This window comes from Hydrogenophaga sp. 2FB, assembly GCF_005503365.1.
In the GTDB taxonomy this organism is placed as follows: Bacteria; Pseudomonadota; Gammaproteobacteria; order Burkholderiales; family Burkholderiaceae_C; genus Hydrogenophaga.
In genome coordinates this window covers 1-55,660 of sequence record NZ_SCML01000041.1, presented here as the reverse complement: position 1 = coordinate 55,660, position 55,660 = coordinate 1, and the positions used below count along the sequence as shown (strand labels likewise).

Annotated in this window: 50 protein-coding genes; 22 read left to right on the top strand and 28 right to left on the bottom strand. The window is 67.3% G+C overall.

Features of this window, described 5'->3' with window-relative positions; all coding sequences use genetic code 11:
* The 3 genes from FFS09_RS21510 to FFS09_RS21500 form a co-directional block, all read left to right on the top strand.
* Window positions 1-1,139 (top strand): lytic murein transglycosylase (locus tag FFS09_RS21510; RefSeq protein ID WP_137920954.1); only part of this gene is annotated, 1,139 nt, incomplete at its 5' end.
* Between the two features lie 150 nt (window positions 1,140-1,289).
* Complete coding sequence (locus FFS09_RS21505; protein WP_137920953.1) at window positions 1,290-2,282, top strand: aldo/keto reductase; 993 nt, start codon at window positions 1,290-1,292, stop codon at window positions 2,280-2,282.
* Window positions 2,283-2,284: 2 nt separating this feature from the next.
* Entirely contained in the window at window positions 2,285-3,232 is a 948-nt protein-coding gene (locus FFS09_RS21500; RefSeq protein ID WP_252374465.1) for a PDR/VanB family oxidoreductase, read from the top strand.
* Here FFS09_RS21500 and FFS09_RS21495 read toward each other — a convergent pair.
* On the bottom strand, window positions 3,229-5,421 hold the full coding sequence (locus FFS09_RS21495; RefSeq protein ID WP_137920952.1) for a heavy metal translocating P-type ATPase: 2,193 nt from the start codon (window positions 5,419-5,421) through the stop codon (window positions 3,229-3,231). The genes FFS09_RS21500 and FFS09_RS21495 overlap by 4 nt on opposite strands.
* A 138-nt stretch (window positions 5,422-5,559) precedes the next feature.
* Here FFS09_RS21495 and FFS09_RS21490 point away from each other — a divergent pair, with 138 nt between their 5' ends.
* From FFS09_RS21490 to FFS09_RS21480, 3 genes are all read left to right on the top strand, one after another.
* Entirely contained in the window at window positions 5,560-5,751 is a 192-nt protein-coding gene (locus FFS09_RS21490) for a heavy-metal-associated domain-containing protein (RefSeq protein ID WP_137920951.1), read from the top strand.
* A gap of 101 nt (window positions 5,752-5,852) precedes the next feature.
* Entirely contained in the window at window positions 5,853-6,404 is a 552-nt protein-coding gene (cueR, locus tag FFS09_RS21485) for a Cu(I)-responsive transcriptional regulator (protein WP_354595886.1), read from the top strand.
* An 18-nt stretch (window positions 6,405-6,422) separates the two neighbouring features.
* Window positions 6,423-8,645: a copper-transporting P-type ATPase gene (locus FFS09_RS21480; RefSeq protein ID WP_137920950.1), complete on the top strand. Its 2,223-nt coding sequence runs from the start codon at window positions 6,423-6,425 to the stop codon at window positions 8,643-8,645.
* On the opposite strand, the gene FFS09_RS21475 is transcribed toward FFS09_RS21480, so the two are convergent.
* Window positions 8,617-9,528 (bottom strand): LysR family transcriptional regulator, encoded by a 912-nt coding sequence (locus FFS09_RS21475; RefSeq protein ID WP_137920949.1) that lies wholly within the window; start codon window positions 9,526-9,528, stop codon window positions 8,617-8,619. The two genes, FFS09_RS21480 and FFS09_RS21475, sit on opposite strands and share 29 nt — an antisense overlap.
* Before the next feature lie 156 nt (window positions 9,529-9,684).
* Between FFS09_RS21475 and FFS09_RS21470 the strand changes: the two genes are divergently transcribed.
* The 6 genes from FFS09_RS21470 to FFS09_RS21445 are packed head-to-tail and all read left to right on the top strand — an operon-like array spanning window position 9,685 to window position 15,643.
* Complete coding sequence (locus tag FFS09_RS21470) at window positions 9,685-10,542, top strand: ABC transporter ATP-binding protein (protein ID WP_252374464.1); 858 nt, start codon at window positions 9,685-9,687, stop codon at window positions 10,540-10,542.
* Window positions 10,539-11,360 (top strand): ABC transporter permease, encoded by an 822-nt coding sequence (locus FFS09_RS21465; protein ID WP_137920947.1) that lies wholly within the window; start codon window positions 10,539-10,541, stop codon window positions 11,358-11,360. Before FFS09_RS21470 ends, FFS09_RS21465 begins: the two co-directional genes overlap by 4 nt.
* Window positions 11,361-11,403: 43 nt before the next feature.
* A complete protein-coding gene (locus FFS09_RS21460) occupies window positions 11,404-12,405 on the top strand; it encodes an ABC transporter substrate-binding protein (protein ID WP_137920946.1) in 1,002 nt (333 codons plus the stop codon).
* 21 nt (window positions 12,406-12,426) lie between these two features.
* Window positions 12,427-13,494: an aromatic ring-hydroxylating dioxygenase subunit alpha gene (locus FFS09_RS21455; RefSeq protein ID WP_137920945.1), complete on the top strand. Its 1,068-nt coding sequence runs from the start codon at window positions 12,427-12,429 to the stop codon at window positions 13,492-13,494.
* 11 nt (window positions 13,495-13,505) lie between these two features.
* The gene (locus FFS09_RS21450) at window positions 13,506-14,336 is read left to right on the top strand and encodes a creatininase family protein (RefSeq protein WP_137920944.1); all 831 of its coding nucleotides are present in this window, start codon (window positions 13,506-13,508) and stop codon (window positions 14,334-14,336) included.
* Window positions 14,330-15,643: an amidohydrolase family protein gene (locus tag FFS09_RS21445; protein WP_137920943.1), complete on the top strand. Its 1,314-nt coding sequence runs from the start codon at window positions 14,330-14,332 to the stop codon at window positions 15,641-15,643. The genes FFS09_RS21450 and FFS09_RS21445 overlap by 7 nt, the downstream gene beginning before the upstream one ends.
* Before the next feature lie 18 nt (window positions 15,644-15,661).
* On the opposite strand, the gene FFS09_RS21440 is transcribed toward FFS09_RS21445, so the two are convergent.
* The 15 genes from FFS09_RS21440 to FFS09_RS21370 form a co-directional block, all read right to left on the bottom strand.
* Window positions 15,662-16,447, bottom strand: a complete 786-nt coding sequence (locus FFS09_RS21440; RefSeq protein ID WP_137920942.1) for an enoyl-CoA hydratase/isomerase family protein — start codon at window positions 16,445-16,447, stop codon at window positions 15,662-15,664.
* Window positions 16,444-18,126 (bottom strand): AMP-binding protein, encoded by a 1,683-nt coding sequence (locus FFS09_RS21435; RefSeq protein WP_137920941.1) that lies wholly within the window; start codon window positions 18,124-18,126, stop codon window positions 16,444-16,446. Before FFS09_RS21435 ends, FFS09_RS21440 begins: the two co-directional genes overlap by 4 nt.
* A gap of 30 nt (window positions 18,127-18,156) precedes the next feature.
* On the bottom strand, window positions 18,157-19,764 hold the full coding sequence (locus tag FFS09_RS21430; protein WP_137920940.1) for an acyl-CoA carboxylase subunit beta: 1,608 nt from the start codon (window positions 19,762-19,764) through the stop codon (window positions 18,157-18,159).
* Window positions 19,761-20,252: an acyl-CoA carboxylase biotin carboxyl carrier protein subunit gene (locus FFS09_RS21425; protein WP_137920939.1), complete on the bottom strand. Its 492-nt coding sequence runs from the start codon at window positions 20,250-20,252 to the stop codon at window positions 19,761-19,763. Before FFS09_RS21425 ends, FFS09_RS21430 begins: the two co-directional genes overlap by 4 nt.
* Before the next feature lie 32 nt (window positions 20,253-20,284).
* On the bottom strand, window positions 20,285-21,754 hold the full coding sequence (locus tag FFS09_RS21420; protein ID WP_137920938.1) for an acetyl-CoA carboxylase biotin carboxylase subunit: 1,470 nt from the start codon (window positions 21,752-21,754) through the stop codon (window positions 20,285-20,287).
* On the bottom strand, window positions 21,751-22,590 hold the full coding sequence (locus FFS09_RS21415) for a TetR/AcrR family transcriptional regulator (protein ID WP_137920937.1): 840 nt from the start codon (window positions 22,588-22,590) through the stop codon (window positions 21,751-21,753). Before FFS09_RS21415 ends, FFS09_RS21420 begins: the two co-directional genes overlap by 4 nt.
* Entirely contained in the window at window positions 22,587-24,404 is a 1,818-nt protein-coding gene (locus FFS09_RS21410; RefSeq protein WP_137920936.1) for an acyclic terpene utilization AtuA family protein, read from the bottom strand. Before FFS09_RS21410 ends, FFS09_RS21415 begins: the two co-directional genes overlap by 4 nt.
* A 9-nt stretch (window positions 24,405-24,413) precedes the next feature.
* The gene (locus FFS09_RS21405) at window positions 24,414-25,205 is read right to left on the bottom strand and encodes an enoyl-CoA hydratase-related protein (protein WP_137920935.1); all 792 of its coding nucleotides are present in this window, start codon (window positions 25,203-25,205) and stop codon (window positions 24,414-24,416) included.
* Window positions 25,202-26,134: an SDR family oxidoreductase gene (locus FFS09_RS21400; RefSeq protein WP_137920934.1), complete on the bottom strand. Its 933-nt coding sequence runs from the start codon at window positions 26,132-26,134 to the stop codon at window positions 25,202-25,204. The genes FFS09_RS21405 and FFS09_RS21400 overlap by 4 nt, the downstream gene beginning before the upstream one ends.
* 13 nt (window positions 26,135-26,147) lie before the next feature.
* Entirely contained in the window at window positions 26,148-27,350 is a 1,203-nt protein-coding gene (locus FFS09_RS21395) for an ABC transporter substrate-binding protein (protein ID WP_137920933.1), read from the bottom strand.
* A gap of 74 nt (window positions 27,351-27,424) precedes the next feature.
* On the bottom strand, window positions 27,425-28,471 hold the full coding sequence (locus FFS09_RS21390) for a branched-chain amino acid ABC transporter permease (protein WP_137920932.1): 1,047 nt from the start codon (window positions 28,469-28,471) through the stop codon (window positions 27,425-27,427).
* The gene (locus tag FFS09_RS21385) at window positions 28,471-29,343 is read right to left on the bottom strand and encodes a branched-chain amino acid ABC transporter permease (protein ID WP_137920931.1); all 873 of its coding nucleotides are present in this window, start codon (window positions 29,341-29,343) and stop codon (window positions 28,471-28,473) included. Before FFS09_RS21385 ends, FFS09_RS21390 begins: the two co-directional genes overlap by 1 nt.
* Window positions 29,340-31,238, bottom strand: a complete 1,899-nt coding sequence (locus FFS09_RS21380; protein WP_137920930.1) for an AMP-dependent synthetase/ligase — start codon at window positions 31,236-31,238, stop codon at window positions 29,340-29,342. Before FFS09_RS21380 ends, FFS09_RS21385 begins: the two co-directional genes overlap by 4 nt.
* Window positions 31,235-32,038, bottom strand: a complete 804-nt coding sequence (locus FFS09_RS21375) for an ABC transporter ATP-binding protein (RefSeq protein ID WP_137920929.1) — start codon at window positions 32,036-32,038, stop codon at window positions 31,235-31,237. The genes FFS09_RS21380 and FFS09_RS21375 overlap by 4 nt, the downstream gene beginning before the upstream one ends.
* Entirely contained in the window at window positions 32,035-32,829 is a 795-nt protein-coding gene (locus FFS09_RS21370; RefSeq protein ID WP_137920928.1) for an ABC transporter ATP-binding protein, read from the bottom strand. The genes FFS09_RS21375 and FFS09_RS21370 overlap by 4 nt, the downstream gene beginning before the upstream one ends.
* Before the next feature lie 279 nt (window positions 32,830-33,108).
* Between FFS09_RS21370 and FFS09_RS21365 the strand changes: the two genes are divergently transcribed.
* Genes FFS09_RS21365 through FFS09_RS21355 form a run of 3 tightly spaced genes read left to right on the top strand, consistent with a single transcriptional unit; the run spans window position 33,109 to window position 35,822 of the window.
* Complete coding sequence (locus FFS09_RS21365) at window positions 33,109-34,302, top strand: acyl-CoA dehydrogenase family protein (protein ID WP_137920927.1); 1,194 nt, start codon at window positions 33,109-33,111, stop codon at window positions 34,300-34,302.
* 16 nt (window positions 34,303-34,318) lie between these two features.
* Window positions 34,319-35,035 carry an NAD(P)H-dependent oxidoreductase gene (locus tag FFS09_RS21360; protein WP_137920926.1) on the top strand — a complete coding sequence of 239 codons (717 nt, stop codon included), beginning with the start codon at window positions 34,319-34,321 and terminating at the stop codon, window positions 35,033-35,035.
* A gap of 22 nt (window positions 35,036-35,057) precedes the next feature.
* Entirely contained in the window at window positions 35,058-35,822 is a 765-nt protein-coding gene (locus FFS09_RS21355) for an enoyl-CoA hydratase/isomerase family protein (protein WP_171020128.1), read from the top strand.
* Window positions 35,823-35,849: 27 nt separating this feature from the next.
* Here the strand turns inward: FFS09_RS21355 and FFS09_RS21350 are convergent, their stop codons facing one another.
* Window positions 35,850-37,370 carry a class I adenylate-forming enzyme family protein gene (locus tag FFS09_RS21350; RefSeq protein WP_137920924.1) on the bottom strand — a complete coding sequence of 507 codons (1,521 nt, stop codon included), beginning with the start codon at window positions 37,368-37,370 and terminating at the stop codon, window positions 35,850-35,852.
* Window positions 37,364-37,828 (bottom strand): hypothetical protein, encoded by a 465-nt coding sequence (locus tag FFS09_RS21345; RefSeq protein WP_137920923.1) that lies wholly within the window; start codon window positions 37,826-37,828, stop codon window positions 37,364-37,366. Before FFS09_RS21345 ends, FFS09_RS21350 begins: the two co-directional genes overlap by 7 nt.
* A gap of 111 nt (window positions 37,829-37,939) precedes the next feature.
* Here FFS09_RS21345 and FFS09_RS21340 point away from each other — a divergent pair, with 111 nt between their 5' ends.
* Window positions 37,940-38,941 (top strand): 2-hydroxyacid dehydrogenase, encoded by a 1,002-nt coding sequence (locus tag FFS09_RS21340; protein WP_137920922.1) that lies wholly within the window; start codon window positions 37,940-37,942, stop codon window positions 38,939-38,941.
* On the opposite strand, the gene mdeB is transcribed toward FFS09_RS21340, so the two are convergent.
* Window positions 38,925-41,528, bottom strand: coding sequence for an alpha-ketoglutarate dehydrogenase (gene mdeB, locus FFS09_RS21335; RefSeq protein WP_137920921.1), 2,604 nt, complete (start codon window positions 41,526-41,528; stop codon window positions 38,925-38,927). The two genes, FFS09_RS21340 and mdeB, sit on opposite strands and share 17 nt — an antisense overlap.
* A gap of 100 nt (window positions 41,529-41,628) precedes the next feature.
* Here mdeB and FFS09_RS21330 point away from each other — a divergent pair, with 100 nt between their 5' ends.
* Window positions 41,629-42,123: an Lrp/AsnC family transcriptional regulator gene (locus tag FFS09_RS21330; RefSeq protein WP_137920920.1), complete on the top strand. Its 495-nt coding sequence runs from the start codon at window positions 41,629-41,631 to the stop codon at window positions 42,121-42,123.
* Window positions 42,124-42,127: 4 nt separating this feature from the next.
* Here FFS09_RS21330 and FFS09_RS21325 read toward each other — a convergent pair whose 3' ends face one another.
* Window positions 42,128-44,293, bottom strand: coding sequence for a putative bifunctional diguanylate cyclase/phosphodiesterase (locus tag FFS09_RS21325; RefSeq protein WP_137920919.1), 2,166 nt, complete (start codon window positions 44,291-44,293; stop codon window positions 42,128-42,130).
* Window positions 44,294-44,499: 206 nt separating this feature from the next.
* Window positions 44,500-45,471, bottom strand: coding sequence for a helix-turn-helix transcriptional regulator (locus tag FFS09_RS21320; RefSeq protein ID WP_137920918.1), 972 nt, complete (start codon window positions 45,469-45,471; stop codon window positions 44,500-44,502).
* A 116-nt stretch (window positions 45,472-45,587) separates the two neighbouring features.
* On the opposite strand from FFS09_RS21320, the gene FFS09_RS21315 reads away from it, so the two are divergent.
* Window positions 45,588-46,196 carry a glutathione S-transferase family protein gene (locus FFS09_RS21315; RefSeq protein ID WP_137920917.1) on the top strand — a complete coding sequence of 203 codons (609 nt, stop codon included), beginning with the start codon at window positions 45,588-45,590 and terminating at the stop codon, window positions 46,194-46,196.
* A 13-nt stretch (window positions 46,197-46,209) separates the two neighbouring features.
* On the opposite strand, the gene FFS09_RS21310 is transcribed toward FFS09_RS21315, so the two are convergent.
* Complete coding sequence (locus FFS09_RS21310; RefSeq protein ID WP_137920916.1) at window positions 46,210-46,557, bottom strand: YbjQ family protein; 348 nt, start codon at window positions 46,555-46,557, stop codon at window positions 46,210-46,212.
* Window positions 46,558-46,634: 77 nt separating this feature from the next.
* Here FFS09_RS21310 and FFS09_RS21305 point away from each other — a divergent pair, with 77 nt between their 5' ends.
* A complete protein-coding gene (locus tag FFS09_RS21305) occupies window positions 46,635-47,297 on the top strand; it encodes a class I SAM-dependent methyltransferase (protein WP_137920915.1) in 663 nt (220 codons plus the stop codon).
* 140 nt (window positions 47,298-47,437) lie between these two features.
* Here FFS09_RS21305 and FFS09_RS21300 read toward each other — a convergent pair whose 3' ends face one another.
* From FFS09_RS21300 to FFS09_RS21285, 4 genes are read right to left on the bottom strand one after another with little or no spacing between them, the layout of a single operon-like run.
* Entirely contained in the window at window positions 47,438-49,033 is a 1,596-nt protein-coding gene (locus FFS09_RS21300; RefSeq protein WP_137920914.1) for a DHA2 family efflux MFS transporter permease subunit, read from the bottom strand.
* Between the two features lie 23 nt (window positions 49,034-49,056).
* Window positions 49,057-50,349 carry an HlyD family secretion protein gene (locus FFS09_RS21295; protein ID WP_137920913.1) on the bottom strand — a complete coding sequence of 431 codons (1,293 nt, stop codon included), beginning with the start codon at window positions 50,347-50,349 and terminating at the stop codon, window positions 49,057-49,059.
* 45 nt (window positions 50,350-50,394) lie between these two features.
* On the bottom strand, window positions 50,395-51,834 hold the full coding sequence (locus FFS09_RS21290; protein ID WP_137920912.1) for an efflux transporter outer membrane subunit: 1,440 nt from the start codon (window positions 51,832-51,834) through the stop codon (window positions 50,395-50,397).
* Window positions 51,835-51,887: 53 nt separating this feature from the next.
* Window positions 51,888-52,370: a MarR family winged helix-turn-helix transcriptional regulator gene (locus FFS09_RS21285; protein ID WP_137920911.1), complete on the bottom strand. Its 483-nt coding sequence runs from the start codon at window positions 52,368-52,370 to the stop codon at window positions 51,888-51,890.
* 301 nt (window positions 52,371-52,671) lie between these two features.
* Here FFS09_RS21285 and FFS09_RS21280 point away from each other — a divergent pair, with 301 nt between their 5' ends.
* A complete protein-coding gene (locus tag FFS09_RS21280) occupies window positions 52,672-54,009 on the top strand; it encodes an NHL repeat-containing protein (RefSeq protein ID WP_137920910.1) in 1,338 nt (445 codons plus the stop codon).
* 106 nt (window positions 54,010-54,115) lie between these two features.
* On the opposite strand, the gene FFS09_RS30705 is transcribed toward FFS09_RS21280, so the two are convergent.
* Window positions 54,116-54,286, bottom strand: coding sequence for a hypothetical protein (locus FFS09_RS30705; protein WP_171020127.1), 171 nt, complete (start codon window positions 54,284-54,286; stop codon window positions 54,116-54,118).
* A 224-nt stretch (window positions 54,287-54,510) separates the two neighbouring features.
* Here FFS09_RS30705 and FFS09_RS21275 point away from each other — a divergent pair, with 224 nt between their 5' ends.
* Both FFS09_RS21275 and FFS09_RS21270 read left to right on the top strand, forming a co-directional pair.
* A complete protein-coding gene (locus FFS09_RS21275; protein ID WP_137920955.1) occupies window positions 54,511-55,338 on the top strand; it encodes an ABC transporter ATP-binding protein in 828 nt (275 codons plus the stop codon).
* Window positions 55,339-55,385: 47 nt separating this feature from the next.
* On the top strand, window positions 55,386-55,660 hold a 275-nt coding region (locus FFS09_RS21270), incomplete at its 3' end, for an ABC transporter substrate-binding protein (protein ID WP_502703751.1).

Sequence of the window (55,660 nt, the reverse complement as noted above, 5' to 3'; positions counted from 1 at the left end):
CCCCAGCACCCGCCCCCGGCGAGTTTGAAAATTGCCTGGCCACCTTGCGCGCACCGGCGCGCGCGGTGGGGGTGAGCGATGCGACCTTCACGCTGCACACGCAAGGCCTGCAGCCCGACATGAGCGTGATCGACAAGCTGAACTACCAGCCCGAGTTCCGCACCGCTATCTGGGACTACCTTGCCGGCCTGGTGGACGAGCAACGTGTCGCCGAAGGCAAGGCCATGTTGACGTTGCACGCCGACACGCTCCAGCGTGTGAAGGAACGTTATGGCGTGGACCCGGCCACGGTGGTGGCGGTGTGGGGGGTGGAGAGCAACTTCGGCCAGACCTTCGGCAAGTCGCCGCTGGTGCAATCGCTGGGCACGCTGTCGTGCTTCGGTCGCCGGCAGGGCTACTTCCGCACCGAGCTGTTCGCCACGATGCGCATTCTGCAAGCTGGCCACATCGCGCCGGAACGCTTGATCGGCTCGTGGGCCGGCGCGTTCGGCCACACGCAATTCATGCCCAGCACGTTCGAGCGCCTGGCGGTGGATTTTGATGGCGACGGCAAAGCGAACCTGATGGACAGTGCGACCGACGCACTGGCCTCCACGGCGAACTTCCTCGTCAAGTCGGGCTGGCAGAACGGGCAGCCCTGGGGTTTCGAAGTGAAACTGCCGCGCGGTTTCAACACCAGCAACGAAGGCCGTCGCACCAAGCGGCCGATGAGCGACTGGGCCGAGCGCGATGTCACGCGCGTCGACGGCTCGCCGCTGCCGACCAACGTGGGCGCGGGCGGCCTGATCACGCCCGCGGGGCCGCAAGGGCCGGCCTTCCTGGTGCTGCGCAACTTCGATGCGATCTACAGCTACAACGCGTCCGAGAGTTACGGCCTGGCGATCGCGCATTTGTCGGACCGCCTGCGCGGCGGTGGCCCGTTCGTCACGCCCTGGCCCACCGACGACCCGGGCCTCTCGCGCGCCGAACGCCGCGAGGTGCAGACGCTGCTGCTCGCGCGCGGCCACGACATTGGCGAGGTCGACGGCATGCTCGGCGACAAGAGCCGCACCGCCATCCGCGTCGAGCAGGAACGCCTGGGCCAGGAAGCCAGCGGGCGCGCCGGGCAGAAGCTGCTGAAGTCGCTTCGGGGTCACTAGATGCCTTGATCGGTCGGGTGTCCGGCGAACCCGCCGGCCACGCGCGCCATTTCCATGCTCCCGACGAATGGGTGTGATCCAGCGTGCGGATTGCACCATCAAAGCGCGGCCCCATACGATGCGCCTCTCATCACACGAAGCACGCTTTCCATGGAACATCGCCAACTGGGCCGATCCGGTCTCAAGGTCCCGGTCCTGAGCCTGGGTGCCGCCACCTTTGGTGGCACCAACGCTTTTTTTGAGCACTGGGGCCAGACGCAGGTGGCCGAGGCCACACGCATGGTGGACTTGTGCATGGAGCACGGCATGAACTTCTTCGACACCTCGGATGGCTATTCCGACGGCGCCTCGGAAGAAATCCTGGGCCAGGCCTTGAAGGGGCGGCGCCACAACGCGCTGATCTCGACCAAGACGAACTTTCCCACGGGCAACAAGGGGCCGAACGACAAGGGCTCGTCGCGTTACCACATCACGCGCGCTTGCGAGGCCAGCCTGAAACGGCTCGGCACGGACCACATCGACCTCTACTTTATGCACGCATTCGACGCCCTGACGCCGGTAGATGAAACCTTGCGTGCGCTGGACGACCTGGTGAGCAGCGGCAAGGTGGGCTACATCGGAGCGTCGAATTTTTCGGGCTGGCACCTGATGAAGTCGCTGGCCACGTCGGAGAAAAACGGCCTGGCGCGCTACGTCGTGTACCAGGGCTACTACTCGCTGATCGGTCGCCACTATGAGTGGGAACTGATGCCGCTGGGCTGGGGCCGTCTCACCGGCAAGATCCGGCGCGACCAACCCGTGGCGCAAGGCCGCATCGCCACAGGCGGCGGCCTGGGCGCACCGCCCGTGACCGACGGGTACCTGTACCGCGTGGTCGATGCGCTCGAAGCCGTGGCGCACGACTACGGCAAGACCGTGCCCCAGGTCGCCATCAACTGGCTGCTGCAACGCCCTACCGTGGCCAACGTCGTGATCGGCGCGCGCAACGAAGAGCAGATGAAACAGAACCTGGGCGCGCTCGGCTGGGCGCTCGAGGCCGAGGCCATCGCCCGGCTGGACGACGCCAGCCGCGAGACACCGATCTATCCCTATTGGCACCAGATGCAGATCGAGGAGCGGAACCCGAAGCCGACGAGGTGGTAGCCATGACGCAGAAACTGTTGGACGTGACTCTGACCCGTGTGTGGCGGCAGACCGCGGAGATCCGCTCGTTCGAACTGACCGCCACCGAGGGCGCCTTGCCGGCGTTCGAGGCGGGCGCGCACATCGACATCCACACCGGCGTCGGGGCGCGCCAGTATTCGCTGTGCAACCTGCATGCCGGGAACGGCCCCTATGTGGTGGGTGTGAAGCGGGAGCCGGACGGGCGCGGCGGGTCGCGCTGGATGCACGACACATGCCGCGAGGGCGATCGCTTGCAGATCAGCACGCCGCGCAACAACTTTCGCCTCGCGCCGCAGGCCGCGCACCACTGCCTGATGGCGGGTGGCATCGGGATCACGCCGGTGATGGCGATGGCGAAAGCCCTGTGGCAACGCGGCGCCCGTTTTGAACTGGTCTGCTTCGCGCGCAGCCGCGCCCATGCGGCGTTTTTCGAAGAAATGCAGACGGCGCCCTGGGCCGACCGCGTGCGCTTTCACTTCGACGATTCCACCGAGCACCGCGTGAACCTCGACGCGCTGTGCGCGGCCCAGCCGGCCCACACGCACTTCTATGCGTGCGGCCCGGCGGGCTTCATGGCCGCCGTGCGACAGGCCACAGGCGGGCACCCGCCCGACCATGTGCACGAAGAGAGCTTCTCCGCCACCGCACCCGTGGACAAGCTTGGGCGAAGCACGTTCACGGTGGAACTGGCGCGCAGTGGCAAGACCGTGCGGGTCGAAGAAGGCCAAAGCCTGTTGCAGGCCCTGCGGGGTGCCGGTGTGAACCCCGACACTTCGTGCGAGATGGGCGTGTGCGGCAGTTGCGTGACGCGGTACCTGTCGGGCAGCCCTGAACACGGGGACTCGTTCCTGAACCCGAAAGAGCGTCTCAGTGAACTGGCGCTCTGCTGCGCCGGTTCGCTGAGCGAGCGGCTGGTGCTCGACCTTTAGGCGCCAGCGCGCCAGCGCCGCAACAACAAGGCGTTGCTCACCACGCTCACACTGCTCAAGGCCATGGCCGCGCCTGCCACCACCGGGTTGAGCAAACCCGCTGCCGCCAACGGGATGCCGATCACGTTGTACGCAAAGGCCCAGAACAGGTTCTGGCGGATCTTGCGGTAGGTGCGGCGCGAGATGTCGATCGCGTCGGCCACCAGCGCGGGGTCGCCGCGCATGAGCGTGATGCCGGCTGCGTGCATGGCCACGTCGGTGCCGGTGGACATGGCGATGCCCACGTCGGCCGCCGCCAGGGCCGGCGCGTCGTTGATGCCGTCGCCCACCATGGCGACCGAGTGGCCGCCTTCCTTGAGCCGGTTCACGATCGCCGCCTTGTCCGCCGGCAGCACCTCGGCTTCGATGTGGTCGATGCCGAGCACGTTGCCCACCACCATTGCGCTGCCGCGGTTGTCGCCGGTCACCATCACCGTGCGAATACCCAAGGCCTGCAGGCTCTTCACGGCGGTGATGGCGCTGGCCTTGGGCGCATCGCCAAACGCGAGCATGCCCACCAGCACGGGCGCGTGCGTCACGTCGGCCAGCCAGGACACCGTGCGCCCTTCATCCTGGAGCCGGCGCGACGGCTCGGCCAGCGCGGATGTGTCCACACCCAGCTCCTGCATGTAGCGCGGGCTGCCCAGGCGCAGCGCGCGGCCCTGCACCTCGGCCGACATGCCACGACCGGGCACGGCACTCACCTTGGCGGCCGAGAGCGTGGGCACGTTGGCCTCTTTCGCGGCGTTCATCACGGCGCGCGCCAGCGGGTGTTCGCTGCCGGCCTGGATGGCCGCGCCCCACGACAGCAGGTGCGCTTCATGGCCCACCGCCGGCACGGCCGACACCAGTTGCGGCTTGCCTTCGGTCAGCGTGCCGGTCTTGTCAAAGGCCACCGTGTCGATGCGGTGCGCCACTTCCAGGGCTTCGGCGTCCTTGATCAGAATGCCGTGGCGTGCGGCCACCCCGGTGCCCGCCATGATGGCGGTGGGCGTGGCCAGACCCAAGGCACACGGGCACGCAATCACCAGCACCGCCACCGCGTTGAGGATGGCCTGCTCCCAGTCGCCGGTGGCCACACCCCAGCCCAGCAAGGTGATCGCGGCGATCACCAGCACCACCGGCACGAACACCGCGCTCACGCGGTCCACGACGCGCTGGATCGGGGCCTTCTTCGCCTGGGCCGACTCGACCATGCGCACGATGCGCGAGAGCGTGGACTCGGCGCCCACGGCCGTGGTCTCCACCAGCAACAGGCCTTCGGCATTGACCGCGCCCCCGGTGACCTTGTCGCCCGCGTGTTTGGCCACCGGCAGGCTCTCGCCCGTGATCAGCGATTCGTCCACCTGGCTGGAGCCGATGGTGACCACGCCGTCCACCGGGATGCGCTCACCCGGGCGCACCACCACGGTGTCACCGACCTTCACGCGCGCCATCGGCACGTCCACATCGCCATAGGCCATGCGCACCCGCGCCACCTCGGGCTTGAGGGCGTTGAGCGCCGCGATGGCGGCGGTGGTCTGGCGCTTGGCGCGCGACTCCAGCCACTTGCCCAGCAACACCAGCGTGACGATGACGGCCGAGGCCTCGAAGTACAGGTGCGGCGTACCGTGCTCGGCGTGCTTGAACAGCAGGTACAGACTCAAGCCGTAGCCCGCGCTGGTGCCCAGCGCCACCAGCAGGTCCATGTTGCCGGCGCCGGCGCGCACGGCCTTCCAGCCCGCCTTGTAGAAGCGCGCGCCGAGCCAGAACTGCACCGGCGTGGCCAGCGCGAGCTGCAGCCAGCCATTGATCATCCAGTCGGCGCCGAACAGCATGCCGATCATGGGCAGCACCAGCGGCAAGGAGAGCGCGGCGGCCAGCGCCACCGGCCACCAGGGCTCGCCCTTGCTGGTGGCGGGCTGTGTCGCGGCGCCACCGTCCTCGAACGGCGTGGCACGGTAACCGGCCTTGTCCACCGCGGCCACCAGGTCGGCCGGCGCGGCGCCCACCGCGCGCACCGTGGCGCGCTCGGTGGCGAGGTTGACGCTGACGTCGTTGACGCCAGCGACGGCTTTCAAGGTTTTCTCGACGCGGGTCACGCACGACGCGCAGGTCATGCCTTCAATGAGGAACTCGTGCTCGGTGAGCGGGAGGGTGGCGGTGTTCATGAGGGGTCTCCGATGGATTGAGACCCCGGATGTTTGGCCTTGACACGGTGGTCAGGTCAACCACACCCACACCGCTTGACCTTGCCCCCGTGGCAATGCCCAGAGTGCGGACTCCCTCAACTTTTTTCGGAGTCATCCATGCACGAATTCCACATCCCCGCCATGACCTGCGGCCATTGCGCCTCCAAGGTCAACACCGCCCTCAAACGGTTCGACGCGGCCTGCGACATCCAGGTCGATCTGTCGCAGCGCAAGGTCAGCGTGCGCAGCGGCGAAGACCGCGCCGCACTGGTCGAAGTTCTCAGCGAAGCCGGCTACCCACCGGCCTGACCCACCATTCGTCAAGACCTCGCCTCGGGGGTCTTGACCTTCCCATGGTGGCAAGGTGCATCCTTCACCCCATTCAGAACCCTGCCCTCACGGAGCGCACCATGACCCCCCTCATGAACATTGGCGAAGCGGCCACCGCCGCCGGCGTATCGGCCAAGATGATCCGCCACTACGAACAGATCGGCCTGCTGCCCGCGGCCGAGCGCAGCGAATCGGGCTACCGCCTGTATGGCGAGCGCGAGGTGTCGGTGCTGCGCTTCATCCGCCAGTCGCGCCGGCTGGGTTTTTCGGTGGCGCAGATCGCCGAACTGATCGGCCTGTGGAGCGACTCGCAGCGCAGCAGCCGCGAAGTCAAGGCCGTGGCGCAACGCCACCTCGCCGATCTTGAGGAGAAACGCCGCGAGATCGAGCAGATGATGGAAGGCCTGTCGGTGCTGGTGCAGGCCTGCCACGGCAACGACCAACCCCATTGCGCCATCCTGGACAAACTCTCGCTGCACAGCCCGGCCCAGCACCAGCCGGACCACAAGCCGCAGCTCCGGAAAGGACGTGTCTCGCGCGACGAAGCCGCGGCCGGCAGTTCCAGCTCCATCGACCTCATGGCCTGGATGCGCGGTGTTCACGTGCACCACGCCGACAAGCGCCCCAATTGACAGCAGAGAGGACAAGACATGGACACACACGCACACCATCACCATCACCACCACCCTGCGGGCCACGCGGCCACTCCATCGCCTGCGCCGCCGGGCAAACCCGGCACGGTCTACACCTGCCCCATGCACCCGGAGATCCGGCAGGACCACCCGGGCAACTGCCCCAAATGTGGCATGTCGCTGGAGCCGGTCATGCCCGAACTGGACGCGGAAGAGAATCCGGAACTGGTGGATTTCCAGCGCCGGTTCTGGTGGACCTTGCCCCTCACGGTGGTGGTCACCGTGCTGGCGATGTTCGGCCACGACCTCGGCTGGTTCGACATGGCCACGCAGAGCTGGATCGAACTGGTGCTGACCGTGCCCATCGTGCTGTGGGCCGGCTGGCCGTTCTTCGTGCGCGGCGCGCAGTCGATCGCCAACCACAGTCCCAACATGTGGACGCTGATCGGCCTGGGCACGGGCGCAGCGTTCGTGTACAGCCTGGTGGCCACGGTGGCGCCACAGGTGTTCCCCGACGCCTTTGTCTCCATGGGGCGGGTGGCGGTGTACTTTGAAGCGGCCGCTGTGATCATCTCGCTGACGCTGCTCGGTCAACTGCTGGAGCTCAAGGCGCGCTCACAAACCTCGGCGGCGATCCGCTCGCTGCTGGGTCTGGCGCCCAAGACCGCGCGGCGCATCTCGGCCGATGGCCAGGAAGAAGACGTGCCACTGAACCACGTGCATGTGGGCGACCTGCTGCGCGTGCGCCCCGGCGAGAAGGTGCCCACCGACGGCACCGTCGTCGAAGGCAGCAGCGCGCTCGACGAATCCATGCTCACGGGCGAACCACTGCCGGTGACCAAGCGCGTCGGCGACAAGCTGATCGGCGCCACGCTCAACACCAGCGGCGCGCTGGTGATGCGCTCCGAGCACGTGGGCTCGGACACCGTGCTCTCGCAGATCGTGCAGATGGTCGCCATGGCACAGCGTTCGCGCGCCCCCATGCAACGCATGGCCGACCAGGTGGCGGGCTACTTCGTCGTGGGTGTGGTGGTGGCGGCGCTGCTCACGTTCTTCGGCTGGGGCCTGTTCGGGCCCGAGCCGAGCTGGGTCTATGCCCTCATCAATGCGGTGGCCGTGCTGATCATCGCGTGCCCCTGCGCCCTGGGCCTGGCCACGCCCATGTCCATCATGGTGGCGACCGGGCGCGGCGCCACCCATGGCGTCCTGTTCCGCGACGCTGCCGCCATCGAGAACCTGCGCAAGGTCGACACACTGATCGTCGACAAGACCGGCACGCTGACCGAAGGCCGTCCGAGCTTCGAACGCGCCGTGGGCCACGGGAATTTCCCCGAAGACGAGGTCTTGCGCCTCGCCGCCAGCCTGGACCAGGGCAGCGAACACCCGCTGGCCGCCGCCATCGTGGCCGCGGCGAAGCAACAAGGGCTTGCGCTGGACAAGCCCGAGCAGTTCGACTCCGAGTCCGGCATCGGGGTGAAGGGCGTGGTGGGCGGCAAGTCCCTCGCCCTGGGCAACACGGCGCTGATGCAGCAGCAGGGCGTGGAAGTCAAGCCGCTGGCCACCGAGGCCGAAGCGCTGCGCGCACAGGGCGCCAGCGTCATGTTTCTCGCGGTGAACAAGACCCTCGCCGGTCTGCTGGCGGTGTCCGACCCGGTCAAGGCCACCACGGCCGATGCGCTGGCGTCGCTGCGCCAGGCGAACATCCGCGTGGTCATGGCCACGGGCGACGGCCTGACCACCGCGCGCGCCGTCGGCCAGCGCCTGGGTATTGACGAGATCCACGGCGAAGTGAAACCCGCCGACAAACTCGCGCTCGTGGAGAAACTCCAGACAGAGGGCCGCGTCGTGGCGATGGCGGGCGATGGCATCAACGACGCACCGGCACTGGCCCGCGCCAACGTGGGCATCGCCATGGGCACGGGCACCGACGTCGCCATGAACAGCGCCCAGCTCACCCTCGTCAAAGGCGACCTGCGTGGCATTGCCACGGCCCGCGCGCTCTCGGTGGCCACGGTGGCCAACATGAAGCAGAACCTGGGTTTCGCTTTCCTCTACAACGCCCTGGGCATTCCACTGGCCGCGGGCTTGCTGTACCCGTTCACCGGCTGGCTGTTGTCACCCATGATCGCCGCGCTGGCCATGAGCCTGAGTTCGGCGTCGGTGATCGGCAACGCGCTGCGGCTGCGCGGTGCGGCGATCCGGGAGCAGCACGTCACAGGTCGCTCAACACCTGCTCCTTGAACCAGATGTGGTCCAGGTGGTTGTGCGTGCGCTCGTGCCAGTAGAGGTAGACCTCGTACGGCGGCACATCGAACGGCACGTCGATCCGCGCGAGTGAAAACCGCTCGCAGAACCGGCTGGCCAACGACTCCGGCATCAGCGCCACCATGCTGGTCGACTCGATCAGGTAAGGGGCCGACAGGTAACCGGGGGTCGTGAGCCGCGTGTTGCGCGCCAGTCCCAGGCGGGCCAAGGCTTCGTCGACATCGTCACCAAAGACGCGCACGGTGGGCTTGATCACGATGTGATCGAGCGCGGCGAACTCCTGCGGGCTGAGCGTGTGCCCCAGTGCGGCATGGTCCCGGGCGGCCAGGCAGGCAATGCGGTCGCGAAAGATCAGCCGGTGGCGCAGGTCCTCCAGGGTGGGTGGCAACATGCCCACGCAGAAATCCGCCTCGCCGCTCTCCAGCACCTGGTTGAGGTGGCGGGGATCGACAGGGTGGCAGGCCGTCACCGAAATGCCGGGAAACTGCTGCGATAGCCGCGTGACCAGCGGGTCCAGAAACACGCACTCGAGGTAGTCCGTGGCCACCACCCGGAAGTTGCGCCGAGCCACCGCCGGATCGAATGCGATGGCCTGCCCGAGCAACTGGTCCATCTCGTACAGGATGCGCTGCGCGAAATCGCGCAGCTGCATGGCTTTGGCGGTCGGCACAAGCCCAACCTGGGCCTTCACCAGAATCGGATCGCCCGTCAGCTGTCGCAGTTGGCTCATGGCGCGGCTCATGGCCGGCTGGCTCATGTTTAGCGCGTCGGCGGCGCGCGTCACCTGGGAGTGTTCCACCAGTGCAACCAGGCACCTCAGCAGAAAGAAGTTCAGGGACAGATCATCTCTTTGGCGCATGATTTTTATACGCAGTCCGCATGGACTGGGAGTTTCCACTTCGGGATACTAGTTCAACTCAAGCGAATCGAGCACGGGCGCACCAAGACGCCGAGAACACAAGCCAGGCAGACAAGCCGGACCTTCATGGACCGGCACCCACGAGGAGCAGTCAGTTTGAATACAGCAGCCTTGCGCGACGTCAGCGTCCCGCGTCCCGATGGTGTCAGCGCCCTGGTCCCCAGGCGATCGGCACCGATCATTCAAGTGAGCCGCGTGGGCAAGCGGTACGCCAACGGAACGGTGGCCCTGGCCAAGGCCGACCTCGACATCTGCAGCGGCGACTTCGTCACGCTGATCGGCCCATCGGGCTGCGGCAAGAGCACACTGCTGCGCATCCTCTCCGGGCTCGGTGGCGTTACCGAAGGCCAGGTCAAGTGGTGGGGCGAGGCCACGCCGGTGCTGGAGCGGGCCGACCAGAAGCTGGCCTTCGTGTTCCAGGACCCGACGCTCATGCCCTGGGCGCGCGTGGCCGAAAACGTGGCCTTGCCCCTGGAGCTCAAAGGCACGCTGGACCGCCAGGCCATCAAGGCCAAGGTGGACGAGGTGCTGGAGCTGGTGGGCCTGGGCGCGTTTCACCAGTCCTACCCCCGCGAGCTGTCGGGCGGCATGCAGATGCGGGTGTCGATCGCCCGCGCGCTCATCACCGAGCCCGACCTGATGCTGATGGACGAGCCCTTCGGCGCGCTCGACGAAATGACGCGCAACAAGCTGAACGACGACGTGCTGCGCATCCAGCACGAACGCAAGCTCACGGTGGTGTTCGTCACGCACAGCCTGCACGAGGCGGTCTACCTGTCGTCGCGGGTCGTCGTCATGGCCGCCAGGCCCGGGCGCGTGATCGCTGAGGTGGACATCGACGCGCCCTTCCCTCGGGGCCCGGCCTTCCGCCTCTCGTCCGACTACCTGCAATACATGACCCGCTTGACGACCGCGCTGGACGCCGCCAGCCGGGGCGAGGAGATCGCACCATGAAAGTCACCGACCTGTCCCGCAGCGTGTCCCGGCAAGTGGACTGGAGCAACAGCAAGATCCCGGTGCTGGCGATCGGCGTGGGCCTGATCGCGGCCTGGCAACTGCTGGTGGTGGCGCTGTCGCTGCCGGTCTATGTCGTGCCGGGTCCGCTCGATGTGCTGAAGGCGCTGTATGCGGACGCCGGGCTGCTCTTCACCGGTTTGCTGTTCACCCTCAAGGTGACGGTGCTGGCTTTTTCGGTGGCGGTCATCGCGGGCGTGTCGATCTCGTTCCTGTTGTCGCAAAGCCGGCTGGTGGAGCAAAGCGTCATGCCCTACATGGTGATCCTGCAGGTCACGCCCATCGTGGCGATCGCGCCCCTCATCATCATCTGGGTCAGCAACACCTTCGTCGCCCTGGTCACCATCGCGAGCATCACGGCCCTGTTCCCGATCGTGGCCAACATGACGCTGGGCCTGCGCTCCGTGGCGCCCAACCTGCAAAGCCTGTTCCGGATCTACCGCGCGTCCAGCTGGCAGACGCTGACGCGGCTCAAGCTCAAGGCCGCGCTGCCCTACTTCTTTGCGGGTGCGCGCATCAGCAGCGGGCTGGCCCTGATCGGCGCCGTGGTAGCCGAGTTCGTGGCCGGCACCGGTGGCACGCAATCGGGATTGGCTTACATCATTCTCGAATCCGGCGTGCAGCTGAAGGTGCCGCGCATGTTCGCCGCCCTCTTCCTCATCTCGCTCACCGGCATCACGCTCTTCGCGTTCATGGTCTTCGTGTCGAACCGGGTGCTCGGCGCCTGGCACGAGAGCACGGTGAAGACCGAGCACTAGGTCTCTGCATCCCTTCCTTGCCCCCACACACCAGGAGTTCAGTATGACGATCCGATCCCTTTTGATGGCGGCCCGCGGCGCCACCGCGGTCTTCCTGACGGTGGCCGCCACCGCCAGCGCGGTCCATGCCCAGGCCCTGCGCGACGTCAACGTGGCCTTGAGCTTCTACGCGTCGGCGGAACATGGCGGCTACTATGCCGCCATGGCCGAAGGCATCTACGAGAAGCATGGCCTGAACGTCAAGGTGACGCAGGTCGGCCCGCAGGGCAACAACATGCAGCAGATGGTCTCGGGCAAGGTGGACTTCGTGAACGGGTGGAACATGCGCGCGCTCAACGCCGTGCGCGAAGACATTCCGCTGGTCTCGGTGGCCGCCATCTTCCAGCGCGACCCGCAATGCCTGGTGCACCACCAGGGCACGTACCCCAAGCTGGAGAACATGAAGGGCGCTCCCATGCGCGTGGCGCAACTCGCGCGCGGCAGCTGGTGGCCCTGGCTGAAAGCCCGCCATGGGTTTGACGACAGCCAGCTGCGCCCTTTTGACGCGAGCTACGCGGCGCTGTTGCAAGACCCGAAGATGGTGCAGCAGGGTTTCATCACCAACGACGGCTTCCAGTTCAAGCGCCAGAACCTCGCCATGGAATGCATGCTGCTGGCCGACTACGGCTGGTCCAGCTACAACTACACCATCGACACCACGCAGAAGCTGATCAAGGAGAACCCGAAGCTGGTGGCGGATTTCATCAAGGCCACGGTGGAAGGCTGGCGCGCCTTCATGCGCGACCCGGCGCCGGCATCGCGCCTCATCAAGGCCAACAACCCCACGATGGCCGACGAGCAGATCGCCTATGCCATGGCCCAGATGAAGCAACACGGCCTGCTCGAATCCGGCGATGCGGCCAACGGCCGGATCGGCAACATGAGCGATGCCCGCTGGACCGCCTTCTACCAGGAGATGGTCGCGGCCAAGGCGCTGCCGCCTGGCATGGATGTGCGCAAGGCCTATGACATGCAGTTCGTCAAGCAGCTGTACCCCTCCAACTGAAACCGAGACAAAGAGTTCACCATGCTGATCACCCAACAAAAGATGTTTCGCCATTTCTGGTACCCGGTCATGCCCACGCACTTGCTGGATGCCGGCAGCCCACAACCCTTCCGGCTGCTGGGCGAAGACATCGTGCTCTGGAAGGTGGGCGAAGGACGCTACGCCTCGATGGAAGACCGCTGCTGCCACCGCACCGCGAAGCTCTCGATGGGCTGGGTGGAAAACGACCGCATCGTGTGCGGCTACCACGGCTGGGCCTACGACTGCACGGGGCAGTGTGTGTCCATGCCGCAAAACCCCGAAGCCACCAAGATTCCGTACAAGGTGAACAGCCATCTCGTGGACGTGCGCTACGGCTACGTGTGGGTGTGCCTGGAGCCCGATCCGATCAACACCATACCGGTGCTGGAAGAAGACGGCGCGCCGGGCTTCCGCCTGATCCATGAGTTCTACGAGCCCTGCCGCTCGACCGGCCTGCGCCTGATGGAGAACTTCTTCGACTTCTCGCACACCAGCTTCGTGCACAAGGGCACCTTCGGCAACATGGTGGACGCCACGCCGCGCAAGACCGAGATCGAAGAAACCGAACATGGCATCGTGCTGCGCGGCGACGTGCCGGTGCTCAACGCCGACGAACACATCCAGCGCGTCGTGCGCGACCAGGGGATGGAGTCGGTGCGGCACATGGTGAGCAACTGGTACATGCCCTTCATGCGCAAGTCGCAGATCAACTACCCCAACGGCCTGATCCATTCGCTGGTGACCTCGGCCACGCCGATCGACGACGAGCGCTCCATGCTGTGCCAGTGGATCTACCGCAACGACACGGAAGAAGACGTCAGCGCCGCCGACTGCATCGAGATGGACCGCCGCATCACCAACGAGGACATTCTGATTCTCGAAGGGCTCGACCACGACGTGCCTTTGGCTCCTGCGAACGCCGAGGAAGCCCACATGTACACCGACCGACCGGGCCTGGCCATGCGCCGGCGGCTGCTGAAGATGATGGAGGCGCGCGGCGAGAAGGAGGTGCGGACACCCCGCAACCTCGCGCGCTTCGGCATCCGTGTTGAAACCGTGTCCGCGTGAAGGACGCCGCCATGGCCAACACCTTTGCTTCCACGGTGCCTTCCCGCTTCTGGGCCGACCTGACCAGCGAGGCCTTCTCGCGCCTGGACCGCCCGAGCGTGATCGCCGTGCTGCCCGTGGGCGCGATCGAGCAACACGGCCCGCACCTGCCGATGTCGGTGGACACGGCCACCGTCAACGCGATGGTGGCGGCCACGCTGCCGCACCTGGGCGCTGACCTGCCGGTGCTGTTCCTGCCCACGCAGCCCATCGGCAAGAGCAACGAGCATTCGCGCTACCCCGGGACCTTGACGCTGTCGGCGCAGACGCTGATCACCCTGTGGAGCGAGATCGGCGCGTGTGTCGCATCGGCCGGCGTGCGCAAGCTGGTGCTGTTCAACAGCCACGGTGGGCAGGAGTCGATCATGGACATCGTGGCGCGCGATCTGCGCGAACGCTTCGACATGCTGGTGGTGTGCGTGAACTGGTACCAGCTCGGCCTGCCCGATGGGCTGATTGGCGACGACGAGATGCGCCACGGCATCCACGCCGGTGAACTGGAGAGCTCGATCCTGCTCGAGATCCACCCGGACCTCGTGCACATGGACCGGGCCAAAAACTTCGACAGCACCGACCGCGCGCTCAGCGAAGGGTCGCGTTACCTGTCCTACGTGGAGGGCAAGGCCCGCGTGGCCTGGCAGACGCAGGACCTGAACCCGCAAGGCGCCTGCGGCAATGCCACGCTGGCCACCGCTGAAAAGGGTCGCGCCACGCTCGACCACGTGGGTGGACAGTTCGCCCAGGTGCTGGAGGACATCCACCGCGTGCCACTCGCGTCGCTGGACAGCGCGGCGGCGTGGTAGCCGGCGCGGCTTTCCCCGCGGGCGACTGCTGGCTGGCCCGCGCACGCGTGCCCGATCGGTTGCTCGACGCATCCACGCGCGACGCGCTCGCGCCGGCCGCACCGGGGTTGCGCGCGGTCAGCCTGCGCGTGCAAGGGGGTCGCATCACGGCACTGGCCTCCGCCGTGGGCCCCGACGGTCTGCCGGTGGTGGATCTCGCCGACGGCATCGTGACGTCGTGCTGGGTGGACCTGCACACGCACCTGGACAAGAGCCACACGGCCACCCGCATCGGCCGCAGCCACCACACGCTGCGCGACGCGGTGGCGGCCTCCGGTGAAGACCGCGATCGGTGGACCGCGGACGACATCCGCCGGCGCATGGACTTCGCCTTGCGCACGGCGCATGCGCAGGGCACGCGGGCCATCCGCACCCACATCGATTGGGTGGGTGCTTCCACACCACTGGCCTGGAGCGTGGCCCAGTCACTGCGCGGGGAATGGTCGCCGCGCATCGAACTGCAACCGACGAGCCTGTCGCCCTTGCCGCTGTTCGCCGATGCCGACGCAAGCGCGGCGGTGGCGGCCGCGGTGGCCGAACAAGGCGGTGTGCTCGGTGCTTCAGTGCACCCGGTGCCGGGTCAACGCAGCTTGCTGGAACGGGTGTTCGAGCTGGCGGTGGCGCACGACCTGGACCTCGACTTCCACGCGGACGAGCACCTGCAGAACGACATCGAAGGCCTGCGCACCATCGCCCGGCTGACCGCGCGGCATGGTTGGGAAGGCCGTGTGGCTTGCGGGCATGCGTGTGCGCTGTCGGTCGTGCCGGTCGACGCCTGCGCATCCGTGCTGCGCGCGTTAGCCGATGCCGGCATCGTGCTCATGGGCTTGCCCCTGGCCAACCTGCAACTGCAGGACGGCGGCCCGGGCCGCACGCCGCGCCTGCGCGGCATCGCACCGCTGCTGGAAGCACGCGACCTCGGCGTGCAGGTCGGCCTGGCGTCCGACAACGTACAGGACGCCTTCGTGCCCATGGCCGATTTCGACCTGCTGCAGGTGTTGGCCATTGCCTCACTGACGGCCCACCTGGACGACCCGCTCGCGCGCTGGATCGACAGCATCACCACCACGCCCGCCACGGCGATGGGACTGGCCTGGGATGGCCGCCTGCGCGTGGGCGCGCCCGCCGATCTGGTGCTGCTGGCGGGACGCAACAGCTTTGAAGCCTGCGGCCGGCCACAACGCCGGGTGCTGCGCGGTGGCCGCCCGATCGACACCGCCCTGCCCGACTTCCGCGAACTCGACGACACCACCACCACCGCAGGCTGACCCCTCGGCCCGCGGGGTTCAGCGGCCCTGGAAACCGGGCTGGCGCTTCTCCAGAAAGGCAGAACAGCCCTCGTGGGCATCGTCGGTATCCAGCACCAGGCTGATGGTGGCCATCTCGTGCGCAAGTGCCGCGCTGAGCGGCATGTCCGCGCCATGCAGCATGCTGCTTTTGAGCAGGCGCAGGGCCCAGGGTGACTTGTCTGCGATGCGGTGCGCCAACGCCATGCTCTCAGCCATCAAACCGGCACGCGGCACCGCGCGGTTGATCAGTCCCAGCTGAACCGCCTGCGCGGCAGAGATGAAATCGCCGGTGAACATCAGCATCTTGGCTTGACACAAAGGGATCTGGCGCATCAGGCGCTGCGAGCCGCCGCCACCCGGAAACAGCCCCAGTTTGATTTCGGGCAGACCCAGTTGCGCGTCGTCCGCCATCAGGCGGATGTCGGTGGCCAACAGGAATTCAGCGCCGCCGCCCAGTGCCCAGCCGTTGACCGCCGCAATGGTGGGCTTGGCGCTTTCTTCGAACCGGCGGAACACCCGGTGCAGCACCACGGCAAATTCCTGGTAGTGCGCCAGGCCTCGACGGCTGTTGAGGTCGGCGATGTTGCCCCCGGCGACGAACGTGCGCTCGTCACAGCCCGTGATCACGAGCACCCGCACCGCTGGGTCGGCCTCGAGTGTGTTGAGCGCCTCCTCCATGGCCAGCACCATGGGGATGTCCAGCGTGTTCATGGTCTTGGGGCGGTTGAAGGTCATCACGCCCACAGCGCCATCGGTATGCGTCAGGACATAGGGCTCGGTCATGTGCGTTTCCTCTGGGTTGCCGTGGCTCCGTTCTCGGGCGGCTTGTCGCGCTTTTTCCGGTGCCGGAGGTCGATCACGCCAGGCGCGGTGCGGGGGTCCACGCCGGCGGAAAACAGCTGGTGCTTCTGCACCTTTTGCGTGCCGGTGGTGGGAATTTCATGGGTGAACAGGAGCCAGCCGGGGGCCTTGAAATACGACAGCAGGCGGTTGCAATGCTCAAACAGCGCGCACACCAGCGGATCGTCTGCGTCGGGCCGCGCCACGTACCCGGGTTTGAGCACCACGCAGGCCAGGACCTCCTCCTCACGCACCTCGTCCTTGACCGCGAGCACGGCCGCTTGCGCCACCGCGGGGTGTGTTTGCAGCACCGCCTCGACCTCGGCCGCGGCAATGTTCTCGCCCGAGCGCCGGATGATGTTCTTGCGCCGTTCCAGAAAGTGCAACAAGCCATCCGGGTCCCGCACCACGATGTCGCCGGTGTGGAACCAGCCGCCACGCCAGGCGTCTTCCGTCGCGGCGTCGTCGTGCAGGTAGCCGCTGAACGCATTCTTGCGAGGCGTCGCCGCCGAGTGGCGCACGAGCAATTCCCCCGGCATGCCGTCGGGCACGTCCTCGCCCGCGTCGCTGGCCACGCGCACCTCCAGTCCGGGTTGTGCGCGCCCGATGGCCCGCGTGCCCACCTGGCGCGGTTCGTCCGCATCGAAGATGGCGCGAACGTATTCCGTCATGCCCCAGATCTCGATCAGGGGATAGCCAAAACGCTGTTCAAACGCCGCATGGCGTTGCGGGTCCACGCCCGCGCCAATGGCGAAACGCACCTGGTGGTTTCGCTCCAGCGCATGCGGCGGCTGGTTCAGCAACATGGGCACCACCACCCCCAGGTAGTGCACGACCGTGGCACGCGATTCGTGCACTTCGGTGAACCAGCGCGACGGCTGGAAGCGGTCGGTCTGCACCTGGCAGTTGCCCTTGAGGAGCGCGCAGTAGAAGGAAAACACCGAGGCATTGACGTGGAACACCGGCAGTGGGTTGTAGATGCGCTCGCAGGCCTCTCCGAACGCCATCAGCCCCCCGCGCGTGGCATACCAGCGCCCGGCCGCCAGTTCGTAGCGGTGGGACAGCAGACACCCCTTGGGCCGCCCGGTGGTGCCCGATGTGTAGAGCACGCTGGCCACCGACGCCGCCTCGGCCTGGGTCGAGGTGGCGCGTCGCGTGGGAGGCGGCAGGGCCAGCTCGGCCTCTTGCAGCGCCACCACGGCAGGTCGGTGCGTGCCCAGCGAAATCGCCTGCTGCAACAGCGGCAGGAGGCCGTCCAGCACCACCACCAGATCGAGCTGGGCGTGCCCGACCACGTAGGCCATTTCCTGCGGCCGGTGGTCGGGGTTGAGGGGCACGCAGCACACCCCCAGCGCATTCATCGCCAGCTTGTGCAGAAAATGCTCGAGCCGGTTTTCCAGCAGCAACCCGACGCGGTGCCCCACGCCGTAGCCCGCGCTGGCATAACGCGCCATCAGGCCGCGCACCGCGGTGGCGGTCTGGGCATAGGTCCATTCCAACCCCTGGGGAGCGTAGGCCCGTGCGGGATTGGCGGGAGCCGCGAGGAACGGCTGGTCGCCGTAGCGGGCCGCGGCCTCGAAGAAGACCTCGCCCACGGTGGACGTTTCGCGGATGTCAATCATGGCGCTTCGCTGCAAAGAGGCCGCGGCCCGTCAAAGCCGCAACACGCCATAGCCCATCTCGCCCAAGGGCGCGTTGAGCGAGGCGATGATGGCCATGCCCAGGGCATTGCGGGTGTCCACGGGATCGAGGATGCCGTCGTCCCACATCTCGGAGGTGGAGTGGTAGGCATCGCTCTCGGCCTGGAAGCTCTCCAGCACCGGCTGGCGGATCTCCGCGATCTGCGCTTCGCTGAGGTGCTCACCGTGGCGCTGCAGCTGGCGGATCTTGACGTCGGCCAGCGTGTTGGCGGCCTGCTCCGCGCCCATCACCGCGATCTGCGACTGTGGCCACATCCACAGAAATCGGCCGTCGAACGCGCGCCCGCACATGCCGTAGTTGCCGGCACCAAAGGAGCCGCCAACGATGACGGTGAACTTGGGCACCGTGCAGCCGACCTGGGTCATGATCATCTTGGCGCCATCCTTGGTGATGCCGCGCTCCTCGTACTCGCGCCCCACCATGTAGCCCGTGATGTTCTGCAGAAAGACCAGGGGCGTGCGGTCGCGGTCGCACAGGCGCATGAAGTGCGCGGCCTTGAGCGAGCTGTCGTTGAACAGCACGCCGTTGTTGGCCAGGATGCCGACCTTGCATCCCCAGATGCGCGCGTAGCCGCAGACCAGCGTGGTGCCGTAGCCGGGCTGGTACTCGTGGAAGTGGCTGCCGTCGACGATGCGGGCAATCACCTCGCGCATGTCGAAGCCGGTCTTCCAGTCGGTGGGGATGATGCCGTAGAGTTCCTGCGGGTCGTAGTGCGGTGGCTCGGGTTCGATGCGGTCGATGCGCTGCTTCTGCACCGGCGTGGTCTGAGCAAAGATGTCGCGCGCAATCGCAAACGCATGCGGCTCGTCGTCGGCTGCGTAGTCGCACGTGCCGGAGACGGTGGTGTGCATCTCCGCGCCGCCCAGCGCCTCCGCGCTGACGACCTCGCCGGTGGCGGCCTTGACCAGTGGCGGGCCGCCCAGGAACACGCCGCCATTGCCACGCACGATGACGCTGTAGTCGCACAACGCGGGGATGTAGGCGCCACCCGCCGTGCAGTGCCCCAGCACCACCGCGATCTGCGGCACGCCCAGCTTGGACAGGGTGCACTGGTTGCGAAAGATGCGCCCGGCGGTGTAGCGGTCGGCGAAGAGATCGGCCTGCGCCGGCAGGAAGCCGCCGGCGCTGTCGCACAGGTGGATCACGGGCAGGCGGTTCTCGATCGCGATGTCCAGGGTGCGCACGATCTTCTTGATCGACAGCGGGTACCACGCGCCGCCCTTGATGCTGGGGTCATCGGCGTGGATGACCACCTCGCGGCCATGCACGATGCCAATGCCCGAGACCTGGCCGGCGCCATGCACCTCACCGCCATAGGACTTGTTGGCCGCCAGAGCGCCAATTTCCAGAAACGGCGTGCCGGGGTCCAGCAGCAGATCCAGGCGCTCGCGCACGGTGAGCTTCTTGTGTTTGTGCAGGCGGTCGATGTCGCGCTGCGGACGCACGTGGCGCGCGGCGTTCAGGCGTTCGCGCAACTGCTCGACGCGCTGCACCATGGCGGCGTGGTTCTGGCGGTAGCTGTCCGAGCCCGTGTCCAGGCGGCTGTTGATGCGGCTCATGCCGGGGTCTCCTCGGGTCGCACGCGGGCCAGCACGGCACCCCGCTGAAAGGTCTGGCCAGGCTGGAAGGGCAACGCCTCCAGCGTGCCGCTCTGTGGCGCTTCAATGGTCATCTGCAGCTTCATGCTCTCGATCACCAGCAGGGCGTCGCCGGCCTGCACCAGGTCGCCCGGCTGGACCACCCAGGCCACCACCACACCGGGCATGGGCGCGCTGGAACTGCCCTGCGCGGCAGCGCCGCTCGTGGCGCTGCCGCGCGTGGGGTCCACGCGCTCGATCACGCAACTGCGCCCGTTGAGCTGCAGGTACACCGCATCACCATGGGCCACCACGCGCACATGGGCCGGACGCGGCCCGTTCAGGGTGGTGTAGTGGGTCGCGTCGAGGGCGCGCAGGGGTAGCGTGGTGCCGTCAACGCTGAGCGCGTTGCCGCGCTTGAGCACCTGATGGCGCCGGCCGGGGTCGGATCGGAAGACGTAGCTGGTCATGGGGCGTCGTGGTGTGGGGTTGGGCGTCGGGATCAGTTGCGCCACGCGCCCATGGCCGCAAAAACGGCGGGCACGTCGCAGGCATGGCTCTCGCGGCTGGCGGTGGCGGCCACGGCCAGCAGGGCGCGCCGTTCGTCCTCGCTCCAGTCGCTCGGGCGCAGCTCGGCTTTGTGGCGCTCCAGGAAACCGGTGTCGGTGGCGCCCGCCTGGAAGGCCGGGTGGGCCAGCACGCGGCCCAGGAAGTCGGTGTTCACGGTCACGCCCAGCATCAGCGTGTCCTGCAGCGCCTGGCGCAGCCGGGCGATGGCCAGCTCGCGCGTGGCGCCATGGGCGATCAGCTTGGCCAGCATGGAGTCGAAGTCGGCGCCCACGCGCGCGCCCTGGGTCACGCCGTTGTCGAAACGGATGCCGGGCCCCTGGGGCTCACCGAGCAGCAACACCTGGCCGGTGTCCGGCACGAAGCCGGCATCGGCGTCTTCGGCCAGCACGCGGCATTCGATGGCGCTGCCATGCCAGCGCACCCCGTCCTGGCGCAGCGGCAGTGGCTCGCCTTGCGCCACGCGCAACTGCCACTCGACCAGATCCAGCCCCGTCACCATCTCGGTCACCGGGTGCTCCACCTGCAGCCGGGTGTTCATTTCGAGGAAGTAGAAATCGCCCGTGGGCGAGACGATGCACTCCACCGTGCCGGCGTTGATGTAGCCCGCCGCGCTGGCCAGTCGCACCGCCGCATCGCAGATGCGCTGTCGCAACTCGGGGGCCAGCGTGGGCGCCGGGCTTTCCTCGATCAGCTTCTGGAAGCGCCGCTGGATCGAGCACTCGCGTTCGCCCAGGTGGATGAGATGGCCGTGGCTGTCGCCAAACACCTGCACCTCGATGTGCCGGGGTTGCTCGACAAACCGCTCGGCCAGCAGGCGGCCGTCGCCGAAGTAGCGCTGGCTCTCGGCGCGGGCGGTGGCGATGGCCTGTGGCAGAGCGGTGGCCTCGCGCACGATCTGCATGCCCTTCCCACCACCACCGGCCGCCCCCTTGATGAGCAGCGGAAACCCGATGGCCGCCGCGCGGTCTGCGAAGTGCTGCGGGTCTTCGGCTTCGTCGGCCGATGGCGTGACCGGCACGTCGTGGCGCTGGGCAAACTGGCGCGCGGTGATCTTGTCGCCCATGAGCTCGATGACATGAGCCGGCGGACCCACGAAGGTGAGCCCTGCTTCGGCCACCGCGTGGGCAAAACCGGCGTTCTCGGACAGGAAGCCGTAGCCCGGGTGGATGGCGTCGCAGCCGCTGGCGATGGCGGCCTGGATCAGCGCCGGCCCGTCCAGCCACGCCGAGACCGGAGGCTCGCCGTGCAGTTCGACGGTCTCGTCGGCCACCTTCAGCGCGGGGCCATGGCGGTCTTTGGCATGCCAGGGCACGACGGTGGCAATGCCCATCCGTTGTGCAGTGCGCACGATGCGCAGCGCGATCTCGGCGCGGTTCGCGATGAACAGCTTGCGTATGGTCATGTTTGCGTTTTCCTGCGGGAGCGAGGCGGCGCGGTACCGGCCCTCTCGTTGGATGAAGGGGAAGGCGCGGCCATCACCGCCTGTTCGATCTGGTCGAGGCGCTCACGCACCTCGTCCAGCACCTGGCCGATGTGGCTGCGCGCGGACGATGCGACCACGGGCGAATGCGCACGCCCGCCGGGCAGCAGCGGGCCCAGCACCATGGCGGTGTAGCGGTCGGCCATGGCTTCGACGTCGACCGTGCCGCGGCCAAACAGCGTGCCCCACATGCGGTGCTCGATCCCGCCGTAGACCATGGAGCGCAACAACTCGGCGTCGGTGTCGGGACTCAGCTCACCGTCCGCAATGGCGTCCTCGACGGTGCGCAAGAGAAAGGCGGTGTAGCGCACGTGCAGATCGTGCAGCACGGACTGGAAGTACTCGGGACCGGTCCGCACCTCGTGCAGCACCAGCCGGGAGAGGTTGGGCTCTTCGACATAGACACGCAGGTGGCGCCAGATCAGGAAGCGCATGCGGCTGCGCACACCGTGCAGGCGCGAGAACTTGTCTTCCAGATCGGCAATCAGCGGCTCGTACATGCCGCGCAACACCGCGTTGAGCAGGTCTCGCTTGGACGGGTAGTAGGTGTAGACCAAACCCTCGACCACACCCACCCGGGACGCGATCTCGCTGACCGACGAACGATCGAAGCCTTTCTCGAGGAACATGTCGCGCGCGGCTTCCAGAATCTCGGCGGCGCGGCGCAGGCGTCGGGGCGTTTGCGGCCCGACCGGTTGTGCATAGTCGGCCGGTGCCTCGGTGGCATCGATGTCGGGAGTGCGCTTCTTGAGGTTCATGGCAGTGTGTCCAGTACAGAGGTTGGAATCTCGACCTCCAGGTCGAGCAACATCTGTGCAAACGCCTTGCCCTGGGGGTCGTAGCGCAACGATGCCACACCGCCGCCGCCCAACGCCCGCTCCAGCACGAAATTCAGTGCCAGAAAACCTGGCAATTCGTAGCGCGTGACCGGGCCTTGCGCCACGTGGGAAAAGTAGTTTGCGACCTCATTCGCGCCCAGCACCCGCCGCAGTTCCGCGTAGGCCGCCGGCGAGCGCGCGATGATGCCCACGTTGGAACTGTCACCTTTGTCGCCGCTGCGTCCGTGGGCCAGGCGCAGCAAGGGAACACGCGCAGTGGGGCCGGCCAGTGCCGCGGCGGATGGTGCGTCCGCGGCGGGCGCCGATGCCGCCGCGTGGTCGTGCGCGGTCAGCGGGTGCGGTGCCAAGGCCAGCGGCTGGCCGTCCATGGAGACCCGTGGCGCCACGCGCGACTGCGCGATCAGAAAAGAAAACAGCCTGACCACCGGCGAAGGGCTGGGCCGGCCGGCGGCAAAACCGGTGATGCCCTGTGCCATGGCCGTGGCCGACGGCGCGATCTCGCGCGCCAGCAACTCCAGGGCTTCGCGCTGCGGGTGTTTGGCGGCCAGCTTGAGGATCACCTCGCGGCTGTGCCGGGTGCGCGCGTGCGGGCCGTAGGTGGACTCGGCGCCCAGCACCTCCAGGCTGGTCTCGCTGAAGCCCGGCAGGCCACGCTCGCCCAGCAGGCGGGTGCACCGCTGAAGAATGGCCTCCCCGACCCGGCTGGCCTTGGCCGCTGCCTCGTGGCCGCCGATCATCAGCGTGCCCAACAGGCGCCAGCCATCGCTCCAAGTGGCGCTGACCTTGTAGTGGGCCGGCGCGGGTGTGCCGCGCGCGCCGCTGACCCGCACGCGGTCTTCCCCCTCTTGCGCCAGGCGCACGTCGCTGAAGTCGCAGACCACGTCGGGCAACAGGTAGCGCCTGGGGTCGGCGATTTCGTAGACGATCTGCTCGGCCACGGTGCCCGGTATCACCAGACCACCGGTGCCCGCCGGCTTGGTGATGACCACGCTGCGTCCATCGGGCGCGCATTCGGCGATGGGGAAACCCATGTTGTCCCAGCCGGGCACGGCTTGCCAGTCGGTGTACAGGCCGCCGGTGCATTGGGTGCCGCATTCGATGATGTGTCCCGCCAGACTGCCGGTGGCCAGCTTGTCCCAGTCGTTCCAGTCCCAGCCGAATTCGTGCACCAGGGGACCGAGCGTGACGGCGCTGTCCACCACCCGTCCCGTGATGACAATCTGTGCGCCCGCATCGAGCGCGGCGGCAATGGGCTGCGCACCCAGGTAGGCATTGACGCTGAGCAGCCGCGCGGGCATGGGCTCGCCGCTGAACATCTCGCGCGTCTCCGCGGCGCGCAAGGCATCGGCCTGGTCGGAGAGGTCGTCACCCTCGACCACCGCGATGTGCATCGCGATGCCCTGTGCCTGCAGGGCGGCGTTCAGCGCGCTCGCGCAGGCCTGCGGGTTGACACCACCCGCGTTCGCCACCACCCGGATGCCTTGCGCCTGGAGTTGAGGCGCGAGCTGGGCGATGACCTTGACGAAATCGGGCGCGTAGCCGGCCTCGGGCGACTTGGCGCGGGCGCGCGCCAGCAGCGACATGGTGATTTCAGCGAGATAGTCGAACACGAGGTAGTCGATCTGCCCGTGCTGCACCAGCTGGGCGGCGCCCGCTTCGGAATCGCCCCAGAAGCCACTGGCACAGCCAATGCGAAGCGCGCGATCTCGGCGGGAGCGTGGTGTAACGGTCATGTCGATTTCTTAACGGTTGGGCCAGACGGGGGAGCGCTTCTCTGCAAAGGCCCGCATGCCTTCGCGCGTGTCTTCGCTTTGCGACATGACGGGCAGCACCATCTGCGCAAGGTTGAGGGCATCGTTGAAGGCCAGGCCACTCATGGCCGCGAACGCGCGCCGGCCCATGCGCAGGGCCACCGGCGAGTTGGCGGCCAGCTGGCTCACCAGCGCGTCCACCGCCGCGTCGAGTTCGGCCGCGGGCACCAGCTGGCCCAGGATGTCCAGTTCCAGCGCCTTCTCGGCCGGGAAACGTTCGGCCAGGAAACACATCTCCTGCAGGCGCCGGCGCGGGATCACGCGCATCAGCAGCGGCAGGATCATCATGGGGAAGACGCCCACGCGCGCTTCGGTCGTGCCGAACCGCGCGGTGTCCACGCCGATGGCGAAGTCGCAGGCGCAGATCAGGCCCACGCCGCCGCCGAAGGCGCTGCCGTTGACACGCGCGATGATGGGCAGGTGGCAACGGTCCATGGCGCGAAACAGCTCGGCGATCGGGTTGTCAAAACGGCCCGGTTCCAGCGCGAAGGGCGAGCCGTCGGCGCCCGGCTTGAGCTTGCCGCCGGCGCAGAAGGTCTGTTCACCGGCGCCGGTCAGCACGATGGCGCGCACGCCTTCCATGGCTTCGGCGGCCAGCAGCGCTTGGCGCAGCGCGACCATGACGGCATCGGTCATGGTGTTGTGTTCGGCGGCGCGGTTGATGGTGATGTGGCAGGCCAGGCCACGGCGCTCCACCAGCACCTCTGGGGTGATTGCACTCAAGGTTGCTCTCCTTCAGCGGGTTGCGAAAAGGCCTGCGGCGGCTGGTAGAGCGGGAAGCCGTTGTAGGTGAAGTCCTGTCGCGCAGGCTCGAGCTTCCAGGTGTGGCGGGCGGTGGGCACGCCGCCGTCCACGCGGATGACGGCGCCACTGATGAAGCCGGCCGCGGGCGACAGCAGGTAGGTCACCGCGGACGCCAGTTCGGCCTCGGTGCCAAAGCGTTGCAGCGGCACCTTGGTGCGCAGGCCGCGCAGCAGCTCCTGGTAGTTGTCGTCATAGGTGTCGATCCCGGCGGACGCGATCCAGCCCGGCGCCACGGCGTTGACGCGCACGCCGGCGCAACCCCATTCGCAGGCAGCCGTTTCGGTGAAGGTCAGCACGCCGCCCCGCGCGGCGCCCGAGTGGCCCATGCCCGGCAGGCCACCCCAGATGTCGGCCAGCATGTTGACGATGCTGCCGCCGTGCTGCTCCATCCACTGCACGTAGCACTCGCGCGAGAACAGGAAGGTGCCGTGCAGGTTGTTGCGCACCACCACGTCCCAGCCCTTGAGGGTGATGTCGCGCAGAGGGGCCGGGTACTGGCCACCCGCGCAGTTGAACAGGCCGTGGATGGCGCCGTGGGTCGCGAGGATGTCGGCCACGGTCTGCTGCACCGATGCTTCCTCGCGGATGTCGCAGCTGTGCAGCGAGACGCGCCCGCTGGCCTCGGGGTAGGCCGCCACCAGCTCGGCCGCCACCGCCTCCAGTTTTTCGCGCTTGCGCCCGACCAGTGCGAGGCCTGCGCCCAGGCTGGCCAGTTCGTGCGCGGCGCAGCGGCCCAGGCCGCTGCCACCGCCGGTGACGACGATGGTCTGGCCCTCGAACAGGCCGGGCCGAAACACCGAGCGGTAGCGCTCGGCCTGGGCCGATGGAGAGGGGGTGGCTTGCGGCATGGCGTGGGCGTGGTCAGTAGCTGATGAAGTCCGTCAAGGCCTTGACCGTGGCGTTCTTCGGGTCGGTCTGGAACAGCTTGATCGGCAGCACCGCCTGTGCCTTGGGGTTGTCCAGGGACAGCGGACCGGTCAGGCCACCGGTGTCGAAGTTCTTCAGCTTGTTGAGCTGGTCGACCACGCAGGTGCGGGTGACGGTGGCGCCGCAGCGGCGGATGCCCTCGGCCAGCACCTGGGTGCCGACATAACCACTGACGGTGTAGCGGTTGAAGTTGGCGAGATCGTCCGCGCTCAGGTACTGCTTGGCGGTCTCCATCAGCTTCTTGCCGGCGGGGTCGTAGTTGGAGGCGTAGTAGTCGGGGATCAGGTACTCGAAGCCCGACGGTGCGGCCAGCTTCACGGCGGCGGGCAGTTGCCCGGCCCACAGCGTGCCGATCAGCGGCGTCATGCCCAGGCGGCGGAACTCGCTCATGACGGCGGCCGACTCGGTGGTCAGCGTGCCCAGGTAGACGGCCGTGACGCCCTTCTCCCGCAGGGTGAGCACCTCGGCGGAAAAGTCCTTGGCGCCGCGCTTGAACGGGATCTCGGCCACGCTGGCCACGCCGTGCTGCTTGACCGCCTTCTGGTAACCGGCCAGCAGCGCTTTGCCGAAGTCGTCGTCCTGGTAGAGGATGCCGAACTTGCCGTTCTTCTGGCCCATCTTCTCGACCATGTGCGCGATCGGCACGAAGCCGGCCCAGTCGTAGTCGGGGCCGATCATGAAGACAGTGGGCCGGCGCGGGCTGACCACGGCCGGGTTGGGCGCCATGTGCACGATGGTGGGAATCTTGGCTTCCTCCACGGTGGGCAACATGGCCACCATGTGCGAGCTGCCGGTGGTGCCGGTCAACGCGAACACCTTGTCCGAGTCGATCAGTTTCTTCACCGCCGACACCGAGCGCGCCGGCACGTAGCCATCGTCCTCGTAGATGGCGCGCAGCTTGCGGCCGTTGATGCCGCCCTTGGCATTGATCTCGGCAATCGCCAGCTTGGACCCGGCGGCGCCGGCCTTGCCGATCAGCGAGGCCGGACCGGACATGGGCTGCACCTCGCCGAGCAGGATTTCGGTGGCGGTCACGCCCACGTCCTGGGCGCCGGCCGCGCCGGCGCCGATGGCCAGGCCCAGAATCGAACAACGGCCCAGGCGCCGCGTCCACCTCAGAATCGAATCACCTTGCATTGCTGTCTCCTCTTTTGAATCGGCCGGGCCGGGGAATTCCGGTGCCGTGCCACGCTGCCATGTCCCCGTCCCGTTCACTGGGACAGGGGCCAATGCACCCAGAACCGTTTGACCTTGCGCCAGATGCCCGCCAGGCCCTCGGGCTCCAGCCGCAGGAAGAGCAGGATTACCACGCCGTACATCAAGCCCTTGATCTCGTAGATGCGATCGGACATGAGGGTGGTGAAGCGGTCGCCCGCGAGCGAGAAACCGAAGTTCAGGAGTTCGGGCAACAGCAGGATCAGCGCGGTGCCCAGCAAAGCGCCGTGCACCCGGCCCAGGCCGCCGACGATGATCATGGCCAGGGCCTCGATGCTGATCAGGATGCTGAAGGTGTCGACGTTGATGTAGCGCGTCTGCAAGGCCACCAGCGCGCCGGCCACGCCGGTGTAGAAGGCACTGACCATGAAGGCCAGCAGCTTGTAGCGCATCAGGTTGATGCCCATGGCACGGGCGGCGATGTCGTGGTCCCGCACCGCCAGCCAGGCCCTGCCGATGGGCGAGCGCATGAGGTTGAGCGTGAGCAACACGAACAGCACCAGCATGGCCAGCGCCACATAGAAGAAGGGCTGGTCGCTTTTGACCTCGTAGCCCAGCAGCGCCAGCGGCGCCACCGCCATGCCTTCCGAGCCGCGCGTGATGTCTTCGGCGAACAGCACCAGGTGGCGCACGATGAAGGTGAATGCCAGCGTGGTGATGGCGAGGTACAGGCCCTTGAGCCGCAGCGAGGGAACACCGACCACCAGGCTCGCCACCGCCGCCACCGCACCCGACGCGAAGATGGCCAGCCAGGCCGGCACGTGGTAGTCGGTGGTGAGGACGGCCTGTGCGTAGGCGCCGATCAGCAGGAAGCCCGCGTGACCGAGCGAGATCTGTCCGGTCACGCCGGTCAGCAGGTTCAGACCCAGCACACCAATGGCCATGACGAAGATGGCCGACAGGATGCCCAGCCCATGCGAACCCAGCACCAGCGGCGCGCAGGCCACCAGCAGCAAGCCGACGCCTGCCCAGACCCAGGTGCTGCGGTGCGGCGTCAGTGCGACGAGATCGGCGTAGGACGTTTTGTAGATTCGGGTACGCATCAGACACGCTCGATTTCTCGTTGGCCGAAGAGGCCGTAGGGTTTCACCATCAGCACCACGATGATCAGCACGAAGCCAGCGATCTCCTTGAGGCCACGGCCCAGGTAGCCACCGGCCAGGTTCTCGACCACGCCGATCACCAGGCCACCGAAGGCCCCGCCCACCACCGAGTCCAGGCCGCCGAGGATGGTGGCCGGGAAGCCGCGCAAGCCCATCTGGGAAATCTCGGGCTCCAGGGCGAACATCAGGCAGAACGACAGCCCGGCCACCGCCGCAAACAGCGAGGACAGCGCCCAGGCGATGCCGCTGATGCGCTTGACGTTGATGCCCATGAGCAGGGCCGTGGTCTCGTTGTTGGAGGTGGCGCGCATCGCAATGCCGACACGCGAGTGGCGGAAGAAGACCCACATCAGCAGGCACAGCAGCGCCAGCATCACCAGCGAGAAGATCTGCCCGGGGTACAGCGCCAGTTCGCCGAGTCGAATGACGTCGTCGCCCAGCGGCCGCGGAAAGGGTTTGGGTTCCACGCCCCAGATCAGGATCACCACCGACCGGATCACCACCGCCAGGCCGATGGTGACCATCACGCGAGAGAACATGGGCTCACCGAGCATCGGCCGGATGAACACGCGCTCGATCAGCAGACCCAGAAGCATGGCCGTGGGCAGGGTCGTGGCCAGCAGGCCGAAAAAGCCCATGCCCGGGACCTGCGCGAGGTTGAAGCTGATGTACGCGGTCAGCATCATCACCTCGCCCACGGCGAAGTTCACCATGCCGGTGGCGCGGTAGACCATGGCGAAGCCCATGGCGATCAGGCCGTAGAGCGAGCCGATGACCAGACCCGACATCAGCAGGTTGAGGAAGTAGTTCATGGGCGGGCCTCCTGGCCGTAGATCTGCGCGATCTCGGTGGCGAACTTTTTCTCGATCACGTTGCGGCGCACCTTCATGGTGGCGGTCAGCTCGCCGTCGTCGTGGTCGAGCTGCTTGCGCAGGATGACGAACTTGCGGATGTTCTCGACCCGCGAAAAACGTTCGTTGACGCGCTTCACGTCGGCGTCCACCAGTTCACGCACGGTGTCCAGCGCGGCCAGCGATTCGTAGGTGGTGTAGGCGATGCCGCGCTCCTGCGCCCATTTGCCCACCGTGTCCAGGTCGATCTGGATCAGCGCGGCCAGGAAGTGCCGGCCGTCGCCCAGCAGCACGGCTTCGCTGATGTAGACGCTGTCCTTGAGCGCGTTCTCGATCAGCGAAGGCGTGATGTTCTTGCCCCCGCTGGTGATGAGGATGGCCTTCTTGCGGTCCCGAATCTGCAGCTCGCCGTTCTCGGGGTCGATCTCGACGATGTCGCCGGTGTGCAGCCAACCGCCCTCCAGCGCCTTGTCGCTGGCGGCCTCGTCGTACAGGTAGCCATTGAAGACCACCGGGCCGCGCACCAGCAGTTCACCGTCGTCGCCCAGGCGCTGCTCCACCACGCGCGGCAGCGGCGGTCCGCACCAGCCCAGGCGGGCGTGGCCGTGGCATTGCGCGTGGCTCACGCCACTGCTTTCGGTCATGCCATAGACCTGGTAGATCGGCACACCCATGGCGCGGAAGAACAGGATCACCGCTGGCGAGATGGCGGCACCGCCGGTCATCGCCATCCAGGTGCGGTCCAGACCGACCGAGGCCAGCAGGTTGCTGAACACCAGCCAGCGCAGCACGCGGGCCGTGGCGGCGTCGCGCCAGTTGACCGGACGGTCCCCGTTGGCAATGGTGCGTTCGGCGATCGGCTGGGCCACGGCCATGGCGCGCTCGAACACGAGACGCACCCAGGGCCGGGCCTCGCGTGAGGCAATCACGATCTGCTGCTGCAGCTTCTCCCAGATGCGCGGCACGCCGAAAAAGAAACCGGGGCCCACCTCGCGCAGGTTCTGCGTCACCGCGTCGATGGATTCCGCGAAATACACCACCGAGCCGTACACCAGCTGCGCCACCGGCGACATCAGGCGCTCGGCCACGTGGCACAGCGGCAGGTAACACACCACCTCCAGCGGTCGGCCGGCATAGCCCTGCACCTGGCCCACCTGGGCGGCGTTGTGGATGATGCCGCGGTGCGCGATGCGCGCGCCCTTGGGCATGCCGGTGGTGCCCGATGTGTAGACGATGAGTGCGTCCTGCTCGGACGTGACGGCGTCGATCTGCTGGTCGAACGCATCGCGCTGCGCGGCATCGCGGGCCAGCGTGCGCCCTTCGTTCAGGGCCAGCTCGAAGGGCCGGAGGCAGGCTTCGTGGTAGTGCCGCATGCCCTTGGTGTCCACGGTCAGCACCTGCTTCAGGTCGGGCAGGCCGTCCCCGTTGCGCATGGCGTCCAGCACCTTGTCGGTCTGCTCCTGATCGCCGCAGACGGCGAACTTGGCGCGGCAGTGGCGCACGATGTATTGCAGCTCGGGCCAGGGGTTGGTCGGGTAGATGCCCACCGTCACGCCGCCCAGCGACTGTGCCGCGAGGTCGGCATAAAACCATTCGGGTGAGCCATCGGAGGCGATCACCAGCTTGTCACCCACACCGAAGCCCTGGGCGCGCAGGTAGAGGGCGAACGCCTGTACCTTCTCGAAGTAGTCGGCCCAGGTGATGCCCAGCCAGATGCCGCGCACCTTCTCGCGCAGAGCGATGCGATCGGGCGTCTGGCGCGCGCGGTGGCGCAGCAGGCCGGGCAAGGTGGCCTGCCCTGCCAGCACGCCAGGGGGCAGTTCGCGGTCGGCGATAGCCGGGTCGAGACGGCTCATGCCTGCACCCTCGCCACGGCGCCATCCGCCAGGCCCAGATAGGCCGACACCACGGCGGGGTTGGCCGACACGTCGGCCGGCGTGCCTTCGGCGATCTTGCGGCCGAAGTTGAGCACCGTCACATGATCCGAGATGTCCATGACGATGCCCATGTCGTGTTCGATCATCATCACGGTGATGCCACGTTCTTCGCGGATGTCGAGAATGAACCGCGCGATGTCTTCGGTTTCTTCCTGGTTCATGCCCGAGACCATTTCGTCCAGCAACAGCAAGCGCGGGCGCATGGCCAGCGCGCGGCCCAGTTCGACCCGCTTTTGCAGGCCATAGGACAGAGTGCCCACGGGCACGTCCCGTATGGTTTCAATTTCGAGGAACTCGACGATCTCCTCGGCGGCTTCGCGCGCGGCGATCTCGGCCTTGCGGGTCGGTCCCCAGAACAGCGCCGCACCCAGAATGCCGGTCGGCAGTTGCGCGTGCATGCCGGTCAGGATGTTGTTGATCACCGACTCGTGCTTGAACACCGCCAGGTTCTGGAAGGTGCGGGCCATGCCCCGCGCCGACAGCGCGTGGGCCGCCAGGCCGGTGATGTCCTCGCCCTGAAAGTGGATGCGCCCGGCGCTGGGGTGCAACAGGCACGAGGCCATGTTGAACAGCGTGGTTTTGCCGGCGCCATTGGGGCCGATGACGCTGCAGATCTGGCCGGGCAACACCTTCAGGTCGATGCCGGAGAGCGCATCGAGACCGCCAAAGCGTTTGGACACGCCCGTCATCTCCAGCATGGCTGTGCTCGTGCCGCTCATGACAACCACCTTTTGCGACGCTTGTAATGTTTGACGTCCCGCATGCTGCGCCGCGTGTCGCTGCCGGCGCCCATGCCGAGATAGAACTCCTTGACGTCGTCGTTGGACAGCAACTTCGCCGGCTCACCGTCCAGCACGACGCGGCCGCGTTCCATGATGTAGCCGTAGTTGGCGAGGGACAGCGCCAGCTGTGCGTTCTGCTCCACCAGCAGCACGGTCACGCCCTGCTCGTCGCGCAGCCGGCGCACCGCCTCGAAGATCTCGGCAATGATTTGCGGCGCCAGCCCGAGCGAGGGTTCGTCCAGCAGCAGCAGGCGCGGGCGCGACATCAACGCCCGGCCGATGGCGACCATCTGCTGCTGCCCGCCGGAGAGGTAGCCCGAGACGCGGCTGCGGTGCTGCTTGACGGCGGGAAACAGCTCGAACACCTGGTCCAGCCCGGCGCTGACTTCGCCCGCGGGGCGTGAGTAGCCGCCCATCAGCAGGTTCTCTTCCACGGTGAGCTTGTCGAACAGGCGGCGCCCCTCGGGCACCTGCACGATGCCGCGGCGCACGATCTCGTGGGGTGCAAAGCCGGTCAACGACACGCCATCGTGGGTGATGGTGCCCCCCAGGACCTCGCCATCCTCCGGATAGAGCACGCCGCAGATGGACTTGAGCACCGTGGATTTACCGGCGCCGTTGCTGCCCAGCAGCGCCACGATCTGCCCGGCTCGCACCTCCAGCGAGGCGTCTCGCAAGGCCTCGACGGCGCGGTCGTAATAGACCTGTAGGTTGGTGATGGTCAACATGCTTGGGTGTGTTGAAAGTTGGCGGATTCTAGGAAGCGTCCGGCCCGATCGTCAACATAAAATGAGTGCAACTCAAATAATCAAGACTCTTTTTTGCATTGCAACATGCAAAAATTCATTGTTAAGTATTTGATTTAAATGAATAAATATTTCGACGCCAGTGTTTTCCCTAGATACCATAAACAAACTTGGTGGCAAAGTTAAAGCGTCACTCAAATAAATGGGTGCCATACAAGTTGTCCCGGGTGCAACGCCCACTCACCTCTTGCAGGAGCCCCAGTGAACCCCGCCACTTCCGTTGAAACCTTGTTCTCCGGTCTTTCTGAAGACGAGCAGGCCGTGCTCGATCAGGCCGACCGTTTTGCGCGCGAGCAGCTGTACCCCTTGTCCGAACGCATGGACCGCGAAGAGTGGTGGCCCACCGATGCCTTTGGCCGCATTGGCGAGACCGGTTACTTCGGCATTCCGGTGCCCGAATCGCTGGGCGGCGCAGGCATGGATCTGTTCACCAGCGGCCTGGTGTTGCAGGCCTTCTCGCGCTGGAACCATGCACTGGCCCTGAGCTGGGTGGCGCACGAGAACCTGTGCCTCTACAACATCTTCCGCAACGCCAACGACGAGCAGCGCCAGCGCTACGTGCCCGGCCTGTGCAGCGGCAAGCTGACCGGCGCCCTGGGCCTGACCGAACCCGGTGCGGGCTCGGACGCGCTGGGTTCCATGGCCACGACCGCCACGCGCGACGGCGACGACTACCTGCTCAACGGCCGCAAGATTTTCATCACCAACGGCCCGGTGGCCGACGTGCTGCTGGTCTATGCCAAGACCGACAAGGCGCGCGGCGCCAAGGGCATCTCGGCCTTCATCGTCGAGAAGGACATGCCGGGCTTCAGCGTGGCGCAGAAGCTGATCAAGATGGGTTTTCGCGGCAGCCAGACCGGCGAGCTGCTGTTCGACAACTGCCGCGTGCCCGCGCGCAACCTGGTGGGTGGGCTCGACGAGGGTGTGAAGGTCGTCATGAGCGGGCTGGATCTGGAACGCTCCATGATCTCGCCCATTTGCCTGGGCATCGCCGAGCGGGCGCTGGAACTGTCGCTGGACTACGCCCGCACGCGCGTGCAATTCGGCAAACCCATCGGCGACTTTCAGATGATCCGCGCCAAGCTGGCCGACATGTACGTGTGGGTCGAGTCCATGCGCCTGTTCACCTACCAGGCCCTGCGCGCGGCCAACCAGATGGAGATTGGCGGCGGCGGGCGCGGCAGCATCCACAAGATCACGGCCGCCTCGGTCATGTTCACCGCGGAGACCATGAACAAGGTGCTCAACGAGGCCGTGCAGATCCACGGCGGCACCGGCTACATCTGGGAGTCCGAGGTCAACCGCCTGTACCGCGCCATCAAGCTGCTCGAGATCGGCGCGGGCACGACCGAGGTGCGCAAGATCATCATCAGCGAGGAAATGCTCCGCGGCTGAACGTCGACGGATTGGCATGAACACGCTCATCGTCTACGCCCACCCGGAGCCCCGTTCCTTCAACGCCGCGTTGCGCGATGCCGCGGTGGACGAGTTGCGCCAGCAAGGCCATGCCGTGGAGCTCTCCGACCTCTATGCGATGAACTTCAAGCCGGTGGTGGACCGCGGTGATTTTCTGACCTGTCACGACGAAGAGCGGTTCAACGTCTCGCTGGAGCAGCGCCATGCGCATGCCCATGGCGGGCTGTCTCTGGACATTCGGGCTGAACTCGACAAGCTGGAACGTGCCGACCTGCTGATCCTGCATTTTCCGATGTGGTGGTTCGGCATGCCGGCAATCCTCAAGGGCTGGATCGATCGCGTGTTTGTCTCTGGCGCTGTCTACGGCCGAAGCGCCATGTTCGAGCAGGGCAAGTTGCGCGGCAAACGCGCCATGGTGTGTGTGACCACAGGCGCGCCCATGCAAGCCTTCGGCCCTGGCGCACTCAATGGCGATGTGCTGGACCTGCTGGCGCCGCTGCACCGCGGCGTGCTGGCCTTCACCGGCATGTCCGTGCTGCCACCCTTCCTCTCCTACCACGTGCCCTACGCGGGGAACGAAGGCCGCACGGCGATGTTGACCGACTACCGTGAACACCTCCGAGGACTGGACACGATGGCGCCTTTGCCCATGCCGCGGGTGGCCGACCACCCCCTGTGGCACGAGGCTGGCACACGTCCTCGCGCGCAATGAACCCACCCACCGAAAGATGCCGATGAACGACACCATCCGGCTCGAACGCCCGAGCGAAGAGCATGCCCGTCTGGTACTGGCACGACCCGAACGCAAGAACGCCCTGCGCATCCAGGAGCTCAAGGCACTGGCCCAGGCCGCGGCGGCGCTGTTGCAAGACCCACCCCGGGTGCTGAGCATCGTGGCCGAAGGCGCTTCCTTCGGGGTTGGTGGTGATATCGCGTCGTTCGGCGAGGCGCTGGACCAAGGTGCCATGGAGACCTGGCTGCGCGAAGCCATCGGCCACTTCAACGCGGCCATTGGTGGGCTGCGCGCCCTGGACGCCGCCATCGTCGTGGGCATCCAGGGACCCGTCGCCGGCGGCACCTTGGGACTTGTCTGGGCCGGCGACCATGTGATCGCCGCGGACAACCTGAGCCTGAACCTGGCCTATGCAAGACTGGGGGGCAGTCCCGATGGCGGCACCTCCTGGTTTCTGCCACGCCTGGTCAATCCCTTGCGGGCGTTTGAATTGTTCACCTTGACGCCCACGCTCAACGCGCACCAGGCCTGCAACTGGGGGTTGGTGAACCAGGTGGTGCCGGCCACCGAACTGATGGCCGCTGTCGACACGGTTGTGGCGAAGTGGCTGGCCGTGCCGCCGCAGTCGCTCAAGAACTTCAAGCGGTTGCTGACGGCGAGCGCCAACCACACGCTGCAGAGCCATTTGCGGGAAGAAGTCGAGGGCTTTGTACAAGCCGGTCGGCAAGCCGAGTTTGCCGACCGGGTGAAGGCGTTCCTAGGTTAAGCCCGCCTCGGTTCTCCTCAGCGCCCCTCAGGTGGCCATGGCCAGCGTGAGCAGATCGCCCTTGGCAATCTTGCCGGTGGGCGTCATGGGCAGTTCGTCGATGGTCACGACGTCCATGGTCTTGAGGTCGTAGGACACCTCGGCCTGCACCGCTTTCTTGAGGCCGGCCAGGTCCACGTCGGTCCCTGCATGGCAGGTGATGAAGGCCCGGGGCAGCACACCGCCCTCCTCCGCCGGCAGCCCGATCAGCGCGGCCTGGCGCACGCCGGGCTGGCGGCACAGCGCCTCTTCCACATCGCGAGGAAACCAGCTCATGCCGTTCACGTGCAGCAGCTCGGAGCGCCGCCCGCGCATGGTGACGTGGCCGTCGTGGTCGATCAGGCCGATGTCGCCGGTGCGCAGCAGTCCGTCGGCGGTCACCTCCTGCGTCTTGCCGGGCTTGTTCCAGTAGCCCCACATGAAGCCGCCGCGCAGCACGATCTCACCCAGCTGGCCGGGCGCGAGACGTTGACCGTCGGGACCCATCATCCAGACCTCCTTGTCGGGCAACGCCGGGCCCACGCGCATCAGCTTGCTGTCCTCCGGTTCGAGTTCGGGGTAACCGAGCGCCATGAAGCCGCCGAGCTCGCTCTGGCCAAAACTTTCCACCAGGGGCAGTTGCAACTCATCGCGCCAGGCGCGCTTGAGCGTCGCGGGCACCGGACCGCCACCCGACAGGCCCATGCGCAGGCGACCCGGCGCCCGGCCACGCAGCACGCTTTCGGCGCGCAGTTCTTCCAGCAGCGTGGGGTTGCCCACGAGGATGGTCGCCTGCGCCCTCTCGAGCGCCTCCCAACCCGCCGGCTGTGTCCAGAAGCGCATGACGTGCACGGTCGCACCGCGCGAAAGCGCGGGCAGCAGGTTGCCCACCAGTTGGTACGAGCTGGACAGCGCGGTGGGACCGAACGAGATGTCGTCCGCCCGCACGCGCAAGCGTTCGGCGATGCAGCGGCTGGCGCGCACGGTCGGTTCGTGCGCCAGGCAAGCGCCCTTGGGTTTGCCAGTGGTGCCCGAGGTGTAGGACAGGTGCGCGATCGCATCTTCGTCCCGCGGGTCGGGTGGCACGGCGAATCCTTGCGCCATCAGCTCGGGCAGCGCGTGAGCGCCAGGCTGCGCACCGTCCATGCACACCAGGTGTTCGATGCCCGGCACCTGGGCCACGGCCGCGTTCACGGCGTCGCGCATGTCGTGCGTGTAGATGACCACGCGGGGCTGGTGATCGGCCAGGTAGTACGTGAGGTCGTCCTTGAACTTGACGTTGACCAGCGCCGCGATCGCGCCGATGCGCCACGCGCCCAGCATGGCCAACAGGTAGTCCATGCCGTTGTGCGCGAACACGGTGACACGGTCGCCCTTGCGCACACCCAGGTGCGCGAGGGCGCCGGCCATGCGCTCCATCTGCGCAACGGCTTCGGCATACGACAGGCTGGCCTGGCGGTCCACCCAGACGAAGGCGGTCTTGTCGGGGTGGCGCATCGCGCCGTCGGTGATCAACTGGTGCATCAGCATGGTGAAGTTCCTTTCTGTGGGGGGAGGTGGTTCGGCGTTGTGGTGGCCTCGTTGCAGTGCACGGTGACGTCCAGGCTGGCGAGGTCCTGCACGTATTCGAAGGACGCCTGCAAGTCGTCGAGCCAGGTCAGCGAAGGCGTGTGCGAATGAAAGGCCATGGTTCCCTGGTAGACGATGGTGTTGCCCTGCCGTTGCCCCTGCCCCCAACTGCGCGTGGTGACGGTGCCCGCGCTCAGAAAAAGCGCACCGCGGCCTTGCCACTGGTAGCGGCCACCGGGTTGCAGATGACCGATGAAGCTGCAGGCGGCGCTGCCCGGGCCGAGCCGGTCGGACGTGAGCGCCGCGCTGAAACTGATTTCCATGCGGGGTCCGTCCTGCGCGGGGCGCAGCACGCGCCGCGACTCGACGCGCCCTTGAAGGCGCATGAACGTGGTGGGATCGGCGAGGGTGTCTGGCATGCCGCCGAGTATGGGAACAGCACCCGCCGCACTCAATGCCCAGCCCGCATGACGCCGATCCACTTTGCGCATGGACGGCTTCCCGAGACGCTCCGGATACTCGGCCGCACCATGAACACACCCACCCCCCGACCCCGCATCCTGATCGCGCGCGCCGTTTTCCCCGAAGTGATCCAGCGCCTGGCACAGCGCTTCGAGGTGGACAGCAACCAGGCCGACGAAGTGCTCGACGCGGCGCAGCTGGTCGCCAGGCTGCAGGGCCAACAAGGCCTGCTGTCCACCGCGGGCGATGTGATCGACGAAGCGTTGCTGGCGCAGTGCCCTTCGCTGCGGATCTGCGCCAACATGGCGGTGGGCTTTGGCAACCTGGACATCGCGGCGATGTCGGCGCGCGGCATCGTGGCCACGCACACGCCGGGCGTGCTGACCGACACCACGGCGGACTTCGGCTTCGCGCTGCTGATGGCGGCCGCGAGAAGAACGGGTGAAGCGGAGCGTTGCGTGCGCGAGGGCCGCTGGACGAAATGGTCCTACGACTTCATGGCAGGGCAGGAGGTGCACGGCAGCACGCTCGGCATCCTGGGCATGGGGCGCATCGGACAAGGCGTGGCCCGGCGCGGCGCGCACGGTTTCGGCATGCGCGTGATCTACCACAGCCGCACCCGCCTCGATGCGGCCAGCGAGGCGTCCATTCCCGCGCACTTCGTTGGCTTGAACGCGTTGCTTCAGCAGTCCGATCACCTCGTGCTCACCGTGGCCCACAGCGCCGCCACGCACCATCTGATCGACGCGGCGGCGCTCGCGCGCATGAAGCCGACCGCCACGCTCGTGAACATCGCACGCGGTGGCGTGGTGGACGAACGCGCGCTGATCGAGGCGTTGCGAAACGGCGTTATCGCGGCAGCCGGGCTGGACGTGTTCGAGAACGAACCCGCCGTGCACCCGGCCCTGTTGTCATTGCCGAACGTCGTGCTGACGCCGCACATGGCCAGCGCCAGCCGTGCGACACGCCTGCGCATGGCGCACCTGGCCGCGGACAACCTGATCGCTTTCTTCGAGACCGGCCGGGCACTGACGCCCGTGCCGGCCCCGGCGCTCAGCGCGCCGGCTTGACCAGCGCCGCCATCGCCTGCCGCACGATGCTGTCGGCATCGACCTGGAAGAAGGCGCGCAGCGCGGCGCGCGTGTCGCTGCGGCCAAAGCCGTCGGTGCCCAGCGTGTGGAACTTCCTACCTTCCGGCACGAAGGCGCGCACGCTCTCGGGCACGGTGCGCACGTAGTCGGTCGCGGCGATCACCGGGCCCGCGCTGCCGGCCAGCAGTTGCGTGAGGTGCGAACGCTCGCCCTGTGCCACGCCGTCGCGCGCGAGTTCGCTCCAGCTGGTGATGCTGAACACGTCCACGCCCACGCCTTGCGCCGCGAGCTGTTCGGCCGCCTTGAGCACCTCGGTGAAGATCGCGCCCGAGCCGAGCAAGGTGACGCGCTGTTTTGCGTCATCCGGTCCGAAGCGACCGAAGCGGTAACCCCCTTTAAGCACACCGGCTGCCGCGCCGTCGGGCAGGTCGGGGTTGGCGTAGTTCTCGTTCATGAGCGTGACGTAATAGAACACGTCCTGCTGCTCGACCAGCATCTCGCGCATGCCCGCATCCACGATCACCGCGAGCTCGCCGGCGAAGGCCGGGTCGTAGGCCTTGCAGTTGGGAATGGTCGCGGCCACGAGGTGGCTGCTGCCGTCCTGGTGCTGCAGGCCCTCGCCGCCGAGCGTGGTGCGCCCCGAGGTGGCGCCGAGCAGGAAGCCGCGCGAGCGCTGGTCGGCCGCGGCCCAGATCGCATCGCCCACGCGCTGGAAGCCGAACATCGAGTAGTAGATGTAGAACGGCAGCATGGCCAGGCCGTGCACGCTGTAGCTGGTGGCCGCAGCCGTCCAGCTCGCCAGCGCGCCGGCTTCGCTGATGCCCTCTTCCAGGATCTGCCCGTCCAGCGCCTCGCGGTAGCTCAGCACCGAGCCGATGTCCTCGGGCGCATAGCGCTGGCCCACGCTGCTGTAGATGCCGACCTGCTTGAACAGGTTGGCCATGCCGAAGGTGCGCGCCTCGTCGGCCACGATGGGCACGATGCGGGGCCCCAGCTGCTGGTCTTTGAGCAGGCTGCCGAGCATGCGCACAAAGGCCATGGTCGTGCTCATCTCCTTGCCGTCGGCCTTCAGGGCGAAGGTGGCGTAGGCCTCGATCGCGGGCACGGGCACCACGGCGCACGCGGTTTCGCGCCGCGGCATGGCGCCACCGAGTTGTGTGCGGTGTTCGCGCAGGTAACGCATCTCGGCGCTGTCGTCGGCGGGTTTGAAGAAGTTGAGGCCGGTGGCCTGTTCGTCGGAGAGCGGCAGGTTGAAGCGGTTGCGGAATTCGATCAGGTCGGCGCCCTCGAATTTCTTCTGGCTGTGCGTGGTCATCTTGCCCTGCCCCGCGCTGCCCATGCCGTAGCCCTTCTTGGTCTGCGCCAGGATCACGGTGGGCTGGCCGGTGTGGGCGGCGGCCGCGGCGTAGGCGGCGTGGATCTTCACCAGGTCGTGGCCGCCGCGCTTCAGGCGGTCGATCTGCTCATCCGTCATGCCCTGGGCCAGGCGCGCGAGTTCTTCGTTCTGGCCGAAGAAGTTGTCGCGGTTGAAGCGGCCGTCCTTGGCGGCGAAGGTCTGCATCTGGCCGTCGACCGTAACGGAGAACGCGCGCGCCAGGGCGCCGGTGGTGTCGCGCGCGAACAGGCCGTCCCAGTCGCTGCCCCAAACGAGCTTGATCACGTTCCAGCCCGCGCCCGCGAAGAGTTTTTCCAGCTCGTCGATGATGCGGCCGTTGCCACGCACCGGACCGTCGAGGCGCTGCAGGTTGCAGTTGACCACCCACACGAGGTTGTCGAGCTTCTCGCGCGCGGCCAGCGTGAGCGCGCTCATGCTCTCGGGCTCGTCCATCTCGCCATCGCCGAACACGCCCCACACTTTGCGGCCTTCGCAGTTCTGCAGGTTGCGGTGGCTGAGGTAGCGCATGAAGCGCGCGTGGTAGATCGAGCTGATCGGGCCGATGCCCATGGAGCCGGTGGGGAACTGCCAGAAGTCGGGCATGAGCCACGGGTGCGGGTAGCTGGAGAGGCCGCGCGCGCCGCTGGCGGGCGCGGTGATTTCCTGGCGGTAGTGCAGCAGGTCGGCCTCGCTCAAGCGGCCTTCGAGGAAGGCGCGCGCGTACACGCCCGGCGCGCTGTGCGGCTGGAAGAACACCAGGTCGCCGCCGTGCTGCTCGCTGCGCGCATGGAAGAAGTGGTTGAACCCCGTTTCGAACAGGTCGGCCGCGCTCGCATAACTCGCGATGTGCCCACCCAGTTCGCCGTACGCCTGGTTCGCACGCACCACCATGGCCAGCGCGTTCCAGCGCATGAGAGAAGCCAGGCGCTCTTCGACGGCGAGGTCGCCCGGGAAGGCGGGCTGGTCTTCCACCGCGATGGTGTTGACGTAGGGCGTGTTCAGCTCGGGCTGCCAGCCGATGCGCTGCTGGCGCGCCAGGCGCGCGAGTTCGTCAAGGATCTGCCGCGCCCGCGCCGGGCCCTGGCTGGCCGTGAGTGACAGCAGCGCTTCGCGCCATTCGAGGGTCTCCTCGGGGTCCGGGTCGCTCAGTGCGGGGTCACTGAAATAAAGCTGTTTCGAAACATCGTTCATGTGGGATCTCCTGGATCAGGCACTGTAGGCGTGCGCGGCACGCAGGTGCTGTTGATCTGCCATGCAAAGCCCGTCACCTGCGGCATATACTGCCACCCGTATGAAAATTGACGGCACAAACCACCTCGATGTCACCGACTTCCGGATTCTTGAAGCCTTGCAGAAAGACGCCAGTCTGTCCAATGTCGAACTCGCCCGGCTCGTGCACCTGTCGCCCTCGCCCTGCCTGGCGCGGGTGCGCGCGCTGGAGGCGCGGGGTCTGATCCGCCAGTACGTGGCGCTGCTGGACGCGAAGCAGCTGGGGCTGCACCTCAACGTGTTCATCTCGATCAGCCTCAAGCAGCAGAACCGCGAGGCGCTGGAGGAGTTCGAGGCGCGCATCGGCATCCGCGACGAGGTGATGGAGTGTTACCTCATGACGGGCGACGCGGACTACCTGCTGCGCGTGGCCGTGCCCGACATGCCGGCGCTGGAGCGCTTCATCCTGGAACAGCTCTCGCCGATCGCCCAGGTCGAGAAGATCCGCTCGAGCTTCGCGCTCAAGCAGGTGCGCTACAAGACGGCGCTGCCGCTGCCCAACGAGCGGGTGTATTGAGCGGTCACACCGCGGGAAACGAGGTCCCGAAGATCGAGGGCGCGAAGTCCGCGCCACCCGCCGGCTTTTCTCCCTGGGACCAGGCCAGCAGCGAATCCGCCGACATCGGGCGGGCGTAGAAATAGCCCTGCAGCTCGTCGCAGTGCATGCTCAAAAGAATGTCACGCTGGCCGGCGGTTTCCACACCTTCGGCCACCACGCGCAAGCCCAACGCGTGCGCCAGGCTCACCACGGCAACCACCACGGCACGCGCGTCTTCGCTGCGCTCCAGGTCTTTCACGAAACTGCGGTCGATCTTGAGCTGCTGGGCGGGCAGCTGGCGCAGGTAGTTCAGGCTGGAGTAGCCGGAACCGAAGTCGTCGATGGACAAGAACACGCCGATGCGCGCCAGGCCATCAAAGGTGCGCTGCGTGGCCTTGATGTCCTCCATGGCCACCGATTCGGTGATCTCGCACAACAGTTGAGACGCATCGAGATTGTGGCGTTGCAGCGCCTGCTGAATGCGCTCGACCAGGCCAGGCTCGCGCAGCTGGTGCACCGACAGGTTGATGGCCACGCGCATGCGCAGGCCGCTGTGCGCCCATTCGGCCACCTGGCGACAGGCCTCGTTGATCACCCAGTTGCCCAGGCGCCCGATCAGGCCAAAACGTTCCGCCAGCGCGATGAACACCACCGGGCTCACCAGGCCGTGCTTGGGGTGGTGCCAGCGCAGGAGGGCCTCCACGCCACTGATCTGGCCGCGCAGGCCATCGATCTTGGGCTGGTAGTGCAGGGTCAGCTCGCCCCGGTCCAGCGCCTGGCGCAGGTCGTTCTGCAGCTCCAGTTGCTCGGACGCATCCGAGCCCATGTGCGGCTCGAACAAGGCGTAGCAACCACCGCCGGCCCGCTTCGCGGCATACATGGCGGCATCGGCGTTGGCCACCAGCTTGGTGCGTTCGCCCTGGTCGGGGTGGACCACGACGCCGATGGAGCAGGTGATCTGCACCTGCTTGCCGGACACCTCGAACGGCCGTGACAGCGAGGCCAACACCCGGTTGGCCACTTCGACGCAGGCCGCCACGTCGGTCACGTCTTCCAGCAGGATCAGGAATTCATCGCCTCCCACCCGGGCAACCGTATCGGACGCGCGCGCTTCCTGGCGCAGCCGGCCCGCCGCGCCGCGCAGGATCAGGTCGCCCGCCGCATGGCCAAACGAATCGTTGATGGGCTTGAAACCATCCAGGTCCACGAACAGCACCGCCAGGCGGTCCTGCACGCGCAGGTGGTTGGTGCGCTCCAGGCGCAGCAGGGCGTGGATGAGCCGGTCTTCGAACAGCAGGCGGTTGGGCAGGCCGGTGAGGGCATCGGCAAAGGCGCGCTGCTGCAGCTCGTCGTTGGCTTCCCGCAGACGCGCATTGCTCTCCTGCAGCGACTGGGTGAGCCGCTGCGCGGTGCTTTGCAGCCGCGCATCCAGGATGGAGGTGAACAGCGTGCTCACCAGCAGCATGCCGGTGGCCATGAGCACCATGGCGGTGAGGCCCGGCCCTCCCAACTCCCCGGCGCTCATGCAAACAGAGCCCACCGCAAAGCTTGCCGCCGCCATGCCGGTGTAGTGCATGCCACAGATGGCGACGGCCATCACGAACGCAGCCACCATCTGGTACACCCAGCGCCGACTGCGCGGGACCCGGCGCAGCAGCTTGAAGATGAGCAGCGCCGTGGCGGACGCCAGCACCGCAATCAGCACGGACAGCGCCACGATCCCGAAGTCCCAGACGATGCCGGGCGCCATGTCGATCGCGGCCATGCCGATGTAGTGCATGCCGCTGATGCCCGCGCCCATGACCAGGGCGCCCAGCGCGAGGTGCGCGCGGCCAAAGGTCTCGCGGCTGGCCAGCTCCAGCGCCACGCCCGATGCGCCCACGGCCGCCAGCCACGACAGCAGCGTGAGTCCGCCGGAGAAGCCGATGGCAATCGGCAACTTGAAGGCCTGCATGCCCAGAAAGTGCATGGACCAGATGCCCGTGCCCATGACGATGGAGCCCGCTGCCCACCAGGCCAGGCCCACCCGGCGCTGCGCCGTGCGCACCCGCCGGGCAAGGTCCAGCGTGACATAGGACGCCAGCATGGCAATGGCAAAAGAGGCGGCCACCACGAACAGGTCGTAGCTGAAAGGCATGAACGCGTTCATGGGAAGAATTCGGGGGAGCGGGGAGGAGTCGGCAAAGTGCGCGGGGCGTGTGCGTCAAGCGGCGACACGCGCGCGTGGAGACTAGCCTTTCGTTATCGGCAAGCGGCCGGCATTCTTGAATGCGTTTTTCCCCGCGTGCGCGCCGCAGGGTTCATGGGCCGGTCGCCCTATTCACACGGCGCGCCCTGCCGGCGGGCCCTCGCGCCCTAGGAAGCCGTGCTCGCGGCCAGTGCGCGCGCGATGCGCTCGCCCGCCATGCGCAACCGATCCACCAGCGCCGGTGGCTCCAGCACCTCGAAATCCACATCGAGCGCCATGAGCCAGAAGACCAGCGTGTCGATCTCGTGCGTGCCGCAACGCATCAGGCAGCGCGTGTCGTCGATGGGTTCGAGCAGCGCGGCGGCCGGCGGGATGCGCTGCGACATCACGTCGAGGGGGTGGTGCAGCACCACGCGCGCCTGTTCGCCCTGAACGGCCGCCGCCAGCGAACCCGCCACGTACGCGCTCAGGTCGCCACCACCGGGCGCGGCGCGCGGCGCGAAATGCGCGCCGATCGTCGCGGCACCGTCCACGCGGTCGATGCGGAACGTGCGCCAGTCGTCGCGCGCCGGGTCCCAGGCCACGAGGTACCAGCGGCTGCCGGTGTGCACCAGTCCCTGCGGTTCCACCTGGCGCGTGGTGCTGCGGCCCTTCCCGTCGCGGTAGGCAAAGCTCACCTGCAACTGGTCGCGGCACGCGGCGGACAGCGTGGCGAGCATGCCGGCATCCACCGTCGGGCCCGAGCGCTGCATCGGCAGGATGGCCGAGCGCAGCGCGTCGATGCGGCGGCGCAGGCGCGACGGCATCACCTGCTCCAGCTTCACCAGCGCGCGCAGCGAACTCTCTTCCACACCGCTCACCGTGCCCGCCGCGGCAATGCGCAAGGCAATGGCCACGGCCTGGGCCTCGTCGTCGTCCAGCATCAGCGGCGGCAGCGCCTGCCCCGCGCGAAACGCGTAACCGCCGGCCACGCCGCTGCTGGCGTGGATGGGGTAGCCCAGCTGGCGCAGGCGGTCGATGTCGCGGCGCAAAGTGCGCGGGTGCACCTCGAGCCGCTCGGCCAGTTCACCGCCCGCCCAGTGGCTGCGGGTCTGCAGCAGAGACAACACGCGCAAGAGTCTTGAAGAAGAAGACAGCATGGTGGGCACTCTAGCTCTTATCGAGGGCAAAAACTGTCCTCAATTGACGCGACATTGCAACCACGTTCTCGGCGCGGTGCCCAGGCGACCTTCACCCCTTATTCAAGGAGCTTCCCATGTCCCAAAAAATCGTTCTCTACTGGCACCCCATGTCCAGCGCCACCCCCATCGCCTGCGCCCTGGCGGAACTCGGCGTGCCGCATGAACGCGTCAAGGTCGACATCCACGCCGGCGAACAGCGCCGCCCCGAATTCCTCGCGATCAACCCGAACGGCAAGGTGCCCACGTTCACGGTGGACGGCGCGCCCATGTTCGAGGCGCTGGCCATGCACCTGTGGCTCGGCGAGCGGTACGGCGTTGAGAAGGGTTTGTGGCCTGCCGAGGGCACGCCCGAGCGGCTCCAGGCGATGTCGTGGTGCGTGTGGTCTTACGTCACCTACGGCGCGCAGCTGGTGCGCCTGCAGGCCGCGCGCGACATGGGCACGCCCGACGACGCCCACGGCAGCGCGGGCCACAAGGCCATGGACCAGTTGCTGGCCCTGCTCGATGCGCGCCTGGCGCAACAGCCCTGGATGCTGGGCGACGCGTACTCGCTGGTGGACCTGGTGGTGGGCTCGGTGATCGGCTACAGCGCCTACATCGGTGCGCCGCTGCAGAACCATGCGCACGTGCTGGCCTGGCTGGGCAAGGTGCAGGCGCGCCCGGCGATGCAGGTCGAGGCGTAGGCGTCGGACGCGCTCAGCCCAGCTTCACGGCGGTGCCACTCACGCAGACCATCATCATCCCGTTGGTCTCGCCGAGCACTTCGTAGTCGAAGTCGATGCCGATCACGCCATCGGCACCCATCTCGCGCGCGGACTCGATGAGGTCTTCCGTGGCCGCATCGCGCGCACCCGACAGCGCGCGCTCGTAACCACCGGCGCGTCCGCCCACCACGTCGCGCACCGACGAAAACATGTCGCGAAAGATGTTGGCGCCGATGATGGCCTCGCCGTGCACCACGCCGAGGATCTGTCCCCGCCCCACGCCCTCGGGCGTGGTGGTGCTGAGAAAAAATCCGTCCTTGTTCTTCGAGAACCAGCCCATGTGAACACTCCGCAAACGCACCACCCATCGGGTGCCTGGGCATGGTACCGTGGGCCACACCCTCAACGAAAGCGCTCATGCCAGGCTACCAGGTCCGGACCGAGACACTCCAGCTCGGCGGCGAAGACTGGCACATCCGTCGCCTTCTCGACGACCAGCAGTACCACGACACCGACCACAGCGCCGCCACCGTGGGCCTGCCGCCCGCGGGCTGGTCGCATTTCGGCCAGGTCTGGCCTTCGTCGCGCGTGCTTGCGTTGGCCATGCTCACCTATCCCTTGGCGGGCTTGCGCGTGCTGGAGATCGGCGCGGGCCTGGCGCTGAGCAGCCTGGTGATGCACCGCCGCGGCGCGGACGTGACGGTGAGCGACTGGCACCCGCTGACCGAGGATTTCCTGCGCCACAACCTCGTGCTCAACGCGCTCGGCCCGCTGCCCTACCAGGCCGGCAACTGGGAGAGCACCGCCGCCACCGACAACCCGGCGCTGGGGCGCTTCGACCTGATCGTGGGCAGCGACCTGCTGTACGAACGGCAGCAGCCGGCGCAGCTCGCCGCCTTCATCTTCCGCCATGCCACGCCCGCGGCGGTGGTGATCATCGTGGACCCCGACCGCGGCAACCGCAGCGCCTTCGGCCGCGACATGGCCGCGCTCGGCTTCACGCTGGCCATGCGCACCGCAGATCGACAGCTCGAAGATGGCGAGGCCTACAAAGGCCGCTTCCTGAGCTTCACGCGCTGAGCGCGTGGATCGGTGCGCGCCGCCGGGCCCGCGTCCACCGCTGCGCTCTGACTCCCTCCCCCACTGGGGGAGGAGCAAGTCTGCTTCGCCGATCACGGCAGCGCTCTGCCCCCTTTGGGGAGAAGGCTGGGGAGTCTCCTTCAGTGCGCGCCGCCCGCGTCCACCGCGGCGCCGTGCACCGGCTTGGAAATCCAGATCACGGCCACCAGCACGAAGAACAGCGCCGCCGACAGGTAGAACAGATCGGTCACGGCCAGCGTGAACGCCTGCTGGTTGATCATGCGGTCGATCGTCGTCAACGCCTGCTCGCGGTTCATGCCGCCGCCCATCAACTGGTCCAGCGTGGCCATGGCGGTGGCGTTGCCGGTGTTGATCGACTCGACCAGCTGCGCATGGTGCAACGACGCGCGGCTCTCCCACAGCGTGGTGAAGAGCGACGTGCCCACCGCGCCCGCCGTGATACGCACGAAGTTCGACAAGCCCGCGGCCGACGGCGTCTGGTGCGGCTGCAAGCCCGAGAACACGATGGCCTGCAAGGGAATGAAGAAGAAGGCCATCGCCGCGCCCTGCAACAGGGTCGGGATCAGGATGGTCATGAAATCGGCCTGCGTGTTGAAGTGCGAGCGCATCCACAACACCGCGCCGAACCCGAGGAACGCGATCGTCGCGAGCTTGCGCGGATCGATGCGGCTCACGTTCTTGCCCACCCAGGGCGAGAACACGATGGCCAGCAAACCCACCGGCGCGGTGGCCAGGCCGGCCCAGGTCGCCGTGTAGCCCATGTGCTGCTGCAGCCACAACGGCAACAGCACCACATTGCCGAAGAACAGGCCGTAGGCGATGGACAGCGCGAGCGTGCCGGTGACGAAGTTGCGCCGCGCGAACAGGCGGATCTCCACGATCGGGTGCTTGTCGGTCAGCTCCCACGCCACGAAGAACATGAAGCTCACCACGCCGACCACCGCGAGCAGGATGATTTCACCCGACTCGAACCAGTCCAGCTCCTTGCCCATGTCGATCATGATCTGCATCGCGCCCACGAACAGCACCAGCAGCACAAGGCCGATCACGTCGAGCGGCACACGGCGCGGGCCGGGGTCGCGGCTGCGGTAGATCGACCAGGTGAGCGCGGCGGCCAGCAAGCCGACCGGGATGTTGATGTAGAAGATCCACGGCCACGAAATGTTGTCGGTGATCCAGCCACCGAGCAGCGGCCCGGCCACCGGCGCGACCAACACGGTCATGGCCCACATGGCCATCGCGGTGCCGGCCTTGGCGCGCGGGTAACTGGCCAGCAGCAGCGTTTGCGAGAGCGGAATCATCGGCCCGGCCACCAGGCCCTGCAGCACCCGAAACGCAATCAACATGCCGATGTTGGGCGCCAGACCGCACAGCCACGAGGCGATGACGAACAGCAGCACGCTCGCGGTGAACAAGCGCACCTGGCCAAAGCGCTGCGTGAGCCAGCCGGTGAGCGGCACCGAGATGGCGTTGGCCACCGCGAACGAGGTGATGACCCAGGTGCCTTGCGCGGGGCTCACGCCCATGTCGCCGGCGATGGCGGGAATCGACACGTTGGCGATCGAGGTGTCGAGCACGTTCATGAACGTGGCCAGCGACAGGGCAAACGTGCCCAGCACCAGCTGCCCGCCCTTGAGCGGCTCGAACACCGTGGGCGCTGCGGGCGGTGGTGGCGGCGGTGATGCCGCGGGTTGGGAGATGGCTTGGCTGGTCATGAAAAAACGGACTCAGCGCGTGTTCAGTGGGCCGCCAAGGCCACGGCGGCGGGCGCGGCGGGCGCGGCGGCGTTGGAGGACTTGGTTTGTGAGGCGGCGGTGCGCGTGGCGCCCCCGCTGTGCTGCCCGATGAGCTGCTGCACGCGCGCATCGGCTTCGCGGTTGTCCTGTGCGAACACGTCGGTCTGCGCCGCCACCGGCGCCGTGGCCCCATCGGCCAGCATGCGGCCGTCGGTCTTGCTCACGTCCACGCGCGCTTCCATCGACAGGCCCAGGCGCAGCGGGTGGTCCACCAGTTCCTTGGCGTCCAGGCGCACGCGCACCGGCACACGCTGCACCACCTTGATCCAGTTGCCCGTCGCGTTCTGCGCCGGCAGCAGCGCGAACGCCGCGCCCGTGCCCGCACCCAGGCCTTCGATGACGCCGTGGTAGACCACCTTCGAGCCGTACACGTCGGCGGTGAGGTCCACCGGTTGGCCGATGCGCAGGTTCTTGAGCTGGCTTTCCTTGAAGTTGGCGTCCACCCAGACCTGGTCGAGCGCGATCACCGACAGCAGCGGCGCACCGGCCTGCAAACGCTGGCCCAGCTGCACGTTGCGCCGCGCCACATAGCCTTCCACAGGCGCCTGCAGCTCCACGCGCTTGAGCGCCACGTAGGCTTCGCGCACGCGGGCCGCCGCGCGCAGCACGTTGGGGTGCTGGTCGACCGCGATGCCTTCGGTGAGCGACTGGCTGGACGCCAGTTGCTCGCGCGCGGCGGCCACGCCCGCACGCGCGGCTTCGGCATTGCTCTTGGCGGCTGCGAGCTGTGCGGTGGCGTGCTTGAACTCTTCCTGCCCCACCGCGCCGCTGGCCACCAGCGGCTGGCGGCGGGTCACATCGTCCTGCAGGCGCTGCAGGTCGCTCTGCGCGCGCGCCAGATCGGCTTCACGCAAGGCAATCTGCGCGATCTGGGTGCGGTTGTTGGCGTAAAGCGTGCGCACCTCGCGCACGGTCTGCGCGAGCTGGGCCTCGGCCTGCTCCAGCGCGATCTTCGCGTCGGTCGGGTCCAGGCGCACCAGCCATTGGCCAGCCTGCACGCGGTCGTTGTCGTTGGCGTTGATGGCCACCACCGTGCCCGCCACCTGCGGCGTCACCTGCACCAGGTTGCCCTGCACGTAGGCGTTGTCGGTGGTCTCGTAGTGGTTGAGCACCAATGCCCAATAGGCGGCGTAGCCCAGGCCGGCGGCGAGCACGGCGGCGGTCACGGCGGTCAGTGCCTTCTTGCGGGTGGGGTTGCCTTGGGGTTGCGCGTTGTCGTCGGTGGTGGCGTTCATGGAAGGCTCCGGTTTCGGTGAGCGAGAAGATGGGAAGAAGATGAATCAGTGGACGGCGTCGGGCGCGAAGCCGCCGCCCAGCGCGCGCACGAGCGCCACTTGCGTCGACAGGGCGCGCGCCTGCAGGTCAATGGTCTGGCGCCGCTGGTTGAACAGCGTCGTCTCCGCGCTGAGCACGGTGAGGTAGTTGCTCAGGCCCGCCTGGTAGCGCTGCGTGGCGATGTCGTAGGCCGCTTCGGCGGCGCTGCGCGCCTGTGCCTGCAGGTCGCGCTGGCGCTCCAGCGATTGGCGGGCGTTGAGCTGGTCGGCGGTGTCGCGCACGGCCTCGAGCACGGCACCGTTGTAGCTCTCCACCGCCGCGTCCAGGTCGGCGGTGCGCACGCGCAGTTGGGCGCGCAGGCGGCCGGCGTCGAAGATCGGCAGGTGGATGGCCGGGCCGATGCCGTATTGCTGGCTGCCGGAGTCCACGAGGCGGTCCAGGCCGATGCTGGAGAGGCCCACGAACGCGGTGAGGCTCACGTTGGGATAGAACTGCGCCTTGGCCGCGCCCACGCCCTTGGTGGCCGCTTCGATGCGCCAGCGAGCGGCGGTGATGTCGGCACGCCGGCCCAGCAGGTCGGCCGGCAACACGTCGGGCAGCGGCAGCGTGCGCAGGGTTTGCAGGTCGGGCTTGAGGTGGTCAAAGCTTTGCGGCGGCAGCGCGGCCAGCGCGGCCAAGGCGTGGCGCGCGGCGGCGATCTGTTCGTCGACCTGCTCGATCTGCACGCGCGCATCGGGCAAAGCGCCCTCGCCTTGCTTGAGTTCCACGCGCGTGTCCAGGCCGGCATCGACCCGCTGGCGGATCAGGCCCAGCATCTGCTCGCGCTGCGTGAGGGCCTGCAGCGCCACCTCGCGCTGCGCCAGCAGGCGGCCGAGCTGCACATAGGTTTGCGCCACCTGGCTGGCCAGCACATTGCGCGCGGCCTGCAGGTCGGCGGCGGCGGCACGTTCGCTGCCGACCGCGGCTTCAATGGCCGAGCGGTGCTTGCCAAAGAAGTCGAACTCCCACGAACCGGCGATCTGCGCATTGGCCAGCGTCTGCACCGAACCACCCAGCGGCTTGGGGTAGATGCTGTTGGCGCTGAAGCGCTGGCGCGTCGCATCGGCGGTGGCTTTCACCTGCAGCCCATCGGTGGCCTCTTCGCTCGCGGTGGCGGCTTGCGCGCGGCGCAGGCGGGCCTGCGCGGCACCCAGCGACGGCTGTGCCTGCAAAGCCTGCTCGATCACGCGGCTCAACTCGGCATCGCCCCAGTTGCGCCACCAGTCGGCCTGCGTGGCCGACGCGCCAGCGCCGTCGGCGACAGAGGTCAGGCCGATCGCTTGCGGCTCCAGCGTGGTGGATTGCGGCTGGATGCCGGCACTGCTCGCGCAACCCGCGACCACCGCCACCGCCATCAGCGACAGGGCCAGACGCGACGCACGGTTTATTGTTTGTTTGGGCTTCATTTGCTTAGGCAAGTAATTGGATAAAAAAAGGCGAACCCAGGAGAGCCGTGTGGTCAATCGGACCCGCGCAGCGCGTCCCCCGTGTCGACGATGCGCTGGAGCAAGCCCAGCAGCGTCTTCCATTCGGTTTCGGAGAACCCGGCCAGATGCTGGTTCATCACGTCGGCCAGGATGGCGGGCACGCGCTCCATGGCGGCCTGCCCTTCGGGTGTGAGTTCGACCATGACCACGCGCCGGTCCTCGGTGGAGCGCACCCGCTTGCACAGGCCTTTTTTCTCCAGCCGGTCGAGCAGGCGCGTCATCGCACCGGCGTCTGACTGCGACCAACGCGCCAACTCGGCAACCGTGGCGGTGCCGTGCATGCGCATCTTCATGAGCGGGCCCCACTGGGCGATGGTGAGGTCGTGCATGCACAGGCGTTTGTCGGCCTGGTAGCTGATGGACATCATCACGCGCTTGATCAGGTAGCCCACGCTGTGGTCGGGGCGGAAGTTCGCGCCGTCGTAGAACTGGACCGGGGTGGTTTTGCGTGACATGGTGGCAAATATACATGCCTAGGCAGTATTTGACAAGGCATTTGTCAACACTCCAATCGGGCAGCCGCGGCACCACGGGTCATCCCGCCTGTCACCTGGAACCGGGGAACACACGCCGTTACTAAAACGGCGACTCACGTTCGTCAGCACCAGGGAACCCCGGCGTCAACAACATCGGCACCCACGCGGGCGGGCCGTCGGTCGAACCAGGTGGCGACGGCACGTCTTCATCACCGATCTCAACAACACCCGCAAGTCACGCCCGTCCGACGAGGCGTGCCCCTACCGTAAGGAACAAATCATGGCATTCACAACAGGCACCCGGTCGGAACGCTGCATCGCGGCGCTGTGCGCGGCATTGCTGCTGGCGTCCTGCGGAGGCAACAGCACAAACACCAGCACGAACACGGCACACACCGTCGGCGGCACCGTCACCGGCCTCTCGGGCACCGTCGAACTGCAAACCAGCGCCGGCGACAGACTCACACTCAAGGCCGATGGCGCGTTCGCTTTTCCCGCGGCCATCGCCACGAACTCGCCCTACCAGGTCAGCGTGCGCACCCAACCCCTGTGGCAGAACTGCAGCGTGGGCCAGGGCAGTGGCACCGCCACGGCCGACGTGAGCAACGTCAGCGTCACCTGCGCGGTGGCGGCAGCAGAGGTGTCCACCTTCGCCGGCACCGGCGTCGCCGGGTGGGACAGCGGCAGCGCGAGCACGGCCACGTTCTCCTTCCCTTTCGGCATTGTCGTCCGACCCGATGGCGGCCTGCTGGTGTCCGACTATGGGAGCGAGCGGGTGCGCAGCGTCTCGTCCACGGGCGATGTGACCACCCTGGCAGGCGGCGGCCCCGCGGGTGCTTCGGTCAACGGCGTTGGCCCCGCCGCGTCTTTCTTCGGCCTTCGTGGGCTGGCGCTGGATGCCGCGGGCAATGCCTATGCCGCGGATTTCTCCGGACACTTCATCCGTCAGATCACACCAACGGCCGTGGTGAGCTTCTTTGCCGGCACCGGGGCCAGCGGATCGCACAACGCGGACCGCGCGACCTCCACGTTCGATGGCCCCATGGGCGTGGCCACGGGTGCCACCGGCGACCTGTATGTGGTGGACCAAACCCAGGCCACCGTCCGCCAGATCACGCCGGGTGGTGCGGTGTCCACCCTGGCCGGCTCCGGTCTTCATGCCTTCGCCGATGACACCGGGACCTCCGCATCGTTCAGCGCACCCTCCGGCATCGCCGTCGACCCGGCGGGCAACGTCTATGTCGGCGATACCTACAACCATCGCATCCGCAAGATCACGCCCACAGGCGTGGTCACCACGCTGGCGGGCTCTGGTGCCAACAACACCGCGGACGGCATCGGCACGCAGGCCGCTTTCGCCGAACCCTTCGGGCTGACCGTGGACAAGGATGGCAACGTCTACGTCGTCGAAAGGCACGGGCACGTGCTGCGCAGGATCACGCCCCAAGGCGTGGTCTCCACCCTCGCCGGAGCCCCCGGCATGGCCGGCGCCACGGATGGGCTCGGCTCGAACGCCCGGTTCGATAGCCCCATGGGCGTGGCCATCGCGGCCGACGGCACGCTGTTCATCACCGACACCTTCAACCACAAGATCCGCAAGGTGACGCCGGTGCGCTAGCTGCCGAGCGGCGACAGGCGCGCCACCCGTTGGCGCAGGCGTTCCATGCAAAAGGCCCGCGAAGTGCGGGCCTTTTGCATGGGTTGGCCACGCAGGCCAGCGGGGGTTAACCGCCCTTCTTCGAGCGCTTGCCCGGGTTCTTCTTGCTGCGCGTGGCCACGCCGCGCTCCAGGCTCACGCGCTGGCCGCGGCCGGGCGTGGTCAGGGTGACGCCAGCGACGGGCTTCGGACGGGGGGTGGCTTTGCGGTCGGCTTCGGTGACGATTTTGTTGCCCATGGCTGGTTCCTGAGAGAGAGATTGCAAAAGCCGCTATTAGGCCATAGACGCAGCCCTCCCCGAACGCCGTGCCCGGTGCGAGCGCCGTGGCAAAGGCGAGCCCCACCAATACCCCGCGGATTTACTTGGGTTTTGCAGACAAAGCGTTCCAAGAGCCCTAGCATTGATTCCGTAATGAATCAGCGTTTCATATGCAAAACGTCCAACCCGATCTGCAGGCCCTTATGACCACCCACTTGCAAGGCTCCAGTGTCACCGCCCAGGCGACGCATCCCGCGATCGAGTTCATCGGCGTGGACAAGCGTTTTCCCGCCCGTGGCAAGAACCCCGAGGTGATCGCGGCGCGCAATGTGACGCTGTCGATCCAGCCCGGTGAGGTGGTCTCGCTGATCGGTCCCTCGGGCTGCGGCAAGAGCACGTTGCTCAACATGGGCTCGGGCCTAGCCAAGGCATCCGCCGGCACGGTGAAGGTCAACGGGGAACCCGTGACCGGTCCGAACAGGCACGTCGCCTTCATGCTGCAGAAGGACCTGCTCATGCCCTGGCGCACGATTTCGCAGAACGTGGAGTTCGGCCTGGAGTTGCGCGGCGTGAAGGCCTCCGAGCGTGCAGCCATTTCCGCCCGGTTGCTGGCCCAGTGCCACCTCAAGGGTTTTGGCAACAGCTACCCGCACCAGCTCTCCGGCGGCATGCGCCAACGCGCGGCGATGGCGCGCACCCTCGCAGTCGACCCGATCGTGCTGCTGATGGACGAGCCCTTCTCCGCGCTGGACGCGCAGACCAAGATGATCCTGCAGCAGGACCTGGCGCGCACCGTGGCCGAACACAAGAAGACCGTGCTCTTCATCACCCACGACCTGGCCGAAGCCGTGGCCCTGTCCGACCGCATCCTGGTGATGAGCGAGCGCCCCGGCACCATCGTCGAAGAAATCGTGGTCGACATTCCCGACCGCGCCAACCCGATGGTGCGCCGCAAGCATCCGGCGGTTGGCGACTACGTGAGCCGCCTGATGGACCTGCTCAAGCTCGACGCGCAGACCGACGTGCACTGACCCCTTTCTCAACCCGCTTTTCATTCACCCGCCCCACTGGAGTTGCCATGAAGATGACCCGCGCTTTCAACGGAACCCGCCGTGCCTGCCTGAGCCTGCTCGCCACCGCGGCGCTGGTCTCGCCCCTGGCCGCCCATGCGCAGTTGCAAGAGATCACCTACCTGCTGCCCGCGCCCGGCACGCTGCCGGCCTTCGGCCCGTGGATGCTGGCGCAGGCCAAGGGCTACTACGAACAGGAAGGCCTCAAGGTCACCTTCGTCACCGCGCGTGGTGGCGTGGACGTGGCCAAGCAGATCGGCGCGGGCAATGCGGTCATTGGCGG

Excerpts from the sequence above, each read along its gene's own strand:
- FFS09_RS21505 (WP_137920953.1), top strand. The coding sequence starts at position 1,290 with ATGGAACATCGCCAACTGGGCCGATCCGGTCTCAAGGTCCCGGTCCTG.
- FFS09_RS21500 (WP_252374465.1), top strand. The coding sequence starts at position 2,285 with ATGACGCAGAAACTGTTGGACGTGACTCTGACCCGTGTGTGGCGGCAG.
- FFS09_RS21495 (WP_137920952.1), bottom strand. The coding sequence starts at position 5,421 with ATGAACACCGCCACCCTCCCGCTCACCGAGCACGAGTTCCTCATTGAA.
- FFS09_RS21490 (WP_137920951.1), top strand. The coding sequence starts at position 5,560 with ATGCACGAATTCCACATCCCCGCCATGACCTGCGGCCATTGCGCCTCC.
- cueR (WP_354595886.1), top strand. The coding sequence starts at position 5,853 with ATGACCCCCCTCATGAACATTGGCGAAGCGGCCACCGCCGCCGGCGTA.
- FFS09_RS21480 (WP_137920950.1), top strand. The coding sequence starts at position 6,423 with ATGGACACACACGCACACCATCACCATCACCACCACCCTGCGGGCCAC.
- FFS09_RS21475 (WP_137920949.1), bottom strand. The coding sequence starts at position 9,528 with ATGCGCCAAAGAGATGATCTGTCCCTGAACTTCTTTCTGCTGAGGTGC.
- FFS09_RS21465 (WP_137920947.1), top strand. The coding sequence starts at position 10,539 with ATGAAAGTCACCGACCTGTCCCGCAGCGTGTCCCGGCAAGTGGACTGG.
- FFS09_RS21460 (WP_137920946.1), top strand. The coding sequence starts at position 11,404 with ATGACGATCCGATCCCTTTTGATGGCGGCCCGCGGCGCCACCGCGGTC.
- FFS09_RS21455 (WP_137920945.1), top strand. The coding sequence starts at position 12,427 with ATGCTGATCACCCAACAAAAGATGTTTCGCCATTTCTGGTACCCGGTC.
- FFS09_RS21450 (WP_137920944.1), top strand. The coding sequence starts at position 13,506 with ATGGCCAACACCTTTGCTTCCACGGTGCCTTCCCGCTTCTGGGCCGAC.
- FFS09_RS21440 (WP_137920942.1), bottom strand. The coding sequence starts at position 16,447 with ATGACCGAGCCCTATGTCCTGACGCATACCGATGGCGCTGTGGGCGTG.
- FFS09_RS21435 (WP_137920941.1), bottom strand. The coding sequence starts at position 18,126 with ATGATTGACATCCGCGAAACGTCCACCGTGGGCGAGGTCTTCTTCGAG.
- FFS09_RS21430 (WP_137920940.1), bottom strand. The coding sequence starts at position 19,764 with ATGAGCCGCATCAACAGCCGCCTGGACACGGGCTCGGACAGCTACCGC.
- FFS09_RS21425 (WP_137920939.1), bottom strand. The coding sequence starts at position 20,252 with ATGACCAGCTACGTCTTCCGATCCGACCCCGGCCGGCGCCATCAGGTG.
- FFS09_RS21420 (WP_137920938.1), bottom strand. The coding sequence starts at position 21,754 with ATGACCATACGCAAGCTGTTCATCGCGAACCGCGCCGAGATCGCGCTG.
- FFS09_RS21415 (WP_137920937.1), bottom strand. The coding sequence starts at position 22,590 with ATGAACCTCAAGAAGCGCACTCCCGACATCGATGCCACCGAGGCACCG.
- FFS09_RS21410 (WP_137920936.1), bottom strand. The coding sequence starts at position 24,404 with ATGACCGTTACACCACGCTCCCGCCGAGATCGCGCGCTTCGCATTGGC.
- FFS09_RS21400 (WP_137920934.1), bottom strand. The coding sequence starts at position 26,134 with ATGCCGCAAGCCACCCCCTCTCCATCGGCCCAGGCCGAGCGCTACCGC.
- FFS09_RS21395 (WP_137920933.1), bottom strand. The coding sequence starts at position 27,350 with ATGCAAGGTGATTCGATTCTGAGGTGGACGCGGCGCCTGGGCCGTTGT.
- FFS09_RS21390 (WP_137920932.1), bottom strand. The coding sequence starts at position 28,471 with ATGCGTACCCGAATCTACAAAACGTCCTACGCCGATCTCGTCGCACTG.
- FFS09_RS21385 (WP_137920931.1), bottom strand. The coding sequence starts at position 29,343 with ATGAACTACTTCCTCAACCTGCTGATGTCGGGTCTGGTCATCGGCTCG.
- FFS09_RS21380 (WP_137920930.1), bottom strand. The coding sequence starts at position 31,238 with ATGAGCCGTCTCGACCCGGCTATCGCCGACCGCGAACTGCCCCCTGGC.
- FFS09_RS21375 (WP_137920929.1), bottom strand. The coding sequence starts at position 32,038 with ATGAGCGGCACGAGCACAGCCATGCTGGAGATGACGGGCGTGTCCAAA.
- FFS09_RS21370 (WP_137920928.1), bottom strand. The coding sequence starts at position 32,829 with ATGTTGACCATCACCAACCTACAGGTCTATTACGACCGCGCCGTCGAG.
- FFS09_RS21360 (WP_137920926.1), top strand. The coding sequence starts at position 34,319 with ATGAACACGCTCATCGTCTACGCCCACCCGGAGCCCCGTTCCTTCAAC.
- FFS09_RS21355 (WP_171020128.1), top strand. The coding sequence starts at position 35,058 with ATGAACGACACCATCCGGCTCGAACGCCCGAGCGAAGAGCATGCCCGT.
- FFS09_RS21350 (WP_137920924.1), bottom strand. The coding sequence starts at position 37,370 with ATGCTGATGCACCAGTTGATCACCGACGGCGCGATGCGCCACCCCGAC.
- FFS09_RS21345 (WP_137920923.1), bottom strand. The coding sequence starts at position 37,828 with ATGCCAGACACCCTCGCCGATCCCACCACGTTCATGCGCCTTCAAGGG.
- FFS09_RS21340 (WP_137920922.1), top strand. The coding sequence starts at position 37,940 with ATGAACACACCCACCCCCCGACCCCGCATCCTGATCGCGCGCGCCGTT.
- mdeB (WP_137920921.1), bottom strand. The coding sequence starts at position 41,528 with ATGAACGATGTTTCGAAACAGCTTTATTTCAGTGACCCCGCACTGAGC.
- FFS09_RS21330 (WP_137920920.1), top strand. The coding sequence starts at position 41,629 with ATGAAAATTGACGGCACAAACCACCTCGATGTCACCGACTTCCGGATT.
- FFS09_RS21325 (WP_137920919.1), bottom strand. The coding sequence starts at position 44,293 with ATGAACGCGTTCATGCCTTTCAGCTACGACCTGTTCGTGGTGGCCGCC.
- FFS09_RS21320 (WP_137920918.1), bottom strand. The coding sequence starts at position 45,471 with ATGCTGTCTTCTTCTTCAAGACTCTTGCGCGTGTTGTCTCTGCTGCAG.
- FFS09_RS21315 (WP_137920917.1), top strand. The coding sequence starts at position 45,588 with ATGTCCCAAAAAATCGTTCTCTACTGGCACCCCATGTCCAGCGCCACC.
- FFS09_RS21310 (WP_137920916.1), bottom strand. The coding sequence starts at position 46,557 with ATGGGCTGGTTCTCGAAGAACAAGGACGGATTTTTTCTCAGCACCACC.
- FFS09_RS21305 (WP_137920915.1), top strand. The coding sequence starts at position 46,635 with ATGCCAGGCTACCAGGTCCGGACCGAGACACTCCAGCTCGGCGGCGAA.
- FFS09_RS21300 (WP_137920914.1), bottom strand. The coding sequence starts at position 49,033 with ATGACCAGCCAAGCCATCTCCCAACCCGCGGCATCACCGCCGCCACCA.
- FFS09_RS21295 (WP_137920913.1), bottom strand. The coding sequence starts at position 50,349 with ATGAACGCCACCACCGACGACAACGCGCAACCCCAAGGCAACCCCACC.
- FFS09_RS21290 (WP_137920912.1), bottom strand. The coding sequence starts at position 51,834 with ATGAAGCCCAAACAAACAATAAACCGTGCGTCGCGTCTGGCCCTGTCG.
- FFS09_RS21285 (WP_137920911.1), bottom strand. The coding sequence starts at position 52,370 with ATGTCACGCAAAACCACCCCGGTCCAGTTCTACGACGGCGCGAACTTC.
- FFS09_RS21280 (WP_137920910.1), top strand. The coding sequence starts at position 52,672 with ATGGCATTCACAACAGGCACCCGGTCGGAACGCTGCATCGCGGCGCTG.
- FFS09_RS30705 (WP_171020127.1), bottom strand. The coding sequence starts at position 54,286 with ATGGGCAACAAAATCGTCACCGAAGCCGACCGCAAAGCCACCCCCCGT.
- FFS09_RS21275 (WP_137920955.1), top strand. The coding sequence starts at position 54,511 with ATGACCACCCACTTGCAAGGCTCCAGTGTCACCGCCCAGGCGACGCAT.